The organism is Arthrobacter sp. Dra40 (assembly GCF_059091905.1).
Genome location: NZ_JBNHHB010000004.1, coordinates 115,343 through 157,989, shown reverse-complemented (window position 1 = coordinate 157,989; position 42,647 = coordinate 115,343). Strand labels below are relative to the sequence as shown.

Annotated in this window: 33 protein-coding genes (1 of these 33 cut by a window edge); 13 read left to right on the top strand and 20 right to left on the bottom strand. The window is 62.6% G+C overall.

Annotated elements, in window-relative coordinates:
• Positions 1-189: 189 nt before the first annotated feature.
• Entirely contained in the window at positions 190-2,808 is a 2,619-nt protein-coding gene (locus tag AC5RWT_RS03845) for a helix-turn-helix transcriptional regulator (protein WP_494079214.1), read from the top strand.
• Positions 2,809-3,214: 406 nt separating this feature from the next.
• Here AC5RWT_RS03845 and AC5RWT_RS03840 read toward each other — a convergent pair whose 3' ends face one another.
• From AC5RWT_RS03840 to AC5RWT_RS03830, 3 genes are all read right to left on the bottom strand, one after another.
• Positions 3,215-4,168, bottom strand: a complete 954-nt coding sequence (locus tag AC5RWT_RS03840; protein WP_494079213.1) for a carbohydrate kinase family protein — start codon at positions 4,166-4,168, stop codon at positions 3,215-3,217.
• A 21-nt stretch (positions 4,169-4,189) separates the two neighbouring features.
• Positions 4,190-5,557: a sugar porter family MFS transporter gene (locus tag AC5RWT_RS03835; RefSeq protein ID WP_494079212.1), complete on the bottom strand. Its 1,368-nt coding sequence runs from the start codon at positions 5,555-5,557 to the stop codon at positions 4,190-4,192.
• 479 nt (positions 5,558-6,036) lie between these two features.
• Entirely contained in the window at positions 6,037-6,498 is a 462-nt protein-coding gene (locus AC5RWT_RS03830; RefSeq protein ID WP_494079211.1) for a hypothetical protein, read from the bottom strand.
• An 878-nt stretch (positions 6,499-7,376) separates the two neighbouring features.
• On the opposite strand from AC5RWT_RS03830, the gene AC5RWT_RS03825 reads away from it, so the two are divergent.
• Positions 7,377-7,661 (top strand): hypothetical protein, encoded by a 285-nt coding sequence (locus AC5RWT_RS03825; RefSeq protein WP_494079210.1) that lies wholly within the window; start codon positions 7,377-7,379, stop codon positions 7,659-7,661.
• Positions 7,662-7,779: 118 nt separating this feature from the next.
• Here AC5RWT_RS03825 and AC5RWT_RS03820 read toward each other — a convergent pair whose 3' ends face one another.
• On the bottom strand, positions 7,780-8,196 hold the full coding sequence (locus AC5RWT_RS03820) for an ester cyclase (RefSeq protein ID WP_494079209.1): 417 nt from the start codon (positions 8,194-8,196) through the stop codon (positions 7,780-7,782).
• A 363-nt stretch (positions 8,197-8,559) separates the two neighbouring features.
• Between AC5RWT_RS03820 and AC5RWT_RS03815 the strand changes: the two genes are divergently transcribed.
• Positions 8,560-9,513 (top strand): M20/M25/M40 family metallo-hydrolase, encoded by a 954-nt coding sequence (locus AC5RWT_RS03815; RefSeq protein WP_494079208.1) that lies wholly within the window; start codon positions 8,560-8,562, stop codon positions 9,511-9,513.
• Between the two features lie 1,210 nt (positions 9,514-10,723).
• Here the strand turns inward: AC5RWT_RS03815 and AC5RWT_RS03810 are convergent.
• From AC5RWT_RS03810 to AC5RWT_RS03800, 3 genes are all read right to left on the bottom strand, one after another.
• On the bottom strand, positions 10,724-12,088 hold the full coding sequence (locus AC5RWT_RS03810; protein WP_494079207.1) for a flavin monoamine oxidase family protein: 1,365 nt from the start codon (positions 12,086-12,088) through the stop codon (positions 10,724-10,726).
• A 900-nt stretch (positions 12,089-12,988) separates the two neighbouring features.
• Positions 12,989-13,270 (bottom strand): potassium channel family protein, encoded by a 282-nt coding sequence (locus AC5RWT_RS03805; RefSeq protein WP_494079206.1) that lies wholly within the window; start codon positions 13,268-13,270, stop codon positions 12,989-12,991.
• Positions 13,168-13,689, bottom strand: coding sequence for a hypothetical protein (locus AC5RWT_RS03800; RefSeq protein WP_494079222.1), 522 nt, complete (start codon positions 13,687-13,689; stop codon positions 13,168-13,170). Before AC5RWT_RS03800 ends, AC5RWT_RS03805 begins: the two co-directional genes overlap by 103 nt.
• Positions 13,690-14,138: 449 nt before the next feature.
• Between AC5RWT_RS03800 and AC5RWT_RS03795 the strand changes: the two genes are divergently transcribed.
• From AC5RWT_RS03795 to AC5RWT_RS03780, 4 genes are all read left to right on the top strand, one after another.
• Entirely contained in the window at positions 14,139-14,468 is a 330-nt protein-coding gene (locus tag AC5RWT_RS03795) for a carboxymuconolactone decarboxylase family protein (RefSeq protein WP_494079205.1), read from the top strand.
• A 219-nt stretch (positions 14,469-14,687) separates the two neighbouring features.
• Positions 14,688-15,011 (top strand): hypothetical protein, encoded by a 324-nt coding sequence (locus AC5RWT_RS03790; protein WP_494079204.1) that lies wholly within the window; start codon positions 14,688-14,690, stop codon positions 15,009-15,011.
• 11 nt (positions 15,012-15,022) lie between these two features.
• A complete protein-coding gene (locus AC5RWT_RS03785) occupies positions 15,023-15,910 on the top strand; it encodes an SMP-30/gluconolactonase/LRE family protein (RefSeq protein ID WP_494079203.1) in 888 nt (295 codons plus the stop codon).
• The gene (locus AC5RWT_RS03780) at positions 15,907-17,268 is read left to right on the top strand and encodes a glucose-6-phosphate dehydrogenase (protein ID WP_494079202.1); all 1,362 of its coding nucleotides are present in this window, start codon (positions 15,907-15,909) and stop codon (positions 17,266-17,268) included. Before AC5RWT_RS03785 ends, AC5RWT_RS03780 begins: the two co-directional genes overlap by 4 nt.
• A gap of 326 nt (positions 17,269-17,594) precedes the next feature.
• Here AC5RWT_RS03780 and AC5RWT_RS03775 read toward each other — a convergent pair whose 3' ends face one another.
• Complete coding sequence (locus AC5RWT_RS03775) at positions 17,595-18,959, bottom strand: flavin monoamine oxidase family protein (RefSeq protein ID WP_494079201.1); 1,365 nt, start codon at positions 18,957-18,959, stop codon at positions 17,595-17,597.
• A gap of 587 nt (positions 18,960-19,546) precedes the next feature.
• Between AC5RWT_RS03775 and AC5RWT_RS03770 the strand changes: the two genes are divergently transcribed.
• From AC5RWT_RS03770 to AC5RWT_RS03745, 6 genes are all read left to right on the top strand, one after another.
• Entirely contained in the window at positions 19,547-19,891 is a 345-nt protein-coding gene (locus AC5RWT_RS03770) for a cupin domain-containing protein (RefSeq protein ID WP_494079200.1), read from the top strand.
• A 360-nt stretch (positions 19,892-20,251) separates the two neighbouring features.
• On the top strand, positions 20,252-21,628 hold the full coding sequence (locus AC5RWT_RS03765) for a hypothetical protein (protein ID WP_494079199.1): 1,377 nt from the start codon (positions 20,252-20,254) through the stop codon (positions 21,626-21,628).
• Positions 21,625-23,220 carry an MFS transporter gene (locus AC5RWT_RS03760; RefSeq protein WP_494079198.1) on the top strand — a complete coding sequence of 532 codons (1,596 nt, stop codon included), beginning with the start codon at positions 21,625-21,627 and terminating at the stop codon, positions 23,218-23,220. The genes AC5RWT_RS03765 and AC5RWT_RS03760 overlap by 4 nt, the downstream gene beginning before the upstream one ends.
• Positions 23,221-23,424: 204 nt before the next feature.
• A complete protein-coding gene (locus AC5RWT_RS03755) occupies positions 23,425-23,769 on the top strand; it encodes a cupin domain-containing protein (protein ID WP_494079197.1) in 345 nt (114 codons plus the stop codon).
• Between the two features lie 96 nt (positions 23,770-23,865).
• Positions 23,866-24,555, top strand: coding sequence for a hypothetical protein (locus AC5RWT_RS03750; RefSeq protein WP_494079196.1), 690 nt, complete (start codon positions 23,866-23,868; stop codon positions 24,553-24,555).
• Positions 24,556-25,385: 830 nt separating this feature from the next.
• Entirely contained in the window at positions 25,386-25,820 is a 435-nt protein-coding gene (locus AC5RWT_RS03745) for a heavy metal-responsive transcriptional regulator (RefSeq protein WP_494079195.1), read from the top strand.
• A 1,093-nt stretch (positions 25,821-26,913) separates the two neighbouring features.
• On the opposite strand, the gene AC5RWT_RS03740 is transcribed toward AC5RWT_RS03745, so the two are convergent.
• From AC5RWT_RS03740 to AC5RWT_RS03685, 12 genes are all read right to left on the bottom strand, one after another.
• Positions 26,914-27,336, bottom strand: a complete 423-nt coding sequence (locus AC5RWT_RS03740; RefSeq protein ID WP_494079194.1) for a four-helix bundle copper-binding protein — start codon at positions 27,334-27,336, stop codon at positions 26,914-26,916.
• 167 nt (positions 27,337-27,503) lie between these two features.
• Positions 27,504-28,475 (bottom strand): DUF4238 domain-containing protein, encoded by a 972-nt coding sequence (locus AC5RWT_RS03735; protein ID WP_494079193.1) that lies wholly within the window; start codon positions 28,473-28,475, stop codon positions 27,504-27,506.
• A 261-nt stretch (positions 28,476-28,736) separates the two neighbouring features.
• Positions 28,737-29,147: a hypothetical protein gene (locus AC5RWT_RS03730; RefSeq protein ID WP_494079192.1), complete on the bottom strand. Its 411-nt coding sequence runs from the start codon at positions 29,145-29,147 to the stop codon at positions 28,737-28,739.
• Positions 29,147-30,760 carry a GTPase domain-containing protein gene (locus tag AC5RWT_RS03725; RefSeq protein WP_494079191.1) on the bottom strand — a complete coding sequence of 538 codons (1,614 nt, stop codon included), beginning with the start codon at positions 30,758-30,760 and terminating at the stop codon, positions 29,147-29,149. The genes AC5RWT_RS03730 and AC5RWT_RS03725 overlap by 1 nt, the downstream gene beginning before the upstream one ends.
• Before the next feature lie 2 nt (positions 30,761-30,762).
• The gene (locus AC5RWT_RS03720) at positions 30,763-34,602 is read right to left on the bottom strand and encodes a GTPase (protein ID WP_494079190.1); all 3,840 of its coding nucleotides are present in this window, start codon (positions 34,600-34,602) and stop codon (positions 30,763-30,765) included.
• A gap of 234 nt (positions 34,603-34,836) precedes the next feature.
• On the bottom strand, positions 34,837-36,660 hold the full coding sequence (locus tag AC5RWT_RS03715) for a sacsin N-terminal ATP-binding-like domain-containing protein (protein WP_494079189.1): 1,824 nt from the start codon (positions 36,658-36,660) through the stop codon (positions 34,837-34,839).
• A complete protein-coding gene (locus AC5RWT_RS03710) occupies positions 36,653-37,471 on the bottom strand; it encodes a hypothetical protein (RefSeq protein ID WP_494079188.1) in 819 nt (272 codons plus the stop codon). Before AC5RWT_RS03710 ends, AC5RWT_RS03715 begins: the two co-directional genes overlap by 8 nt.
• Before the next feature lie 137 nt (positions 37,472-37,608).
• Positions 37,609-38,058 carry a hypothetical protein gene (locus AC5RWT_RS03705; protein ID WP_494079187.1) on the bottom strand — a complete coding sequence of 150 codons (450 nt, stop codon included), beginning with the start codon at positions 38,056-38,058 and terminating at the stop codon, positions 37,609-37,611.
• Between the two features lie 71 nt (positions 38,059-38,129).
• Positions 38,130-39,833, bottom strand: coding sequence for an AIPR family protein (locus AC5RWT_RS03700; protein ID WP_494079186.1), 1,704 nt, complete (start codon positions 39,831-39,833; stop codon positions 38,130-38,132).
• A gap of 890 nt (positions 39,834-40,723) precedes the next feature.
• Positions 40,724-41,089, bottom strand: coding sequence for a RidA family protein (locus AC5RWT_RS03695; protein WP_494079185.1), 366 nt, complete (start codon positions 41,087-41,089; stop codon positions 40,724-40,726).
• 2 nt (positions 41,090-41,091) lie between these two features.
• Entirely contained in the window at positions 41,092-42,336 is a 1,245-nt protein-coding gene (locus AC5RWT_RS03690) for an NAD(P)/FAD-dependent oxidoreductase (RefSeq protein WP_494079184.1), read from the bottom strand.
• Between the two features lie 34 nt (positions 42,337-42,370).
• Positions 42,371-42,647 carry the end of a hypothetical protein gene (locus tag AC5RWT_RS03685; protein ID WP_494079183.1) on the bottom strand. 527 nt of this gene lie beyond the right edge of the window, so only the last 277 of its 804 coding nucleotides appear in the window; the start codon falls outside the window, past its right edge; its stop codon occupies positions 42,371-42,373.

Here is a 42,647-nt window from a genome sequence, read left to right as displayed (position 1 = left end):
GCGGAACTCGGCGGGATAGGGCTTGGGCACAGGAACATCCTTCCTGCAAGGAATGAATCCTCACAAGTCAGGAGTCAACTGAATTGGGGGCAGTCCCGGTCGTGTCATCTCTATCGGTTGGTTTACACCCCCCATAGAGATGCTGCTGGACCTTGTTCAATCGCAGCGTCAGCCCCTACCATGGCCGACGTGGGACACATCTCGCCCAGTGCCCAGTATAAAATCAGGCCTCCGCGTCGCGTGGAGCTAGCCGTCGAGCGTCCGCGTTTGTGCGAGGCCCTCTCCCTTGCCGCCGATTCGAACAGGCTCATTCTTGTCGAAGCTCCGGCGGGCTACGGCAAGTCCACGATCTTGAGCGACTGGGTGCGAAATACAGCCATGCCTTCCGCGTGGCTCACCCTCGACCGCTTTGACGCTCGGCCCGAACGGTTGTTGCGCGGCGTCCTAGCCGCGGTACAGTCGACAGCCGCAGGAATGTCCCCCGGCATCAACGACGCCCTGCTAGCCGCTGATCGGGACCATGCTCAGGACGAAGTAGCTTCCTACGACCACCTACTCGCGGCGCTCGACCTGCTGGAGGAACCCCTAGCCCTCGTCATAGATGACGTGCATCTGGCTGGCCCGGGACTGGTCGACGGCATAGTCGGGGTGCTGACCAGCTCGGCGCCTCCGGCATTACGGCTGGTTCTCTCTGGCCGCGACCACTCTTCGCTGCGGTTGGAGAAACTCCGCTATGCCGACGGGTTGGAGGAATTTCGCTCCACTGAGTTGGCCTTCACTTTGCAGGAGGCCATGGAGTTGGCGCTCAGCCTCAAACCGGCCGCCGAGGTGGATGTTGAAGCGGTTTGGAGGGGCACCGCTGGGTGGCCGGTGGCTCTCCACGCTGGCCTTGTGGGCACGTCGGTCAACAAGAAGCACGAAGACGGTTCCGGTGGATTTAATCCGGAGAGAGCCTTCACCGAATACGTTGCCGAAGAAGTTCTCGGTCAACTCGACCCCCCACTGGCAGAATTTGTTTTGCGGGCCACGACCAGCGACTGGCTTGAGCTTGGACTCGCCATCGCGCTGTCCGGGCTGCCCACCGGCGGTGTCCTCCTCCAAGAGTGCATCAGAAAGGGACTGTTCATCGAGGAGATCGACTTTCGCGGGGACGAGTCCGTCTATCGGTGGCACCCCCTGTTTGCTGCCCAATGCCGGGAAATACTGGAGGAGCGAAACCGGGATCTGGCGGAGCACCTTCACCGGGTTGCAGCCCGCTACTACCAGGATTCCGATATATCGGAGAGTGTCAGCCAAGCCCTCTCGGGACGAGAACCACAGCAAGCAGTGACCGCCCTGGCAGCCCACTGGTTGGAGTATCTGCTGCGCAATGGCCTCTCCTCCCTCGAGCAACTGTGCCTGAACTTGCCGTCGCCGTGGTGTGACCATGCCGGAGTAGTCATGATCAAGTCCATTTGCCGCGCGCTTGCGGGCGATGATCAGTCAGCGGTGCACCTCGCCCACCGTGCGTTTGGCGGACTTTCTGCGCTGGAGACCGCGCGCCGGAGACGGTTCGAACTGTATGTGGACTTGCTCGGGCTCATGCTCAACGATGGCACCTTTCAGGTTTACGGAGTATCCGGGCGAGCCACGGAGACCTCGCAGAGCAACAGGGGCCACTTGCCTGCCCTGGAAACTGGGAAGTCCCTGCTTGGACAGCCTGACGCCCCTCGGCGTGAGGAGGAGCAACTCAGCCTTATGGCGGCACCGACCGCGGACGCTGCCGAGGCAAGACATTCAGCAGTGGCAGATGAAGTAATCATCACCACGGAGATCGCGTTGGCTTATGCCGTGGCGGGCGATTTCGTGGCTGTTGATGAGCGGGTGGCCGATGCCTTAAACGGAGCCGACGAACTCGGATGGAGCCCGAACGGCCAGATGCCCTGTCTTTGGTTGGCGCAGGGAATCGCCGGCTATTGGATTGATGATCTGGCGGGCGCGCGAGCCCATCTGGACAAGGTCCTCCCCTGGGGAGGCCGGGCATCTTCGATCAACAAACTAGGAGCTGTGTACCGCGTATTGGCCGATTGTGCCGAGGGTGATCCCGACCAGATCGCCGACACACGCAAGATGCTGACGTCCCTCCCATACCGGGGACTGTACGGACCTTCTTGGAATGCCCTGTCCACGATGGCAAGCGCAAAAATTGCCGAAGCTGAAGGAGACCTGGCCGGCGCCCTGGCGAGGGTAAAGCCTCTTAAAGACGGTAAGAATCCTGCTCTGGTAGATGCGTACATGGCCGAGCTACTCAGGCGAGGCGGCAAATTTGCCGAAGCACTGAATTGCGCGAAGGCCGTGACAGAGCGCGAGCGTAACTCATACACGGGGACATGTATCGCCCTGACCGAGGCGCTCTTGGCCTCCGAGGACGGTGACATGGCCGCGGCGCACGAGCGGATCGAGCATGCGGTTTCCCTCGCGGAGCCGCAGCGCATCTTGCGTCCATTCGCAGAGCGCAGAGACGAACTAGCCGGGCTGCTCAAACAGCACGCGGTGTGGGGCACCGATCATGAGGCGTTTGTTGCGGCACAGCTGAAGGAGAACACACACAGCGACAACCTGACGACGTTCCTGTACTGGCGTCTCACGGAACGTGAACTGGAAGTCCTTGCCTACATGCGCTCGATGATGACCGCGGCCGACATTGGAAAGGCACTGTTCATCTCGGTGAACACGGTCAAGACGCACCAGCGATCAATCTACCGGAAGCTAGGCGCGGCAAGTCGGCGGGACGTCCTCAAGATTGCCGCCGCCCGCGGAATTATCTAGCCCTCCAAGCGTGGGCGAGCCCATCTGGCCAGCCCTTCCGTTTCATCCTCAAGGGGTGAGGCTTGACGAATTTCCGCCCGATAATGGAGCCAAGCACAGGTGTGTTCCGCGCCGGACCAATGATGGTAGGGCGTTCTCTCGCGTCAACGATGCTCACTATGCCGACACAGAGAGAGGCGTTCAAGAGCGTCAGGACCTGGGACGTCTCCCCCGTCAGCAAGGGAACGGACTGCCACCCCGGCCAGGCTGTTCACCGCACCGAGCAGCGTCTCATTGACGATAATCGCCGCCGTGTACCCAAGTCGCCGCTGATTCCTGCCTGGCTTCTCTTCCCGCACCCTCGACCCTGGTACCGCGTCATCCGGTGGACGGTCCGCCGGACATGCCGACCTCCAAACGGTGGGGTTCAGTCGTCGAATGCCGGTGGGTCGGCGAGCAGGGCTCCCACCTCGGCCCGGTCCGGAGTATAAGATCCGGGCCGTCTGACGGTCAGGCCCGAGGTGGCGACGGCGCGGTGGAGGGCCTCTTGGACGTCGGCCCAGCGGGCCTGCCGGAACCGGTCGCGTCCCTGGGCTCCGCCGAGCAAGCCGGCGTCCAGCAATCCGGAGATGAGTCCGGCCATAAAGGAGTCCCCTGCGCCGACCGTATCGGCGACCTCTACGTTCATCTGGTCCACAACCAGCATGTCGCTGTCCGAACCGAGCGCCGCCCACGCTCCCCACGGGCCACGGGTGACAACGACCATGGCGGGCCCCAAGGCCCGCCAGCGTCGCATGACCGCCTGGAGCGGCTTCCCCTCGTAGAGCCATTCGATGTCCTCTTCGGACGCCTTGACCAGGTCCGAGAGCGAGATCAACTCCTCGATGCGCTGCATCACGGCCTGAGGGGAGTGCATCAGCGCGGGTCGGACATTTGGGTCGTAGGAGACCGTGGCGTGGTCCCGGACAGCCTTCACGGTCTGCAGCACCTGGGTGCCACCTGGTTCGAGAGTGGCCGCAATGCTCCCGGTGTGCAGGTGATTGACAGCGTCGAGGTCCCCCAGGGCAGGAAGTTGCCATGTCAGATCGAAGTCGTATGACGCGCTGCCAGCGGTGTCCAGGGTCGCATATGCCACCGAGGTACGCTCGGCGCCGTCGCTGCCCTCGTGCAGGTGTGCGCCCGCGGCGCGTGCCCACTCAATGATCTGATCTCCCCTGGGATCGCGGCCGAACCATGTGCCGACAGTCGTGTCGTGGCCCAACCGTGCCAGCCCGCAGCCGACGTTTAGCAGGCTGCCCCCAACGTGTTCCTCTGACTTTCCATCGTGCCAAACCACATCGACGAGAGCCTCGCCTAGGGAAAGGACCTTGGGCCCGTTCATGGATTGCCTCCTACGTTTCGCTCAGGCGGAGGCTCGCCAGTGCGAGAGACCGAGCTGTTCTTCCATCTCTTCCAGCGGCACGCCCTTGGTCTCCGGCATCACTTTCAGGACCCAAAGTAGCTGCCCGATCATGCAGACGAAGAAGATCGAGAAGGCCCAGCCGGCGCCCAGTGCCGCAATCACCGGTGGGAATGCCCACGAGGTGATCGCCGCAAATACCCAGTGGGTCAGGCTTCCCAGCGACTGCCCGCGGCCGCGGATGCGGTTGGGGAAGATCTCGGAGATGAAGACCCAGATGACCGCACCCTGACCGAAGGCGTGGGCAGCGATGAACACCAGCAGGCCGGCCAGAACCAGGACGCTGGAGGTCGGTGTGAAGACGGGCTCGAAGGAGAACATCACACCGGCGAGGAATCCGAGGCTGAGCAAGTAGCCGATCGAGCCGACCAACATCAGCCGGCGACGCCCGAACCGATCGATGACCGCCAGTGCGGCCATGGTGGCTACCAGGTTCATCAGGCCCACTGCCACGCTCATCAGGAAAGCGTCGTTCGTGCTCGCACCGGCCTTCATGAGGACTGTGGGTGCGTAGTAGAGAATGGCGTTGATGCCTGACAGTTGGTTGAACATAGCAATGGCCACGGCCATCAGGATGACCCTCCGGTGCTGCGGCGTGAAGAACCGGACGGTGGGAGCGTTCTCTGCAGCGGCGAGCGAGGCACGGATCTCACTGACCTCCAGGTCGTACTCGGCTTCGGTGGTGCAGAGTCTGCGGGCGACGTCGTTGCCCCGCTGGTCCTGGCCAGCGCCTATCAACCAGCGCGGCGTCTCGGGAACGGTGAACAGCAGGAGCAGGAAAACCGCTGCCGGGATGGCCATCACTCCGAACATCCATCGCCAAGCGACATCGGCGGGCAGGGAGACGCGGATGAGGTAGTTCGACAGATAGGCCAGCAGGATGCCGAGCACGATGTTGAACTGGACCAAGCCCACCAGACGTCCTCGATGGGCAGCCGGCGAAATCTCGGCGGTGTAGATCGGGGCGCACACGCTGGCCATGCCCACCCCGATACCACCGAGGAGCCGGAAGATCATGAAGGGCACGAGGCTCGTGGCCAGAGCCGAACCCAGCGCACCAACCACGAACAGGCCGCCGATGACGAAAAGCATCGTTTTACGCCCATACCTGTCCGCCGGCGCTCCGGCGGACAAGGCACCCACAATGGTACCGATGAGGGCAGTGGCAACTGTGAATCCAAGACCCGCAGGGCTGAGGTCGAATTGCTGCTGCAGCGCAAGAGTGGTTCCCGAGATTACCGCGGTATCGAAACCGAAGATCAGGCCGCCGAGCGAGGCGACGATGGCACTGCGAATGACGAGAGGTCGCATGTGATGTCCCAAAGTGAGGAGGCCGTTCCCCCGCGCCTCCGCCCAGGGGACGACCGGAAGGTATGTTCCAGCCGATCGACGTGCGCCTCGAGGCTCCCGGAGACGGCCCCGATCGTGACAGGTGTTCGACTTTATGCGAGGAAGCCGGCCCGGAGGCGGTCCCCACCGCGGCGGTTCGCTGGGCAAACCGCCGGTTGCACCGCCGTCGACGCGCAGGGCGCCGTCGGCCGGAGGACATGTACCGCGCAGGGAATAAAAGCGTGGGTTCGCGTAGCGTACTGCCGTCAAACCGGCGATTCCACATGCTTCGTTCCCTAGGGGAATTTTATACCTGAGCGGCAAGGGATGACGGGGAAATTTCCTCCGCCCTCGCCATTGTCCTTCAGACGCCGGAGGGAAAGGCCCCCGATAGTCTGCAGGGTTGCTGTGACGTGGTACGCGGGAAGCTCTTTCGGTATCCCGGATGCCCCGGGCGCAGGCTAGCTGCGGTGGGTGCCGCCGGCGGTGAGGCCATAGAGCGCCAGATTCCAGCCGCGGTCACCAAGGACGATCGTCCCGCGTTTGACCCTGCCGTCCTGATCGAGCCACCGCACGTGGTCGCCGTCGGCGTCAGCCCGGTAGCCGGACTGGCGGGCCACCCATACACCCTCGGCAACCGCACGTTCCCGGCTGTCGGCCCACCACCACCACCGACTCACCACGCTCAGGACAGCAAGTGCGAAGCCGGACAGACCGGTGAACACCCCCGACAGGGGTGGCAGGACCGGGACGAAAGTGAGCGCGACTGCGCAGGCCATCGTGGCGAGTAGAAGTCCAACCGGATGGTTCCACCTGCGCGGGGCCGGGGTCCGCGGAGTGTGCGCCACGTTGGGGAAAACCCGCACGGGGTCGGGCAGCGTTTGGGTTTGGCCGTAGTCGTCGTAGTAATGCATCGAGTTCATCGGGGTACTTCCTGGCGTGCGGGAATCAGGGGGAAGGAGGGTAAAAGCAGCCCTGCAGGTCGGCCAGTGTGCCGGCCCCGCCGGTTAGCCCCCGGAATCCGGGCAGCTCAGCCGCTGCCGCTCCGTGCCGGCGTCGAACGCTTCCTTTCAATTCAAACATTCGCTCAGACGGTGCTGTCCAGTCGGCTGGCTATCTGATTGGTCACACCGGATCCGTGCTCTCCAGCGAAGTGGGCCGCCGACGGCAGAGTTCCATGTGCAAGGCGATGAACCCGGTTACCAACTGGGACAAGCCCTCCGCAAACGACCCAAGTCGGGTTTCGCCGTCTATCGGCGAATCGTCGTCCCCTCATCTCAGGCCTCGCGTCAGCATTGGCATGCTGAGGAGTAAAGGACCAAGTGGGTCGTCCCAGGACCGAGTACTTGGCCTTCATTGTCGGGCTGATCGCAACATTTCCGGCCTTGGCCAGCAGGGAGATGGGATAGCCCCAATGGTCGCTCACCAACCCCCTGGCCGGCAGCTTGCAGACCTGGGTCTTCGGCACAGCATCCCCTCTCTGTCAGGCGTTGGGGCTCGTCGTCGCATTGGCACCAGCCATTCCGGCATCCGCTGGACCAGCCGAACGGGCGGCCGCCTGTACTGCGTTGGGCGGAACGCTCAGCGGCAACGGCAATAATCAAGTCTGCACGGTCAGGACTGTCGTCGTGGGCCCTGACGTTCCGTCAGGCACTCCGACGACTACGTTCAGCGCGGACCGCCCCGTGGGCGATCCTGTCACCTCGGACACATCGCTTCCGGCCAGGCAGCCGGATCCCACGGTAACAACGGAGGAACGCAACGTCGGCGACGCGACTGTCTGGTTCCCGGCACTCCGATCGTGACCACCGGAACGCGGCCCGGCGACGAGGAATCGGAGACCGCGTGCGCGCCGATCGCCCCGGTAGTGACGGTCACCGAAGGGGAAACAAGGCAGGAGGCGACGACGGCGACCGTACCAGCAGCGCCGATTGTCACCGTGACCCGCGAGGACATCGAGCCGCTTATCGTTGAGACCGCCGCCCCGGGGGCGCCGATCGTGACGACCAACGTCCGCAGCACCGGGGAGACCTGCTACAACAACCCCTCCAACGCTGAGCAGCGGGGCAACCGCTGCCAAGCATAAACACCAATCAGGGTCTCTGACGGCTGCCGCCTTCCATCCAGGAAAGCGGCAGCCGTCGTGACATCGAGGTACAAAAGGGACTGACGCGCCCGCAGAGGCCACCTTTGTGCCTAGCGGACTACATCTGGACGGCGCCTATCTGCTGAAGCATCTTCAGCATGTCGGTCGCTCCCCAGTGCTCGACTACCTTCCCATCCTCGATGCGGACTATATCGATGCCGCCGAACTCCACTGTGTTGCCGGTGGGAGCAGTACCCATCAGCTCACCCTGGTGAGTGCCGGCGAGGACGACGTGCGCCGCCTCGAAATCGCCATCGACCATCGTGGGTTCGATGGCCTTCACACGGATGTCTGGGAACGCAGACCGGAACGTGTTGACGTAGAACCTAATGCCGTCCAAGCCGGCTGGCTGCCCAGGCATAGGCTCTTCATGATCCGTAAAGTTTGGACTGCCCAATTCGTCGATCAGGTCAAGATTTCCTCCCCCCATGACTTCTCGGTAGAACCGCTCAATCAGTCCTGATCCGCCGGCCATTTCCGATTCCTTTCCTAGACTCGAAACGCCCCCGCTTTAATGCTCCCACCGGCGACGCTGCGACACACCGCGTCCACGTGAGTGAGCAGGACGTCCTCGGCGAGCCGGTCCTTATGTCGTCGCTGCGGCCGGTGATCCGGCTGGCGGTCCCGGGTGTCGTCCCCTAAACTGCGCCGATGGTGTGCCGATTTCATTCATGAGGGCTGGGAAGGCCCGCGGCGCGGGGTGACGGTCGTACCGCAGACCGGGCCGACGGTCCGGGGACTTGATTCCCATCCCCGCAGACCGTCCGCCAGAGTGTCGCTGACCTGCACCGGGAGGGTAGACTGCCACCCTCTCCGTGTTGTACTGGATAGGGGCGATATGAAGCTGAGCCGGCGCTTGGGATCAGGTCTCGCCATCTCACCGGGCGAGGTTTCCGCCGCCTACGAGCATCTGCGGAAGTTCCAGGCCCTAGCCGAGGAGCACGGGGACCGTGCCACCGGCACGTCCGGGTACGAGGCCGCGGCCCAGTACGTCGAACGCCAACTGGCCAGCGCCGGCTATCGCAGCACGCGCCAGTACTTCACCTTCAAACATCGCGGCGAGCAGATCGAGACCTTCAACATCCTCGCCGAGACCGCATCCGGCAGCGACGAGAACGTGATCATGCTCGGGGCCCACCTCGACGGGGTGCCGGGCTGTCCGGCGATCAATGACAACGGCTCCGGGGTGGCGGCCGTGCTGGAGGCCGCCAAAGCGCTCGGCCGGCAGGAGGGCCTCAGGAACACGGTGCGCTTCGCCTGGTGGGGAGCCGAGGAGTACAAGAAGGAGTACGGGTCCCGGCACTACGTCAATCACCTGGCGAAGAGTGACAGCGAGGCACTCGAGAGGATCGCCGCCTACCTGAACTTCGACATGATCGCCTCGCCCAACCCCATCATCGGGGTCTACGACGCACGGGACCCCAAGCCCCATCACGACGTGCCCGAAGGTTCGACGAAGATCATGGACGTCTTCACCGACTACTTCGACGCCCACGACCAGCCCTGGGTCGCCACCGATTGGGACATGGACTCGGATCAGTTGTCGTTCGTCAAGAAGGGTGTCGCCGTGGGCGGGCTGTACACCGGAGACGACGAGAAGAAAACCACCAAGCAGGCCCGCCTCTTTGGCGGCACCGCCAAGCGGCCCTGCGATCCGAACTACCACCGGCCAGGCGATGACCTCAGCAACGTCGATCTGGAGGCGCTGAGCCTAATGACCGACGCGATCACCCACGCCGCCACCCGCCTGGCCCACGACCACAGCGCCCACAAGCCAGCGGGGCACCGGTAGAACCCTCCCCAAAGATCAAGGTGAGCCAGCCTGCCGCGGGCACAGGGGTGGCGACCTCATAGCCGAGACGATCGCGGCCACGGCGCAGATCGCGCTGTAGTCCCGGACCCACGTCCCAGGCACCGATCTAGGAAACAGCAACCGCTGCTGAAGCTTCCGTTCGCGTGCGCCCTCTAGTTCGGCCGCGATCCCGGAGCGGGCTCCCTAAGAAGCCCACGCGGCAGCGCGAGGACTGATGGCGCCATCAGGACTAAACCGCGCACCGTAGCGTCATCGCACGACGGCGGCGATCGCGTCGATCTCGACCAACGCGCCCGGAACGCCCATCCCCGCGACCCGTGCCACAGTTACGGGGGGCTGTATGAGATGCAGGCCTAGTTGGAAGGAACCCCTCTAGTTGAAGGCCCTGGTTTCGCGGTTCAAGTGTCACCGGGGATCCGGTCGAGGGTTCGGCTAGTTGGAAGATTGTTCGATTTGCTCTTCGCCCGCTTGAGGACAGCTCTGCCGGCCACGAGGGTTTGCGAGTTGCGGGCGCGCGGTTGCAGAGCCTGATACAGCTTCAGGGGCCACCTGCAGGGTGCCGCCCGCTAACCGTCATCGAGGGCGGCAGGACCGATAATTTTACGGACGCAATCAAGCCGGTAATGGAGCGTCGCACCGTGTGCGGACAAGGCTTCGCACGTAAAACCTGCTCTGCGCCCGGAATCGAGGTAGGCGAGCACCGCATGCCAGTGTTCCCGCGTTCCCGCTGGACAAGCTGCCGTACACCGTCCCCTCGTCAAAGCTCCTCCCCTGGAGCAGCCGTCAGGAGGCCGCGTCCTCCAAGCGAGCGGCTCCTGCCGCTCCCCTAGCACTGCAGTCAGCGCTGCGGTGAAGTCCGCCCAGACGCACATCTCTAGCGGTCAGTCGAAGCCGTCCGGCCGCACCATCACCGGGTTCCACGGTGACGGGAATACGCACTCAGCGCCGACCAGACCGCGTCACGCCCAATCACCCTTCGCCATGAGGTCGCTGGTTCGTCACTAGGTCGGACCGGCAGCGTTCTGCCTCTTGCCCGAGCCGCGGGACCAGCTAATGAAAGCATTGGGGGGGTCAGAAGATGTCCCTTTGCCAATGAAGTTACACGGCAGACACAGAAAGTCGGGCCCAGAACGCTGACCGAGGCCAATTAGACGCAACAGTACTACTGGAGGCCAATCTCAGAGACTGCCTAGGCTCTAAGGTGCTTGACGATGTCCCCGGCGACTCGCTCACCGGACTGGATTGCGCCGTCGTAGTAGCCAATGTTTTCGTCGGCCGTTTCGGTGCCGGCCCAGTGGATCCGGCCGACCGGCTCCCGGAGGGCGACCCCGAAGGCGGTCAGTGCGCCTGGACTGGGCATGGCCCAGTACGCTCCCCGCTGCCAGGGCGCCTCCGGCCATGACCGTTCCAGATACTCGATCGGGTTCATCGCCTCGGGGCCCAGATACGTGGCGAGATCTTCGAGGACCTGGGCGCGTCGCTCTTCGGGTGAACGCTCGACCCAGGTCTGGGCGTAGCCGCCGCCGAAGAAGCCCACCATGCCGCCGGTTTCGACGCCCGGGATTGTATGGTCCATCCACAAGCCCGTGGTTATGCGATCGGAGAGGATCGCTCCGCTGAGACCCTTGTCGCGCCAGAACGGCGTCTGGTAGGCGACGTGCAGCTTGATGATGCTGCCCATCGGCATCCGCTGGGTGAAGGCGTCGCGGCGCGCAGGCATCGGGGGGGTGTAGGAGATCCGCGCGGCCATCGGCGGGGCGGTGGCCACCACGGCAAACGAGGCGGTCCAGACGCCGGCGTCGGATGTGACTGACACCCCGCCGTCGGTCTGTTCGATGGCCCGTACCGGGGCGTTCACGATGACCGCGTCGCCGAGCTCCTCGGCCATCTTCGAGGCTATCTGCCAGGCACCGCCCACGAAGAGGGTCTCCTGGGCGCCACCAACGGTGCCGAGCATGTGCGCGAGCCCCTCGTCCGCGGCGGCGTAGACCATGACAGCAAACGGTGACAGCTGGCCGGGCTCGACGCAATATACAGTCTGCACGATCACCCGGAAGACGGACCGCGCCGGCTCCGAGGTGGTGGCGCTCTGCAGCCAGCTCTCGAACGTCTGGGAGTCAAGGGCGTCCGCGCCCTCCACGGACCCCGGTGAGGTGACGTCGAGCTTGCCGGCCAAGGAGTCCAGCTCGCCCATCAGCTTGTTGAACTCTGCCAGATCTGCGGGCTCAAGGGGAAGGTCTTCGCCTTCCTTGTAGCGGGCATCGCGCCCGGAGATGTCCAGGATGTGCTCGCCCCCGATGTACTGCGGATAGGTCTTGACCCCTAGCTCCTCGGCCAGGTTCAGTAGGTGGGTCTGGGAACTCGCCGCCCACTGCCCGCCAAGGTCCACAACATATCCTGCAAGAGTTCCCGGCATGGATCGACCGCCGACGCGGTCGTCGGCCTCAAGCACGACAACCGAAACACCGGCCTTGCTGAGGTTGCGGGCCGCGCTTAGGCCGGCGAAGCCTGCCCCTACGACGACGACATCGACATGAGAGGACTGGTTATTCATGCTGATTCTCCTTTGCGGCTGAATTGCTCGTCATTTGTTGCCGCAGAGTCAGGGTCGACGGCAACGTGCATGGCGGCGGGCTGCCCACCGCAGAAGCGGGGCGACGTCGACCCTTCTTGTTCTAGTCCGGCCTCGGTCCTTTTTTCGTACGGTCGCGTTGTCGGACGGCTCTGCTTTGTCGAATGGTTCGGTCGCGCCGGCGACCCTGGAAAGGGGACACCGGCTGTGCACCGCTGTTGTCTTCCTCCGTTAGGGTTCGGGCCACTAGGACATGGCGTCAGGCGTTAGCGCCCGTGAGGCCTACCGGGGAGATCTCACCGTCGATCCGGCGTTGAGCATGCCTCCGACCATCGTTGATGTGCGCCCCACGAAACGTCGTTTTCCTACCGGAATTCAGGCCACGGTGAGCTTGATCGCGCGGCGGGTCGCGTGAGGAACCTCGGTATCTCGTTCGCATTGTGCGCCTCCTGGGGAAATACACCACCCGACAACCATCCGCCAGCGCAGCGCCTAACGCGTCACCCGATTGGGGTGAAAGCCCTTCAGTAGCCACCGGACCCCGGACTGAACTCCTCCGTTAGGGGTGGAGCGTCGAAAGATTTCATGCGCATCCGAGATAGGCGTGCCGACCCGGGGTCCTGTCAAGGCAGCTACCCCACGTCTCTGTGGGAGATCTCCGCACAATCCGGCGGCTGGGCCCGCCCGCGGCTTCCGATCCCGAAAAACGGCGGGCAGCCGGTCTGCCCTTCAAAATCACATGATCTGGGTGATCGGGTCGAGTCACGTCGGCGCTCTGCGTTCTTCGGAGCGGGCCAGATGCTGCACTATATCGACAGCGTTAATTCCCCGAACCTGGTTCCGTGTGTGGTTTGCCTTCGGCGTTGTGGCTGCCGGTTTCGTTTAGGCTGAAAGCCAGTTGGTCATAAAGCCGGTTAGTCTGGGTCGTGAGGCGGGCAAACTCGTCGCTCCTGGAGGGCTCGGCCGCATTTGTCCGCGCAGTGGTTGCAGCGGTGACACTTTCAACCAGCCAGAGGACACTGCCGCGGTGACCATGCTCAGCAATGTAAACCCGCCGACCATCAGCGCGGCTGCTGCCCATCGGCCAGGAACGGTAACGGGATAGTAGTCGCCATAGCCGATCCTGGTGATGGTGACCACCGCCCACCACAACGAGTCTCCCATCGGGGGATACTCGCGTTCGGAGCGCCCTTTTCGAAACTGAGGACACGCAGGGCAACTGTGTAAATCAAAAGGATGGTGGAGACAAGGACGTAGGCCGTTACACGGGTCCTGATGACGATGCCCGGGGACCGGTCCATGACTTGACGCAGCTTGAACGGGCGCAGGAGGCGCAATGGCCGCGCTACAGGAAGCACCACCATCAGCAGATCCATCGGGTGGCGGACGAACCACGGGCCCGGTTGCGGCGCCAGGAACAACTTGATGATGTAGTCGACGCCGAAAGCGGCCCACGTTAACCAGATGACAACTGTCAGGGCGGTGGCGTAGGAGTCCGGCGGTTCGACCATGATCAGGATGGAGTAGGCCGCCAGGAAAAGAAAGGCCGCACCGACCAGAGGCCACTCGGAATACTTTGCCATGTCTGTTGCGTCATGGCTGAATCGCAGGACTCTGCTCCCCGGCTGTCTCCACGAATTGGCGCCAGTCCTTTCACTGGCGCCCAGTCTGCCCTTCCGTCGAACCGAAAGCGTCTTCCCAGGAAAGGCCGGACTATCAACAATCCGTAGGCCTGCGGGTGATGCGTCTCGGCATCGCAAGCGGCTTCCTGGGCAAGCTGCATCCGAAGGCGGTGCCACTGCCCGGTGGGGTTTCCCTAGTGGCCCCTCGTCAACGCGTTGGTGACATCTGCAGAACCCGGCCGCCTCACGCTCGAGGCCCTTCTGATATGGAGTCCGATGGCTCGCGATCGGTTCATCCCGTACGGGTGATGTCTTCCCGGGCCGTACCGGGTTACGTTTCAGACGGGTGGGGTTGCCCGCTCGCGCCGCTCCGCCGGCCCCCAACACCGAGACCAGATGGAGACATGACCATGGCTGAAGAAGAAACTCCCGTCGTCGACGCCCTCGCCGACATCACCACAGTCTCGCTCGAACGCTCCACCCTTGAGCCACGCGAACTGATGCTGGCCCGGATCGCGGCCCTCGCAGCCGTCGATGCCCCGGCCGGCTCCTACCTGCTCAATGCCGGTGCGGCAACGGACTCCGGCATCACTCGGGAGGACGTCCAGGGCATCCTTATCGCAGTTGCTCCGATCGTCGGCACTCCCCGGATCGTGTCGGCAGCCGGCAACCTCGCCAGCGCTTTGGGCTTTGCCATCGCAGTGGCTGAGGCAGAGCTTGAAGCAGAGGCCGAGGGCTGAGCCCGTCCGAGTCGAAAACGAACTTGAGGGTCGCAGGATGCCAAGCAGCTCGGGGTAGGACGCCGTAGTTGAGAAATAACTCCCCATTCGATCCTGCGGAGGTCGAGCGCGCTGACCGCTAATCCGGCATGGATCGGCTGCCACCGACGCAAAGTGGTGGGTACGACACGAAGATCAGGCTGGTCGCCACTGGCGGCCCAGTTTTCTTGGAGGAACACAATGACCACAAGCGTTGGCGTCTTCACCTCATCTCTGGACGCCGAGACATGGGAGCCGGTGATCGAAGACGGTGAAGAGACCGGACGAGTCTCCTGGCTCGTTCAAGCGGAGGGTCGCCCAGTCGCGGGCTTGTGGCGGGACGAGCCCAAGGAAGGCGCCGAGTTACCCTACCGAGTCACCGGCAGGCGACGCCTCTCGGACGGAACGATCTCGTTCCGCCGCCAGCAGCGCACGCCGCTCGCGGTGGGCAAGGGCGGCATACCGGTCCTCGAGCATGCGAAGGCCGGGCTGGCTCAGCGACCCGGTGCACTCGTTGATGTCTGAGGTGTCTGGCCATGGGTGACGCACAGGTCGAAGTTGCTCTGAGCATCCGGGCTCAGCATCCGGAGGGTCCAATGTGGGACGCGGCAATGGCACGCCTCTGGTGGGTAGACATCGCCGGGGAGCGCGTGCATTGCTTCGACCCGGCCTCGGGCAGCGACACCTCCTGGAGCACGTGGGGGCAGCCCGGCGGTGTCGTCGTGAGCTCGTCGGGCGAACCGGTCGTCGCCGCGCCGGATGGCCTGGCCGTGCTCGACCCGGGCAGCGGCGCGTTCGAGCTTCACGTTCCCATCGAGCGCGAGAGAGCCGAGAACCGCGCCAACGACGCCAAGGTCGACAGCCGCGGACGGGTCTGGGTTGGAACGATGGCCTTCGACAAGCGGCCAGGGAACGCCGGCCTGTACCGGGTCGACGCCGACACAGCGACCACCGTCGTCAACGGCCTGACGATCTCCAACGGACCCGCGTTCGACGAATCGCGTGGGCGCCTCTACCTGGCCGACTCGGCGATCTGCGTCGTCGATGTGTTCGACCTGGACGTCGAGACGGGCATGATCGACGGACGCCAGCGGTTCCTCGACTTCAGCGACACACAGGTCTGGCCCGATGGCATGACTGTCGACGACGAGGGCATGTTCTGGGTCGCGCTCGGTCGATCCGGGGCTGTCCACCGCTACCGACCCGACGGCACCCTCGACGGCGTCCTCGAGCTGCCGACCACGAACCCGACATCGGTTGCGTTCGGTGGCCGCGACGGCGGCGACTTCTACATCACGACGTCGTGGACCGACGTCGAGGAAGACAGCCGCGCCGCGCAACCCCTGGCGGGCGCCATCTTCTGTTGCCGTCCCGGAGTCACGGGGCGCCCCTCGCCGCGTTATGCAAAAGGCGGCGAGCAATGATCGAGCGCATCGTCCTCTTCGGAGCCTCGGGCGATCTCACCGGCCGCCTGCTGATGCCCGCAGTCGCCCAGCTGGCCGAGGCCGGCCTCCTTCCGCCGGGCCTCACGATCGTCGGTTCGGCCAACACCGAGTGGTCGACCAAGGACTTCCGGGACCACATTGCGAGCCAGCTCGAGAAGCACGCGCCGGTCGCACCGGCGGCCCGCGATGCCGTTCTCAGGATGCTCAGCTTCAAGCCAGCCGACGTGACCCAGGCGGCAGACGTGGGCGCGGTGATCGGTGACGGCGGAGCGGCCACGCTGGTCTACCTCGCGTTGCCGCCGGGTCTGCTCCCGCAGGTGCTCCCGGCCGTCGCATCGTCGAAGCTGCGCACCTCGGACGCCGTCGCGATCGAGAAGCCATTCGGAACCGACCTCGCATCGGCGCAGCATCTCAACGAGATCCTCCGCATCCAACTTCCCCAGCCGACGATCTTCCGGATCGACCACTTCTTGTCGAGCGAGCTCATCCGCAGGATTGTCACGCTCCGGTTCCTCAACCGGGTCTTCGAGCCGACGTTCAATTCGGTGCACGTCGATCACGTTGACATCAGCTGGTTGGAAAGCCTCGCCCTCGAGGGCCGTGCCACGTACTACGACAGTGCAGGCGCCATGAAGGACATGGTACAGAACCATCTCATGGAGGCCATGGCGCTGGTCCTCATGGAGCCGCCCGCCCGCCTCGACGCCGACTCCTTCCGGTCGGTGCGCGTCGAGGCGCTACGCGCGGTGGCGACGCCGCTGCTGGAAACGATGCGCAGCCGAACCGTCCGCGCCCGGTACACCGAGGGCATGATCGGCACCAGGCACGTGCCCTCCTACATAGACGAACCCGGCGTCGACCCGAGCCGCAACACGGAGACGTACGCGGCCCTGACCCTGGACATCGACAACCCACGGTGGGCGGGCGTCCCCTTCACCCTGCGCTCCGGCAAGGCGCTCGAGCAGGACTCGGCCGAGATAGCGATCCATTTCCGCCCGCTGCCTGGCTACCTGCTCGACCGGTGGCCAGGCGCCGAACCGAACGTGCTTCGGCTGGGGCTCTCCGAGCCCTACGTGCGCCTCGCTACAACGCTCAACGGACCTGAACGCAACGCGGAGACACAGCAGCTCGAGGCCACCTCGACGCCGCCGCGGTTCACCGCGTATGCACACCTGATCCTCGAAATGCTCATGAACGACCCCATGCTGTTCATTCGCGGCGACGAAGCCGAAGAGGCATGGCGCATCATCGATCCAGTCATGAGCGCGTGGTCGGCGGGACACGTGCCGATGCGGGAGTATCCGGCCGGCGGGGCGGCGCCGAAGGCGGTGTCTTGAGCCTGCGGCACAGGACACGCGGGCGTTCAGGTTCACGGCCGCGACCAATGATGGCGAGTTAGGTAAACGCCTGGGAAGAGTTAGGTAACGCCTGGGAAAAGGCTACCGCCAAAGTTTCGTCGTCCCGGCAACACTCCGCTAATCGCCGCTAACGGCCGGACGCCGCAACCTCGCGCCCGCAGGGCTGCTGTGGTACATGACGATGCTCGGACGCGACAACATCCAGGATCTTGACAACGCCGAATTTACCCGTCTTGGTCTAGTTCCCCTCGACCGGTTCGCATTCGGGCGCCGGATACGTCTTGCTCAGGCACGACGACGATCGGCTAGGGCCTGAGGTGCTTGACGATGTCCCCGGCGACCCGTTCACCGGACTGGATTGCGCCGTCGATATAGCCGATGTTTTCGTCAGCCGTTTCCGTGCCTGCCCAGTGGATCCGGCCGACCGGCTCCCGGAGGGCGACCCCGAAGGCGGTCAGAGCGCCCGGACTGGGGACGGCCATGTACGCTCCCCGCTGCCAGGGTGCGGCCGGCCAGGACCGTTCCACATACTCGATCGGATTGTTCGCCTCGGGTCCCAGATAGGTGACGAGATCTTCAATAGCGCGGGCGCGCCGCTCTTCGGGTGAACGCTCGGCCCAGACCTGGGCGTGGCCGCCCGCGAAGAAGCCCACCATGCCGCCCGTTTCGACACCCGGGATCGAATGGTCCATCCACATGCCCGTGACCGTGCGATCGGAGAGGATTGCTCCACTCAGACCCTTGGTGCGCCAGAACGGCGTCTCATAGGCGACGTGCAACTTGATGATGCTGCCCATCGGCATCCGCTGGGTGAACGCGTCCCGTCGCGCGGGCATCGGGGGCGTGTAGGAGATCCGCGCAGCCATCGGCGGGGCCGTAGCCACCACGGCAAACGCAGCCGTCCAGACGCCGGCGTCGGATGTGACCGTTACCCCGTCGTCGGTCTGCGCGATCGAGCGCACCGGGGCGTTCACGATGACCGCGTCGCCGAGCCCTTCGGCCATCTTCGAGGCCAGCTGCCAGGCGCCGCCCACAAAGAGGGTCTCCTGGGCGCCGCCAACGGTGCCGATCATGTGCCCGATCCCCTCGTCCGCGGCGGCGTAGAACAGGACGGTCAGCGGTGACAGCTGGCCGGGCTGGACGCAATAGATTGTCTGCGCGATCAGCCGGAACACGGCCCGCGCCGGTTCCGAGGTGGTGGCACCTTGCAGCCAGCTCTCGAACGTCTGGGCGTCAAAGCCGTCCGCGCCCTCCACCGTCCAGGGTGCGGCGACGGCGAGCTTGCCGGCCGCGGCCTCCACCTCGCCCACCAGTCTGTTGAACTCGGCCAGATCCGCAGGCTCAAGGGGAAGGTCTTCGCCTTCCTTGTAGCGGGCCTCGCGCCCCGTGACGTCCAGGATGTGCTCGCCCCCGAAGTACTGCGGGTACATCTTGACCCCGAACTCCTCGGCCAAGGCCAGCAGGTGGGCCTGGGAACTCGCCACCCACTGCCCGCCAAGATCCACGACATACCCGGCGATACTTCCGGGCATGGATCGACCGCCGACGCGGTCGTCGGCCTCGAGCACGACAACCGAAACACCGGCCTTGCTGAGGTTACGGGCCGCGCTTAGGCCGGCGAAGCCCGCCCCTACCACGACAACATCGACATGAGAGGACTGGTTATTCATAGTTAATCTCCTTTTTGCGGCAGAATGCTCGCCGTAAGCCCCTCCCCCGGGGTCCACGCCCAGTAAGGCCCGACCACACCCGAGAACTATCCGCCAGCGCGGCGCCTCGCGCATCACCCGACCAGGGTGAAAGCAACCCAGCGGTCATTCCACCCCGGACTGAACTCCTCCACATTCGGAGTGCAGCGTCGAACGTCTCACACGCATGCGCGAAAGGGCTGATGCGCGACGGGCGCAGAAGTTCACCGACTCCAGTCATGTCGAGGCAGCGACCCCAGGGCTCTGCGGCCGCCACAATCCGGTGACTGGACCCGCCCGCGGCTGTCGATCTTGAAACCCGACGGACATCCGGTCTGTCCTCCAGAGATCACACGATCTGGGTGATGCCGAGCATCCCGGGGTAGGACACAGTAGTTGAGACCGAACCGCCCATTTCGATCTGCCCCATCTCGATCTGCTGGGGACCGAGAGCAGAGCGCGCTGTCCGCTACTCCCGGTATCGATCGGCTGCTGACCAACGGAAAGCAGCGGGCATGATGTAGATCACACTGATCGCACGTGCCGGCCACGTCTCCTTGGAGGGACACATGGAAAACACCACTGAATACCGCAACTCCTCCGTGACCGCCGAGTCCTGGGAATCCCACGTCGAGAACGGCCAGCCGTTCGGGCAGGTCCACTGGCTCCGAGGGGAGGGCGAGGGGGGCCCGATGGCCGGACTGTGGAGGGTCGACGCGGAGGAGGGCGCGGAGCTGCCCTACCGCGTCACCGGCTCCGACACCTTCCACGTCATCGAGGGCGAGGCCGAACTGGAAACCCCCGATGGGAACAAAATCAAGCTCGTCACCGGCGGCATCTACTCGTTCCCTGACGGGTTCACCGCCACCTGGCGGACCCGGGTGCCGTTCAAGAAGTTCTTCGTCATCGGCTAGACGTTCGATGCCTGGCCCACCGGCGCCGACGGGTTCGAGCATTTTCGGCTTCATCGGCGCCGAACCAATCAGTGGGCGCCGGCGATCCACCGGGAACGGTGCCGATCGAGCCAGACCGTGCCCCGGTGTCGCATGCAGGCAAGTGACGCCGGGTCCGGTCACGACCCGGCGCCCTGAGAGCAGGGGCTTATCTTCCGCCCAGCCAGCGGGGGCGCCTGCAGCACGGGTCGAGTTCGGTCCGCGGGTGCACGCAACCGCGGACCGCGCGCCCGATTCGACTTTCACGGCAAGACTTCGGGCTCGCCCCCCCATATCGGCGCGCGGTGTTGAGCTAGCGTGACAAACAGAGGGAGATGCATCGTGGAAGATCGGGTCGGGTCGGCGTCGGCGCTCTGCGTTCTGCTCCTGTGCTTCGACGGGGCCAAGCGGGCCTCTCAGATACGGCGGCCACTGAGCAAGCAGCTCAAGCAACAAGACAGCGCCTTCCTCGATGCGGCCATCATCCGGGTGGACGGGCAAGGGAAGGCGAGGGTCTATGACCCGCAGCGCACGGTGGCGGGTGCCCTGACTGCGGCGCTGACGTGGGGGGTGTTTGGCCTGCTCACCAGCGGGCTAATCGGCCCGATAGGGTGGGCGGTGATCGGTGCCGTCTGCGGCGGGCTCTTTGCCTACTACCGCGAGCAGCCCCTGAGCGGGACACAGTTGGTCCGTATCGGTGAGGGCATGCGTGCGGACTCGTCCGCGATTGTAGTGTTCATAGGATCCGACGCCGACGAGGCGCTCCTGTCCACTACGGCGGCCCATAAGCCGACAACAGCAAGTTTGGTGGCGATCTCGAGAGAGCTGTCCGCCCGCGTGCTGACCGGCGCCGACGGGCCGACTGATGTGGTCGCCGCAACGCCGGACGGGCAGCTGCCTGCAACCGACAAGAGCACCAACAAAAGGACACTGTTGAACATGTTGCTCCCGCGCCAGCCTGGACAGCATACGGTCCGGGAAGCGCTCCCCAAGCTCGCCGCCACCGCCAAGACGCCCGATCCGAGACTTCCGCAGGTCGAGGTAGTGCTCGAGTCCTACGCGCGTGGTGGGCTGCACGTGCACAGCCCGAACTTCGGGGTGGGCTTTAGCGCCAGGAGCTCTCTGGTGAGCTGGGGTGTGTTGGGGCTCATCTTTGGAGCGATCGGTGGCTTCACCGGTGGTGGCGGGGTCTTGGGCTTCCTTGGCGGGGGCCTGGTCACCGGCGTCCTGTGGGGCGCCTTCGGCATACTCGCGGGGGCGCTCTACGGATTGTTCGTGGGAAACGTCCTGTCCGTCCGGCAACTGAAAAAGTTAGATGCGCTTGTTCCCCCGAACAGCTCGCTGGCGTTCTGCTGGGCGGACGGCGATTTCGCCCACGAGGCCTTCGATCGGTGGGCGCCGCCCGGATCGCAGCGGATGGTTGTTCGGTTCAACTCCACCACCTCAAAGGGCATCGTTTTGAGTGCTCAGGACAATTCCCAGGACTCAGTGGTTGTTCGAGGCCAGGGAATTTGTTCGGAAGCGACATGTCGCCGCACCGAAGTTGCATATCTAGGCGGGACTCTGCCCCCACAGGTCTTTCGCTTTCCGGCCGGTTGTGGTTCTATGTGCTCGTGCAGGACAGCGCGCACCGGGGGTAACTGCCAGGGCGACGCCAGAGGAGGCGACATGTCCGCCACCAACCCGAAAACCGCGGGCCGCGCAGGCGGCCACCGATGAACGCGCCGAACGGGGGCGGCACCCAGACGGAGCCGTTCAACGGCAGGCTCGCGCTGTTGCTGGCGATGGCGATGTTCGTGCTCGTCGTCGACACGTCGATCATGAACGTATCGATCTCGGCCGTGGTGAGGGACATCGGCACGACCGTCAGCGGCCTCCAGTCGACGATCGCGCTCGAGGCGCTGGTGTCCGCCGCCTTTATCCTCATCGGTGGCAAGATCGGCGACCTCATCGGGCGCAAGCGTGCCTACGTGATCGGGCTGGTTTGCTATGCCATCGGCGCCGTGGCGATGACACTGGCCCAGACCCTGCTCCCGATCCTCATCTTCTGGGCGATGATCGGCGGTCTGGGCGCCTCACTGCTCCTTCCCGCCATGCAGTCCCTCATCCACGGGAACTTCGAGGGAGCGGCGCAGAAACGTGTCTACGCCTCGGTCGGAGCCTCCGCCGCGATCGCGGCCGCCGTCGGGCCCCTGATCGGCGGGTTCATCACTACGTTCCTCTCCTGGCGCATCGCGTTCCTGCTCGAGGCCGTCATCATCGCGGTCGTGCTGACCGGCATCAAACTGGTTCACGACGTCCCATACCTGGGACCCCGAACGCTGGACGTCGTCGGGTCGTTGCTGTCAATCGTGGGCATGGGTGGAATCGTGCTCGGCATCTTGGTCTGGCAGGAGGGCGGCGAAGCCGTGGGCGCGCTCTTGGCCGTGGGGGCCGTTGGGCTGGGCGGGCTGGTCTACTGGCTTCTTCGGCGCAAGCGCCGCGACAAGCCGACACTGCTGGACCCGGACCTGTTCCACTCGAAAGCCTTCCGGTTTGGTGCCTCGGGGCAAATGCTCCAGCAGATTGCCCTCGGCGGCACCATGATCGTGCTGCCGATCTACCTCCAGATGGTGCTCGGATACAACGCCATGCTGACGGGGTTGTCGATCGCGCCGCTCTCACTCACCATGTTCGCGATCGCCATGCTCGCCGGAAAGAAGTCCGGCACACGGCGCCCGGCCAGCCTTATCAGGTGGGGCTTCCTTCTCCTGATGGTGGGTCTGCTGATGGTCGTGCCGATCGTGCCGCGCGCGGACTTCGGCTGGTGGCTCCTGCTCCCGCTGGTCATCGCGGGAGGCGGGCTGGGGTTGTTGGTGTCGCAGCTGAACAACTACACCTTGGCCCCGATCTCGGACGAGCGGGTCAGTGAGGCCGCCAGCGTGAACTCGGCCGCCGGGTCGTTCGGTTTGTCGTTCGGGCTCGCGTTTGCCGGCGGCGTCATGCTGGCAGCCCTGTCGATCATCTTCACGAGCATGGCGACCTCAAGCACGGTGCTCGCCCCCGACGAACAGCAGCAGGTGGCGCAGGTGCTGGAAGAGGACGCCCAGGTACTGAGCAACACGCAACTCGAGGAACTCCTCACCGGCCAACCGGAGGAGATTCAGGACGAGATCATCCGCATCAACACGGACGCACGACCCATCGCACTTCAGATCGCGCTCTTCATTCCGATACTCGCCGGCCTCGCCGGCCTGGCCAACTCCTTCCGCATGATGAAGCTCCCCGATCCCAAGCCCTCCAGTGCCGGGGAAGGCACGCTCCTGGGCTGAGCCTCCGCGCACAAGGGCGCTGCGACAGCCCGCTCCGGGCACCGCACTCGGATGCGCTGCCCGGTCAGACCGCGCTCAACCTGGCGGTGCACAAGGACGGGGTTTCGGCCTCCTCGCTGCAGAGGCGCTGGCACAACGAATAAGCCGTAGTAGTAAAACAGAATGGCCGCGGAACCACCGGCCACGCTTTCCAGGAGAGACAAAATGAAAAACACCACTGAATACCGGAGCTCCTCCGTGACCGCCGGGTCATGGGAACCGCTCATCGAGGACGGCCGGGAGACCGGACAGGTCCACTGGCTCCGGCGGGAGGGAGAAGGAGGCCCGCCGGCCGGATTGTGGAGGATTAGCCCCGAGGAGGGAGAATTCCCCTACCACGCATCCCACGGCGTCGACACCTTCCACGTCATCGAGGGCGAAGCCGAGCTGGAAACACCCGCCGGGGACAGAATCGAGCTCCTCACCGGGGGCCTCTACTCCTTCCCCGAAGGATTCAAGGCCACCTGGCGGACCCGGTCACCGTTCATGAAGTTCTTCGTGGTGGCCTGACCCCGCCGAACGAGTCCTCGCGTACCTGGATGGTCTGTCATTTCCGCAGACTTCACGGAATGTCCCCAAAAGGGACGGAAAGAATGGAAACCAGAAATGGCCGCCAGCCCAGACGGAAATAAGCGCCAAGCCGCTGTCGAGCGCATCGGCTTCGGCACGCTCATGATCGGGGCTCCCATCCTCATGCTCGGAGCTGCGCTCCTCCACCCACTGCACGGTATCGAGAGCGGCACGGAATACTATGCTGCCTCGCACGACCATCCCACCGAGTTCTACATCTCCCACACGCTGTTCTTCCTGGCAGCGGTCCTCTTCGTGCCCGCAGTCGTCGGGCTGACGCGAATGGTGCACCCCAGCCATCCCAGGGCGGGCTTCTGGGGCTGCATACTTTCGCTCATGGGCTTCGTCGGCTACGGAGCATTGGACGGCATAGACTACATGACCTGGGTAGCAGGGAAGCCGGACACCGGACTGGACCCGGCAACGATGCAAAAATACATCGACGTCACTCTGGCCACCCCGGCCATTCTGGTTCCGGTCATGTTGATCTTCGGCCTGCTCATAGCTGGTCTTATCGTGCTCGGTGTCGGTCTCGCCCGAGCACGCATCCTCCACCCCGTACTCGCCGCGTTGATGCCATTAGGCATGCTGGGCGTGGCAGCCTTTCTCGATTATCGCGTCCCGCTGGTCCTCTCTGCCCTCGCCCTGCTCGCCAGCTTCGGATCTGCCGGCGTGAAGCTCCTGAGGACCCCGGCCGGGATGCTGCCCGAACCGCACCCGGTGTGACAGGAACATGCAAACGGACCGGACCGGCTGTTCGATCGCGTCTCGCAAGGAAGCGGCACCGGCCGACACCGGCTCGGCCCGCCGGGTGTAAACGGGCGGCCAGCTTCGCCTGGTCCCGCAGCATTAGGTCGTACCACGAACGTCTTCAGGCCCGCTTTCACATCCAGGTGCGGACGTTCTGCCTGAGCGGAACCATCTGAGCCCGTTCCACTCGATCGAATAGCGTCCTCCGCCTCCCGTGCTCCGTCCTCACCGCGACCGGACAGCAGCACCAGTTGCTGCACTCCTGCCTTAACTGCCGCCGTGGAGAAATCGGCGATCAGTTCGGTCACTCCCGGGAAAGCCAGATCAGGGCTGTAGCACAAGTACGCTGCCCGCACCCCGTCTAGGGCGGCCGGACAAGTGCCCGAGTCGTGCCAGTCAAAGGGCTCAAGGGCACGCCGTGAGCCGATGCGCACCGGCCACTGCCCCGGTCCCCGGAGCAGCTCCGGTCCGAGCTACTTACGGCCAGTGCAAGCGCTGAGGCAAGTCGACTCGGTCGACGCGCGCTCGTCGTAGCAGGGGCATCTCTCTTCGTGGCTGCGGTCACGATGCTTGTTGCCAATACCGGAGGCCGCACCTTGTGGTCTGAACTTGTTGCCGCCGTCGTCGGCTGGTTCTAAACGCACCTTCAAGGAGCGATTCGCGAGAATCTCGTTGGGCGCGACATGCGACTAAGAGGTACGGCTCCTCGTTTCTTCTTTTCCCGATAGAGGCCCTGCGCCAAGCGTGGGTGAAACCGATTCGGAGGTCTTGACCTATGAGTCGACTCCAAGGTTTACCCTGAATCCATGATTGACATGCAGGTACGGACGGGGCTCAGGGTTGGGGAACTGGCCCGGCTCTGCGGGATGAGTCCGGATGCGGTTCGCTACTACGAGCGGTCTGGCCTGCTGCCCGCCCCGGAGCGTTCTCCGGCGGGATACCGTCTATACCCGTCCAGCACCATTGAGCGGGTGAGGTTTATCCAGGGGTGCCAGCGGCTGGGTCTACGGCTGAATGAAATCGGAGACCTGCTGCAGGTCCGCGATACGGGCGAATGCCCGTGTGAGCCGGCGGGCGTTTTGCTCCGACGACGAATTGAGGAGCTGGATAGGGAAATCGCCCGGCTCAATGCCCTACGTGCGGATCTGAAGGCTATGGTCACCCGCCTGCCGGACGATGATTGCCCCGACCCGCTGCCGGGCACATGGTGTCCGCCGGAGAACCAAGGAGGTGACTCATGACCCTTGAACCCAAGACATGTCCTTGCTGCGACGACCCGACCTGCGACGGAAGCTGTTGCACTAACTGCTGCTAGCGGCGGTCCATCAGCCACAGCCACGAAGGGGCACCCGGCAGGGTGCCCCTTCGTATGTACGGATGAGATCTCAATCCGCAACGCTGTCCTTCGATGGCCAAAGCCAGAGGCACGTAGTGTGAGATTTAGATCTAGTTGGAAGAACTTCCAACTACGAATCAGCGGAATCCCGCGGGGCGATTCTCCGCTGAATCGCGTCGCGCAGGCCCGTCTAACTGGAAGTTTGTGGCGTAAGTCCATGGGTTTTCGCTGGCAAGTCTCATGTTCTACTTCTCCAACCAATTATCTGGCGCTTCAGTCCGGCACCGCTTTTGGCGTCATGCACAGGCAGGAGTGCGCCGACAGCTATCTTCCGGGCTGGCCGACTGGTGAGGGGTGGCACCGTCGTTTTTCTTCCCTAGCGCTGCCATCGAGGCAGTGCATCGGCCATCACGGTGAATCTCCTAGTCTGCAAGGTCACGAATCCTTTGACTGCCGGGTCGTCACTTAAGCGGGCTTGCTGATGCTGGCCGGTGGCTCGAAGACCAAGCTCCAGGCCAAGGATGCTGAAGTCGTCCTCGCATGCGCGACTTCTATCTTTCAACCTCGCCGTCTGGCGCACTAGTTGCGGGGCCCGCTCTTAGACAGCGCCCCGGCATCCTCAAGCCGGCGCGGCGCCGGCACCCAGCGGAGGAACAGGCTCACTCATCCTCCCCAAGCTGCGGGCCCGTTCCCTCGCCTTTCGCTCCCGTGGTCAAAATTTTTTTGGATGCTTGGGAGCACTCATCCCCGGGTGTTGCACGGCGTGGACACTTCCTTCGGACGCAACTCGGGACGATACCGCAGATACCGCAGCGGGTGGCTGAAGGACTGGCCGGACAAGGCCATATCAGCAGAGACTTCGACGACCAGGGGCTGCAAGGGTCAGCACTGTGGCGTCTTGTGCGGGGCTGAACTTATGTGGACTTGATTCGTTCGGGACAGGGGTGAGGCTGTCCGGGAGATATGACAGGGAGGGGCGGCAGGCTCCCGGTTTGTTCCTATTCGGAGGCGCCGCGTCCGAAGGTAGACAGCAGCTCGTCGCAGGCTTTTTCACAGCGGCGGCAGGCTTCTGCGCAGACCTTGCAGTGTTCGTGCATCTGGGCGTGCTGTTCGCATTCGTCGGCGCAGGCCTTGCAGACTGCCCGACAGGCCTCCAGGACGGCTTTGGTGATGTTCGCGTCGGAGCCGGTGTGTCGGGAGAGAATGTTGCCGGTTGTGGCGCAGATGTCGGCGCAGTCCAGGTTGGTGCGGATGCACTTGGTCAGTTTGGCGACCATGTCTTCGGAGAGGCAGGCGTCGGCGCAGGCCGTGCAGGTCTGGGCGCATTCGAAACAGGCGGCTATGCACTCCGCAAGTTTCTGACGGTCCACTCCGCCCATGTCCTTCGGGTAGGTCTCGAGCATTGAGCTGATGTGCGTCATGATCCTGCTCCTGTTCGTCGAGGTGCAGGCCGACGGGTGCCGGCCGCCACTTCACCGGAACACGCAAGCGAGCCTCCGACGGGAAAAGACTCCATTTATGCAACCCGGATGAGCCTTGGTCGCCGCGGGCTGCCAATGCGAAGGGAAGACCACAGGCGGACACTCTTTCAGGACCAGAAGTGTTTTCCGCGAACGCTCACCGAACCGTCTTTCAGCATTGCAACGGCCTCGACCTCTTGAACTAGACGTCGGGGCTGTGGCAGATCAATCTTCGAGAGCGGGTCGTCGTTCGGATGGTGGTATATCCACCTGGCCGCGGAATCGGCGACGGCCAAGTTAATATGACTTGCCCAAAACGGCTCAACCACCCGGTCGAACGGCCTCCCGGACTGCATAAAGGCTATGGCCGTCCACCGGTCCAGCGGAACAAAAATGGCACGCGCGTTGGCGACGCCCACGGATCGAGGTCGGTCCGACTCCGGCTCCCACAGGCCCGCGGCCGCGTCGCTCGTGAGCAGGGATGGATCTGTGAACCGGAGAATTCTCGGTGTCCGCTGGAACAGTTCGGGGATGAACATCTCTATGGCAATCCGCATAGTTTGCTGGATCAGATGTGTATCTGACGGCACCAACGAGTAATTGCCCTGAAGAACTTCGTCATAGAGCCGCTGGACACTCTCGTCATCGGCGGCGAGGCCCGTGTTTTCCAGATGCCTTCTTACGCGTGTGCGTGTGAGCCCTGAGGCGAGCATATCCTTGGCCGTTACGTTGGCGAGATGAATGTAATCGCGGCGGAACCCAGGGACCCGAGAAAGCTGCAATGCGACCAACCGGACGAGACGGTAATGAGCTTCGACGTCGAAAGTAAATCTTCCATTGCGGATGGCTTGGACATCGGCAGCGGCGGCCGCTTCAATCTCCGCCAAGCTTGCTTCGATTGCTTCCGGGTTATGGCCATCACGCGCTTCAGGTAGCACGTCCTCGGTCGGTATGGCGTAGAAACTGTTCTGCGCCGCTGCCTTACGGACGCCGGACAGTTGGCTAACCTCCCCGTCAGCCCGGGAGACCATCCGCAGCAGGTTCCCCTCATCCGAGAAGCCCCGGAGAAGAAAATGGGGAACGTAATGGTGCCGCGGCATGCATCTAGATTACTGCCGCGCACACCCCACGTTGGTCATGAGGTTTGCCAGGCGTCAGGCCAGTTCACTAGTGCAACTTAGGGAAGCCCTCTCTAGTGCCTCGCAGGCAAGACCGAAGGCGAAAACTTCACTTGCGGGGGCCGCGCTTCCAGTCCGATAATCCCGACGCAAAAGAGCCTGTAACAAGCAAAGCGCGGGTCAGGAGGGTTACCGTTTCGGCGTTCTCAGGTGACACCCACCGGAAACTCATCGGATTCAGGGCTACATCAACTTCCGGATTGTATCCAGCGCTTCCTCCTGTGGGCGGTGCCAGGCGGCGAGTTCTATCCGCTTCAAAGGGCGGTTGTAGCGTTCGGGCCGAGGCGGTGGCGCGAATCCGAGATACGGCACATAGCCTTCGAACTGGTCGGCCGTCACGTCGACGGCCAGTCCTCGACTTTCCAGCCAATCATGGCCGCCCGACCCATCCCCGGCCTCAGCGTTCACGAGGTGCCAGTCGGCATCCGGTTCCAGCTCCGCAAGGAGGTGACCGAGGGCGAATGACGCCCACGTGCATGAGCTTGAGGGAAAGTTCCGGAACCCGGCGTGCCGCTCTCGAGTCAAAGAATCGGCGGCTGCCTTTCGGAATCGAACCATCAGGTATTGGATGCGGGCGATGCGTTCGGTGTCCATCAGGCGGCACCCGGCATTCCCAGCAGAGCCTCACCGGACGTGACGAGCGCTTGAAGCTCCGTAACCAGCTTGTTGAGCCCATCTCTCAGGTCGACGCGTTCGGCTGTGGCGTCGAAGATTGCCTGCCGGGCAGTCTCAACGAGAGGCTCGAACTCGGTCAGCGCCATCGTCGCCGCACGGTCGCCGATGCGATCGAGTTCGGCATCCAGGGCCCGGCGCTGGCGGTCACGTTCTGATGCGCTCGCCCGGCTCCTGACGAACTGTTCGACGATGGACGACATCTCGACGACCAGTGGGACGACGGCCGTGGCGACCGTGACTCGCTTGCTCATCTTCATCGCTGATGACGCGCTGGTCTCTGCAGGCTCCTTCAGCCTCGACAGATTCTCGTATTCGGTAAGGGCTTTGAGCGCCGCCTCCGACACGCGTTTGACGGCTGGCGAGACGACCTCGGTCGTCTCTTTGGCGGATGGCGGGCGGTTGGCTTCGAGGCGGATCGATTCCCCGAGTTCTTCGAGCTTCCTCCAGGACGGTCGCTGCCGTTCCAGTGCGATTGTGTTGTCGACGTTGCGCAGAAGCTTCTCGACGTTGCGCTCCTGGTTGCCGTACCAGAAGTCGATGGTCTCCTTTAGTAACTTCTGGATGGCGTTTGCATCGCGCTGGTTGTCGACGGTTTGCCCGATGGCCTCCAAGATCCGGCCGCGTAGTTCGGCATCAGCGGAGCTATGGAGCGTTTTCAGCTGTGCCACCCACGATTGACGCAGTTGTAGTCCTTCATCCGAGAAGTGTTCGTGATCGAGATACTTCGCCAGCTCAGCACGCAGGCCATCCAGTGAGTTGGCGACTAACTGTCGCCAGAAGCGCTGCGCCGCAGATGCTCTTAGCGACGAGCCGTCACGGGATCCGAGGTTGGTGAGCGCCTCACGTAGTTCGGCAATGCCGTCCCAGCCCCGAAATTCATCCCACAGCTGCGGATCCGGGTTGCGCTCCGACCCGGCCATCTGCGCGAAGTCCTGCGATACGACGAACACGGGAACGGCGTCGTCCAGTTCCAGTGCGCGGCGAAGCTCGTCGGTCTTTCTCCGCGCCAGTTTCCGGTATCCGTCCTCGTCGGATTCTGGGTCGATGCCCGCCTCGTCGAACCGGGAGATGACGAACCACAGTGAACCTGGCGCCCAGTCGCGTCGGACCAGTGCCTGTAGCGCGGGAAACTCGGCGGTGGCGAGCTGAGGGGTGACGGTGACGATAGCGACGTCGGTCAGCTCGACCGCGGTATTGGCCTGTCGGGTGTTCATGTCGGCGCGGGCGTCTTCAGCCCCGGTCACGAAGCCCGGGGTGTCGCGGAGCAGGCACCCCGCTGCCCGAACTTCGTTGACTTCGAAGGTCTCATGGCGTGCGCTGATGGTTAGCCAGTCCGGCACCTCGACTCCGGAGTCGACGAGCAAGCGTCGCAGCAGGGAGCTCTTGCCCGTGTCGTACGCGCCGTAGACCGTGACGACGGGGTCGCTGTTGCTCGCGAACTGTTGCCATTGCTCGTCGGCTTCGAGCCCTAGTTGCCCGCCTGGGATGGCATCGAGCCAGGACTTGGCTTCGGTGAGGTCAATGGGGCTCACAGCTACACAGTTTCCTTCCGTAGGTCATCTGAGGCATCCAGGAGTGATTCAATCGCTACAAGTCGTCGTTCAGTGCGAGCCAACTGGTACCGCGCCAGGACCTGTTGGTTCTGGCGGTCGTCACGTATTGCGCTGATCTCGGTACGTTGTTCCTCGAGGTAGGCGACGGGAGCGTCGTCACCGCGCAAGAACTCCGCAACTAGTTCGGCGCTTTTCTGTTCCACGGAGTCGACGGCGGCGGTGATGGTTTCGTCCCAGGTCGATCGTTTCCGCTCGGCCCGGACCCAGCTGAGGGCGTCCCATACTGTCGCGGCGGCTTGGAGCAGCACCCCAGCTCGCGCCACCACCCGTCCTGCCTTGACGGCGCCCCAGGGCTTGAACTTTATGTGGAAAATCTTCTTCCCGATCGTATAAACGGCATCTCGAGTGCCTAGCGCTGACACGAGCTTCTGCACCGAGGTGATGACGAATCCACCGGCCCCGGTGATGTCTGCGGCAGTGTCCCTCGGTGCTTTCTCGTTCTCCGCTATGGGTGTGCCCAGTTTCTGGTTGAATTTCATGGCGGCAAGCTCGCGGTTGATCGCGGACTCGTGTGTCACTTTCCACTCGTCGATCTCATCGGCCGTGGTCGCCATAAACTCCTTGATCTCAGCGTGAAGATCGGGGTTGTTCCACGAGGCCATGGCCCTGGCCAGCCCGTTACCATCGCCGCGGGCGAGCTCCCGCATTTTCCTGATGGCTTCGGTCGTGTGCCGCGCCACCGTCTCGGACAGGGTGTGCTCCAACGTCGCCGACAAGTGCTGACCCTCCTCAAGACACTCGCCTAGCGCCCGGATCAAGTCGTCGTGCTTGCCGACTGCCATGCGGTTCGCCTCGCATTCGGCGCGGGCCTCCGTGCGCAATTGCAGCAACTCCGCCATCGCATGGTCCAATGCCGCCAGGGCATTCGCCTGCGCGATGTCCTCTGGCGACAACGAAAGCAGCGTCTCGAGGAAGGCATCGACGCCGTCCCATTCGCGATTGGCGTCGTAGTCGGCGCGGGTGGCCGGCAGATGCCCTCCGACGGCGGAAAACGGATCCGCCGCGATACCGTGAATGTGGTGCGTGTCGATGTCGATCCCCCGCGACGCCAGCGCGGCCTGCAGCTCGGCCGCCTTACGGTCGAGTCGGTTGAAGTACTCGTCGACCCCGTGGACCGGATCGACACCAAGTTCGTCGCAGCGGTTAATGAGGAACAACACTCGCGGCCCCTTGCCCGGCGCCGCCTCTGTGCCCTTGACGATACCCTCGAGGCGGGCCGTGTCACCGATCAATAGGTTCACCTGGAGCACCACAACGACGAGTGCTGCGTTCGTGATGGCGGACACCGCCTTGTCGTCATGTCCGCCGCGCCCGCTCTGAAATCCAGGAGTATCCGCGACGTCGACGCTGCCTAACTCGTACACGTGCACGTTGTCGGTAGTTGGGTCGGCACGGATGTGGAGCGTTTCCGGGACGTCGTCGTCCATTTCCACGAGCAGTCGCTTGATGAAGGACGACTTTCCCGAGCTGAAGTCGCCTGCGACGACGACGGAAGGTCGTGCGCCACGGGGCGGGGTCGCGGCCACGAGCGCAGACTGGAAGGCCCCATCGCGCTTCGCGGCGTCGGCGAGCAGCTGCAGCCAGTCTGCGATGCGGGAGATATCAGGGCGGGCCAACGCGTTGGTGAGCGCGCGGCGCAACCCGTTGACATCCGCGTCATGGCGGGACCGGCACGCCTCTGTGAACGCCTTACGGTCCTCGGCATTGGTATTGCTCTGTGTAATTGCGGCGTCGAACCAGTCCTCGCCCAACAGAACTCGCCGGATGCCGCGGCGATCGCGGCTGTCGGCAGAGTTGTCGCTCAACAGCGCCTGTTGGGCGCTTTCGAGGATGTTGACGCTGGGTGTCGTGGCAATCTTCGCTGCCTTCTCGCCGTGTTCTTTGGCGATGGACGTGATCTGTTGGCGGAGACGCGCCAACGTCACCGCCTCGCGCAACAGCGACTTCACGCTGGGCGCGGCTTCCGTCCATGCCACCGAACGCGCGTCGGCGGCGAATTCCTTCTCGATTCGGTCGAAGGTAGTGCGTATCGCGGTGCGGCCGGCATCGGTAGCCTTGGACCGTGCTTCGGCACGCTGCTTTTCGGCTGACTCTCCCTGCCGGCCCCCAACTGAGCCGAGCACCGACGACGTGATGCCGATGCCGGCCACCACGATGCCGCCTGCCCACCCAATGGGATTCCAGGCGTTCAAGAGGGCGACCCCCCCGATGGTCGCCGTGACTCCGGTCAACAACCCAGTGGCCCTGAACGTGGCTTCGAAGGCTCGAGAGCCCGACCCTGCCGCGCCCCTGAGGCTGGCGGACTCGCGTTCCGCCGAGAAAGCGCGATGCCGCAATTCGGCCGCGGCCATGGACAATCCCCGTTCGAGGAATTGCGTGGATTCCGTCCATGCGTGTTCGAGCGCCGCCGCTATCTCCGGCTCGTCGAACACCCTGCTGACGAAGGTGTCCTTGTCGATGTCCTTGCGCTCTTCGAAGGCCTCGCGTTCCAGGCGCTTAAACCGTTTCTGCGCTTCGCCGCGCGGTTTCGAGAGGTGCGGCTTCAGCAGGGTCCGCAGGTACCGGCCGAAGGTGCCCTCGGCCGGGGACAGATACGGGACGCCGCGAGCGGTCTCGGCGATTGTGAGCAGGTCACCTCCCCACTCGTCGTCATGAAGGTGGGCGGCACGTTCGTCGGGTTCGAGGTAGCCGAGCACTTCGAGATGTCGCGAGATGGCCCTGTCGACCTCATTGAACCGCTCGCTGAGCCGCCGGTCGAGCGCTTTGAGCCTGGTCACCTCGTCGTGCAGGATCGCGCGTATGCCCTCCCGCAATGATGTGAGCCGCAGCTGCGCCCCGCCGGCCGCGATCCCGGAAGTCAGGAGTGCTTCCAGCGTGCCGAAATTCGACCAGCGCGCCAGGTAGTCGATCCCGTACTGTTCGCGTTCGTTGAGGAAGTACGGCTCGGCGTCGGCGGGGCCGCGGTAAGGAGTGCTGGCCCGGGCGAACATTGCTCGCATGCTGTGGATGGCGACCACCGGGGTACCGGAGAGTCCAATGTTGGCCAACTCGGTGCGAATGTTGTCGCTGTGCTGACGGACCGGTTCCGAAATATTCTGCCGGGCAGTCTGGTGGGGCACCTTGGACGGATGCCGCCAGCGCGGGTTTCGGACGTTGAGCACAGCGACGGTCGGCTTGCCGTAGTGACGAACCCACTCGGCGACCTTCGAGAACTCGCTGGCCTGCTGGCTCTGAGTGTCGAAGCACAGCAGCACCACGTCTGCGATCTCGACGGCGCGGCGCGCGGTGGCCTCGAGTTCTTCGCGGCTCTTCCGGCCGCCCCAGCCGTTGATACCTGGCGTGTCGTACAGGCGGCACCCGCGCCAGTCGACCGAGTGCACTTCCGTCGTCCAGTCGCTTTCGCCCGGCGAGACGTCGCTTCCGTCCAGTTGCCCGAAGGCCGATAGCAACGTGCTCTTGCCCGCGCCGGTGCGGCCGAAGAAGGCGACGTTGAACGTCGACAAGACGTCGCGTTGTTGGGACAGGTGAGCGCGGGCCTTCTCGGCGAAGGCGTCCGTTGCGCCGGCTACCTCCTGGAGCAGGGCTCCGAGTCCATCCGCGGTGGGCAGCGAAATTGCATAAGAGCCGATCGCGGCTTCCCCCAACTCGTCGAGTTGGGCCAGTTCCTCGCGCCCAGCAGCGAGTGCGCTTGCGACGGCCCGGTCGAAGTCAGTGGCCTCGCGGCTCTCTTGCAATTCATCCCCCACATTCAGCACGCTCACCTCACCGCGAACACTATCCGACCACTCAGACCATCGACAGCTATTACCGGCGTTCCGGAGCGTCGGGCGGCTCCCGCGATTGCCTGCTCGCATAAGCTGCCACCGCCGCAAGGGCGCACCATCGTCGAACCGGCCGATCCGATGCTCACAGACTTCTCATGCAGCACGAGCCTGAGGAGATCGCTGCCACTCCGGCACGCTGTTTCGCCGTGATTTAGCTGACCAGTGTCACATCTAACCTAAAATTCGGGCGCTCGGACGCCAGTCCGTACTTTCCCAATCCCAGCGACGGCAGACGCGATCAAACCTTAGACTTGCCTCCCTGAGGTCGATCATGGCCAACTGGGTCGACCCACCATTGTCGATGACCAAAGCCGCCCAATAGGGATTAGTCGAGGTGTGCATGGTGGACATCTCGTTGTTGGTCAAGATCAATGGTTCCCCAACACGCTGCAGCGCTTTAACCTCCACCATTACCGGCTGGCCCTTGGCATCAGTACCGACAAGATCGTAACCGAGATTTTGAGTGCTTACATCCGACAGTTGCCAGCCCTGGGCATTGAGGAATTCCATGACAGACAGTTCGACAGCACGCCATTTCCGGAGAACTTGTTGAATGGACAAATTACTGACACTCGTCTGCATGCTCAGACTGTTTGTCAGTTGGAATGCATCTGGCTTCTGTTCCTTTGGCTGAGCTTTTGGCTCTCCTCCGAACAAAGCTTGTTCTGCTGGCGTGAGCTTTCGGCCGGTTAGATCGGTCTGGCTCTTAGCGTGAGTGTGAAGGTGTCCGAGGGTGACTGGATTCAGCTTGCTGAGGGTGTCCGTGTGAAACATCTGCAGCAGATCAATATCGTTCAGTTTGAAGACCGATTTCAGAGCACGCACTTGGGTCCGATTGTCCGCAGTGGCCAACGCCGTAGGCAGGTTGCGGATCCCCAATAGGCCGGTGTCGCCATACGTAAGTTGGACTGACACAGACTGCACATTTTCGGGGACGACGGACTGTGCTGCGGTAATAAGGGCCCGCCAAAAGGTGGCTACGGAATCGTTCGCCTCCCCGATCACATAGGCCCTTGGATCCTCGGCGGTTACCAACAACTGCCACATTGCTTCATGCAGGTGGTCATCGCGGTTGCTCATGACGCCGGCGATAATTCGAGCCGCATCGCGCAACACTTCTACCGTACTGGATTCACCGAGCACAGCGTGACTGCGAGACGGGTCAGTGAGTAAGTCCCCTGAGACTATGACAGGGAGCCCTATCTGGTCGCTGAGAGGAAGAAAGCATGCGAGCCTTCCACGGCTGCCGGTTAGGCTGAGCCCGAGCTCATTCAAGGGGATTGCCACCGTTCCAAATGGACCTTGGCGGATCTCAAACCTGGCTTCGGCCGTGTCGATATGCAATACGGCTGTCGATCCCTCAATTTCACAGCGAACATGGGTGACGGGCAGCCCTTCCCTGAATACTGTGAATTGACGGACGTTCCTCAGAAACAGGAGGGACAGCGGGTCTATATCGAATCGGGTTCGGCAATGCACGAGCCTGAAGGAGACACCGTCCGCGGGCGCCGATGTGGTGATTAAGGTCGGTATGCGAAGCATCGGCACATCCGCGGCACCGTGGGATCCTGCTTCTGCGAGCAACGCCTGAGATTCTCGCTTTGAGAAAGCGAACGCCAGCGAGCCCGAATGTAGATGTACTTCGTCACACACGGCTGCGACCGACTTAAACCCGATGCCACGATAACCGATGGCTTCTCCCCTGGTCTTTGTCGAAGCCGCGCTGCGGCACATGCCCTCCAAGTCGGAAGTTGTTAGGATGCGACCGTTATTGGACCAGGATACTGACCCGTCTGGAAGATGGTTTACCCTGACTTCCGTGGCACCGGCATCGTCAGAGTTCTGCAAAAGCTCGTAGGGAACCCGGTTGAGGTAGGTTTCCGAAAGCAGGGATTCGATCATAGTGATCTCCCTGAAAAGCCCTGGAGCGGCCGTAAATTCCGAAACCAACTGATCCTGCAACTGGCAGGCATAGGAAATAAGGCTTTCAGCCATCGTAGCGCCCACGTTCGCACCGAACAACCAAGCGGGTGGGCGGGGCAGACAACTCATAGGAGGGAATTGAACCGGCTACTACCCAGCGCGGTTTTATGCGTCGGTTATGTGTATGCTGCAGACTCACATCATGCACGCTCCTGTAAAGGTGAAAACCTTCGCTGTCCATCAACGTTGCCGTCAGGGATTCAAACGGCTTGTGATAGCGAGTTTGGGCAGCATCAGCACAGGGCAGGAAATGTCCACTGAAGTAGTACCCGGCATAGGTTCGGGCCCGTTCGGTTGGATCGTAGAGCAAGGTTCCGGCATGGGCCGTGTCAATCCTAAGCTCACAACCGCATGGTCGAACAGCATCGAGCACTTCGACGTCGAGTGAGTCCAATATTCTTCCTGCCGGCATAAACCGGTCATCGCCCCCGTCAGCCGAATCAACGCATCGCAGGCGAAAGGCCACCGAGCGCGGAGTCACTTGCCTTGATGTGTAGCCCATCGAAATGTGCTCCACTATTTCCACGGTGGATCGTTTCTCGAGGCTGTACAACTGTTCGGGCACCGCCACTGCGGGAACCGGAAATTCCGGATGTTTCACCATCTCGACCATCAGCGCTAAACCCCCAAACTCGAGGGGAGGATCCAGTCTCAGAGCAGGGTCGTAGATCCCTTGGAGGGAAACGTGGAGTTCGGAAAAATGGACACCGCTCCGATACTGCTCTCGCACAAGGCGTGCCTTCGCAGAGTGAATCTCCAAGCCGTATGCCGACATCTCCGGCTCGTCGAACTGAAGAACCACGGGTTCAACTTTTGCTGTCACTCCAGCATCATTCCTTCCCCCAAAGACATTTGATGCATTGCCACTGGTCCCGATCCTACCCAGCGTAACTGCGAACGCAGCCAAGATCCGTTATGTTTTTCCCACCGAGTCAAGACCTGACAGGGCACACCTCAGGTTCAGTGCCAGCCCTGCTCGATGCTAAATGACAAGGTCGTGTAACCACCTTTGTCAAGGGCCTCGTGAACCAACTCCAGCAACTCTTGCTGAGCACAGCGTGCCGTTGAAAGAAAATCAGCAACTTGACCTTCAGACAGCGACGTTTGAGCTCCCAATTCCGTCAAGGCCTGTTGGGCACCTGTAAGCCGTGCCATTTCAGATGCGATTCTCCTCTTCAGGGCATCTGCCCCGATCGCTCCGAGTTTGTATTGAGCAATTGCAGGTCCAATTTTCCCCTTATCGATGCTGGCCATGCCGTCGAGCGTGGAAGGGTGGAAGGTCCCGTACTCTCGGTGCAGCATCTCCTTGTATCCCAGGTAGTGCACTTCGCGGGCGCCATTCTGATCATTCTCACTTACAGCGATAAGGTCGTCGAGCGCCGGCAGGGAAATTGGGTTTTCAGCGGTCATTCGAGATGCTCTCCTGTTATTGTTGCGGTTCATGCCGTCAAAGAACTAGCGATCGTCAAGCGTCCCTCGGGCTAGTTCCTGATGGCCGCAAGCTTGTCCATGGCCAGAGACCTAATCCGCCGAACCTTCGTGGAGTTCTTGAAGAGACTGGCAAGATAACCGTCGTATTCCGCTTCGGCCACTGCAACCATTGCCTGATAGCAATTTTCTGTGACCACATCCAATATCGAAACATCAGGTGACCAAGTCGCTGAGGAGTCGTCCAAGGATGAGCGCTCTAGCCGAGAAAAAACAAGATGGGCAATCACTCGGTTGCCGTGGATTGCATATCCTTTGGCGCGACTGTCAGTCCAAGCCCTCTGAGGGCTCGCGAGGTAGTCATCCACGTGGCGGAGAACCTGGACACGGCGCCAGATCGAAGTTGAAGTGGTCTCGGCATTGAAAAGGGCCTTGTAAGGGGCCCTATACGTGTCAGCGTACAACCGAGAAATTTCACGTTTTGCCTGTGTTGCCAGGTCCACATCTGACGCAGAGCAGGCTAGAGCCACCACGGCTTCGTCAAATGTGCAACCGTCCGTAGGATTCGGGTCCGACTCTCCGCTCCGAACGGCATACTCCAGACGTTCGACAGCAAACTCGTTGCGCAGCCGTTCCTGTTCGGGATCCAAACCGACGAAATCGCGACCACCAATCCGGTTCTGGGTATTGGTGGCTCGCGTGACCCGAGTACCGAAATTGTCGGATGCATCGTTCAAAGAGATGAATCGAACAGTTACACGCACTAACTCCAGAGCGTGAGCCGCAGTTTTGCTCCCCAGTTCTGCGAGAGCACCCACAGTTTGGGCACCGTTAACAACCGATGCTCCCTTGATCGTGAAGGTTCCCACCCGCCGATCGGTACCGCCAGCGAGGTGCTTTTCAAAGGACTTGCAGAGCACCGTGATGCCGTTATTTAGGTACCAGAACTCTTCCGGTGTCTTTAGCGCCGTTTCCTTAATTCCCTTGTTAACCTCAGAATCACCGAGAAAGACTCGGACGTTCTTGGCCAAAAGTTGCTCTCCACTATCGTTCAACCACGCAGCCACGTCAGACCCCTGGGCATGGCCATAGATTGCCTTCGGGGGTCCATCCAAGCTGCCCCAGTCGGACAAAGTGACCGTCAAATCAATGTCGTGAGCTTGGCGCTCATCGATCAACAGTTGATGGATGAGCGTCTGATCGAGGTAGCTAAAGCTGAAAGAGTCGCCGACCGAGTCGTTCTGATCGGCGACGAAGTCGGTCATCGTCCGGGCAACGGCGTCAGCCAGTTCGCCAGAACCCATATGGGCAAAGACGATCTCGATCTTAACTTCAGGATTGAGAAGTAGAAGGGTTTCCAACTCTGCAGCGCGACGGTTGATCTTCGGGCCGAATTTGTCCCAGCGCATGGCTACAAGATCGTTGATACCTTCGCGGAACTTGATCATTTCTGCGAGCTCGGCGCTGCCCCTGCTGTTCTCCGACCACTTGGACTGGACGACAATGAGTCGATCTGCGTCGGGCAGGATTCCCAAGCCATCTATGCCGTTGTCCCCTGGTTCATCGACCACACTCGCTGCCGCCTCCTGAAAAGACAGGTCGGAACGCTTGTGAACGACGAAGGCCGTGAGCGCCCGTGTCAGCGACATCGTCGATTTTTGTTGCGGACCGTGGGAGCCGAGATCGGAAACGTCGAGATGGGGCACGATACTGTCTACCAGCCTGCGTTTCACCTGTTGAATCTGCAGCGTCCCCATGTCTTTGCCTTCCCGGCCCTTAGTTTCATTTGATTTGTAGCTCCTCAGTCACCCGAAGGGCGTCTGAGAAGAAATAAGCTTCGACATCATTGCGGACGCCGACGCGCAGTCGAGGGAGCGATCATAATGGCGCCGGCTAGTTACGACTAGGTCGCAAGTATATTGCAAAAGTCGTAACTAGCCGGTCAATCTACACGGACGGTCGGATAGATGCGCAGGACCGACCACGACGACGACGGACATTGATCTATTTGGAAGTTCTTCCAACAAGGAATCAGCAGGATCCCGGAGGGCACTCATCGGCGCAGTGGGTCAATGCAGCCCGTCTAATTGAAAGTTTGTGGTGTCCGCTGCCTAGCTAGTTCCGAATCGGCCACTGTGCTGATCCGGAGCTCGAGACCAATACAGATTGCCGTGCAGATCTTGGTGATCGCCCCAGGGACACGTATAGAAAAGCGTGTACTTGCCCCGCCGATTTTCGTGGTTTTAGCGATGGGCTTGGAGTCAGGATCAGTCCGGAGAAGTTCCCCCTAATCCTCAAGGGCGCCTAGCAAATGCGCCGGGCAAAGGCGTGACGGTAGACGTGGCAGGCTTGGAAAGCATCGGCCCCAAACCGCCATCACCGCGACTTCGAGGCCCGTTCACAAAATTGTGCACTGTTCGGCTTGGCTTTCTCTGTTGCTTCAGAGCAAAGCCAGGGCAAGACGACCTGCACCAGGACTTTCGCGCTCCGTTCTGGGTGTCACGCGCGAAGGTCCTGGTGCAGGAGCTTCAGTTCGGCCCTTGGTTGCTTCGGCAGTGGTTCAGCTGTAGCCGTGCGGGCGGTAGACGCAACTTGACGAGCGGCGCAAACCCGAGCGCCAGGGCTGCGGCGGCGCCTCTGCGCAGTTCTAATTGCCGCGAGTGCTGGAAACGACGACTTCAGCCTCGATCCGGAAAGGCGGGTGAAGGCCGGCCTGCACCGTGACCCGGGCGGGAGGATCGCTAGGAAATACCTCAGACCAAATCTGGTTGAACTCCGCGAAATCGGCGAAGTCAGCCAAGTACGTGCGAACAAATGTGACCTCGTTAAAAGCTGATCCGGCTTCCTCCAATACTGTTTGGACATTGGCGAAGACTTGGCGGGCCTCCTCTTTGAAGGTGCCGTTGACTGGCTTCCAGTCAGCATCGACACCTACTTGGCCGGAAAGATACAGCGTGTTTCCGCCCCAACGGTATGCGGCAGCGGGTGGGGCGCTGACTGGGCTGTCCGTCATGACTAGACCCTCCCGGCAAGCTGAAACGGCAGGATGTGCTCGGGAACAGCACGATCTAGGATCATGGTCGTTATCGCTGCGGCTGTAGCCGGCGCAAGAGTTACTCCCAGCATGCCGTGACCGGCTGCAACGTATAGCCCGTCTGCGCCGGGGATCGGGCCAATGAACGGAAGGCTGTCGGGTGTCGAAGGTCGAAGCCCTCCCCTGCCAGTTGTGACGTTTACGGAGTCGGGGGTCCATCCACCCATATAGGGACGGGTTTGGGATATGAGTTGCTCAATGCGTCGCTGCTGCACGCCGGTCTCCTCGCCAGGAAGCTCGAAGAACCCTCCGATCCGAACGCCCCGGTTCAGAGGGGACAGGCCGAGCTTGGCTTCCATGAGATAAAGTGCGTGGCGCGGTGGTTGACCTGCGCCTTTCAATTCCACTGAGTAGCCTTTGGCTCCTATGATCGGCAGTTGCACTCCGACGCTCCTAAGAAGCTTGTTTGTCGCTGCGCCTAAGGCGACAACCACCTTGTCGGCCTCAATTGGTCCTTGCGCAGTCTGGAGGACCCAGCCTGACCCCGTGGCGGTTATTGCTTGGACTGGACGTTCCTGGAGGACCTTTACACCTAGTTCAGTCACGCGTCTAAGGAGGCCATCGAGGAGGCCGTCAGGATCGACGAACCGGTCGATCAGGGTGTGGGCTGCTTCCTGGATATTGGGGCCGACGGCCGGGTCCAGTTCGCGGGCCTGTTCGGGGGTAAGGTATTCGATTTTGCCTTTGAAGCCCATGGGGGTGAGCTGATCGAAAAGCTGCCGGAACCATCCGAGCCCCCCCTTTTCGAGAGCCAATGCGAGGATCCCTGCACTCCGCATTTCGAACTCCACACCGTCGTCGTGCAGTTCGTCAAACAGGTCGAGAGTGTGCTCGTTGAGGTGCAGCAGTGCTTTTACCCCCCGCTCATAGGTGGCTGGTCGTGCTGCCCTGCTGAAGTTCCATAACCATTTGATCCATGCTGTATCGGGACGAGGACGGATCACCAGTGCGCCGTCCTTGTCGAACATGTTCTGGATGCCGGTCTTGATAATTCCCGGGGCGGCTAGTGGCGTGGACAGCGAAGGAGTGATCCACCCTGCGTTGACACCGGAAGCTGATTGGCCAACCTGTCCACCTTCGACCACTACGACGTCCTCGCCGCGCTTGCTAAGGCTCCAAGCTGTATTGAGGCCGACGACGCCGGCGCCGATGATTGCGGTTGTCATGTTATGTGTTCTCTTTCTTTTCGGGTCATGGCGCCTACAAGTGCTCAAGCGCTTCGAGAGGAGTCAGCGAGAGATAGGTCTCCTCGGGTAGGCCTTCGACGAGTCGCATGAGACGACGCTGATTGGCGGCGCTCCGGGTTTCTGGATCGACTTCATGGAAGCGGTCCACCAGTGTTCGGGCCCAGAACCGAGTCTGATCGAGCGTCCCGGGTCCCGGCAGCGCCGTGTGCAGTTCGTCTTGGCGCAGTCCCTGGAACCATTCGAGGCTTCGTTCCGGGTTAGCCGCCCTTTCGCCGTTTTGTTCCAAAAGC

Coding starts and splice junctions, on each gene's coding strand:
- AC5RWT_RS03840 (WP_494079213.1), bottom strand. CDS start 4,168: ATGAACGGGCCCAAGGTCCTTTCCCTAGGCGAGGCTCTCGTCGATGTG.
- AC5RWT_RS03735 (WP_494079193.1), bottom strand. CDS start 28,475: ATGCCGCGGCACCATTACGTTCCCCATTTTCTTCTCCGGGGCTTCTCG.
- AC5RWT_RS03810 (WP_494079207.1), bottom strand. CDS start 12,088: ATGAATAACCAGTCCTCTCATGTCGATGTCGTCGTCGTAGGGGCAGGC.
- AC5RWT_RS03800 (WP_494079222.1), bottom strand. CDS start 13,689: ATGGCAAAGTATTCCGAGTGGCCTCTGGTCGGTGCGGCCTTTCTTTTC.
- AC5RWT_RS03775 (WP_494079201.1), bottom strand. CDS start 18,959: ATGAATAACCAGTCCTCTCATGTCGATGTTGTCGTGGTAGGGGCGGGC.
- AC5RWT_RS03700 (WP_494079186.1), bottom strand. CDS start 39,833: ATGGGGACGCTGCAGATTCAACAGGTGAAACGCAGGCTGGTAGACAGT.
- AC5RWT_RS03790 (WP_494079204.1), top strand. CDS start 14,688: ATGACCACAAGCGTTGGCGTCTTCACCTCATCTCTGGACGCCGAGACA.
- AC5RWT_RS03760 (WP_494079198.1), top strand. CDS start 21,625: ATGAACGCGCCGAACGGGGGCGGCACCCAGACGGAGCCGTTCAACGGC.
- AC5RWT_RS03830 (WP_494079211.1), bottom strand. CDS start 6,498: ATGAACTCGATGCATTACTACGACGACTACGGCCAAACCCAAACGCTG.
- AC5RWT_RS03805 (WP_494079206.1), bottom strand. CDS start 13,270: ATGGGAGACTCGTTGTGGTGGGCGGTGGTCACCATCACCAGGATCGGC.
- AC5RWT_RS03755 (WP_494079197.1), top strand. CDS start 23,425: ATGAAAAACACCACTGAATACCGGAGCTCCTCCGTGACCGCCGGGTCA.
- AC5RWT_RS03815 (WP_494079208.1), top strand. CDS start 8,560: ATGAAGCTGAGCCGGCGCTTGGGATCAGGTCTCGCCATCTCACCGGGC.
- AC5RWT_RS03780 (WP_494079202.1), top strand. CDS start 15,907: ATGATCGAGCGCATCGTCCTCTTCGGAGCCTCGGGCGATCTCACCGGC.
- AC5RWT_RS03750 (WP_494079196.1), top strand. CDS start 23,866: ATGGCCGCCAGCCCAGACGGAAATAAGCGCCAAGCCGCTGTCGAGCGC.
- AC5RWT_RS03820 (WP_494079209.1), bottom strand. CDS start 8,196: ATGGCCGGCGGATCAGGACTGATTGAGCGGTTCTACCGAGAAGTCATG.
- AC5RWT_RS03715 (WP_494079189.1), bottom strand. CDS start 36,660: ATGGCTGAAAGCCTTATTTCCTATGCCTGCCAGTTGCAGGATCAGTTG.
- AC5RWT_RS03695 (WP_494079185.1), bottom strand. CDS start 41,089: ATGACGGACAGCCCAGTCAGCGCCCCACCCGCTGCCGCATACCGTTGG.
- AC5RWT_RS03730 (WP_494079192.1), bottom strand. CDS start 29,147: ATGGACACCGAACGCATCGCCCGCATCCAATACCTGATGGTTCGATTC.
- AC5RWT_RS03785 (WP_494079203.1), top strand. CDS start 15,023: ATGGGTGACGCACAGGTCGAAGTTGCTCTGAGCATCCGGGCTCAGCAT.
- AC5RWT_RS03705 (WP_494079187.1), bottom strand. CDS start 38,058: ATGACCGCTGAAAACCCAATTTCCCTGCCGGCGCTCGACGACCTTATC.
- AC5RWT_RS03795 (WP_494079205.1), top strand. CDS start 14,139: ATGGCTGAAGAAGAAACTCCCGTCGTCGACGCCCTCGCCGACATCACC.
- AC5RWT_RS03745 (WP_494079195.1), top strand. CDS start 25,386: ATGATTGACATGCAGGTACGGACGGGGCTCAGGGTTGGGGAACTGGCC.
- AC5RWT_RS03835 (WP_494079212.1), bottom strand. CDS start 5,557: ATGCGACCTCTCGTCATTCGCAGTGCCATCGTCGCCTCGCTCGGCGGC.
- AC5RWT_RS03740 (WP_494079194.1), bottom strand. CDS start 27,336: ATGACGCACATCAGCTCAATGCTCGAGACCTACCCGAAGGACATGGGC.
- AC5RWT_RS03690 (WP_494079184.1), bottom strand. CDS start 42,336: ATGACAACCGCAATCATCGGCGCCGGCGTCGTCGGCCTCAATACAGCT.
- AC5RWT_RS03770 (WP_494079200.1), top strand. CDS start 19,547: ATGGAAAACACCACTGAATACCGCAACTCCTCCGTGACCGCCGAGTCC.